The 57,671-nt window shown below is 38.1% G+C and carries 47 protein-coding genes, 3 pseudogenes and 1 riboswitch (1 of these 51 only partly in view); of the genes and pseudogenes, 6 read left to right on the forward strand and 44 right to left on the reverse strand.

The window, feature by feature from the left end; translation table 11 throughout:
* The 31 genes from M3610_RS07005 to mgrA all read right to left on the reverse strand — a co-directional run.
* Positions 1 to 338, reverse strand: the 5' end (the start) of a protein-coding gene (locus M3610_RS07005; RefSeq protein WP_251457707.1) for an MBL fold metallo-hydrolase. 1,486 nt of this gene lie to the left of the window's left edge; only the first 338 of its 1,824 coding nucleotides appear in the window; it begins with the start codon at positions 336 to 338; its stop codon lies beyond the left edge, outside the window.
* A 27-nt stretch (positions 339 to 365) separates the two neighbouring features.
* Positions 366 to 1,739 (reverse strand): beta-N-acetylglucosaminidase domain-containing protein, encoded by a 1,374-nt coding sequence (locus M3610_RS07010; RefSeq protein WP_251457708.1) that lies wholly within the window; start codon positions 1,737 to 1,739, stop codon positions 366 to 368.
* Positions 1,740 to 1,779: 40 nt separating this feature from the next.
* On the reverse strand, positions 1,780 to 2,706 hold the full coding sequence (locus M3610_RS07015; RefSeq protein ID WP_251457710.1) for a class II fructose-bisphosphate aldolase: 927 nt from the start codon (positions 2,704 to 2,706) through the stop codon (positions 1,780 to 1,782).
* A 24-nt stretch (positions 2,707 to 2,730) separates the two neighbouring features.
* Positions 2,731 to 4,245: an FGGY-family carbohydrate kinase gene (locus tag M3610_RS07020; protein ID WP_251457712.1), complete on the reverse strand. Its 1,515-nt coding sequence runs from the start codon at positions 4,243 to 4,245 to the stop codon at positions 2,731 to 2,733.
* 38 nt (positions 4,246 to 4,283) lie between these two features.
* Positions 4,284 to 5,195 (reverse strand): carbohydrate ABC transporter permease, encoded by a 912-nt coding sequence (locus M3610_RS07025; RefSeq protein ID WP_285850987.1) that lies wholly within the window; start codon positions 5,193 to 5,195, stop codon positions 4,284 to 4,286.
* On the reverse strand, positions 5,192 to 6,094 hold the full coding sequence (locus M3610_RS07030; RefSeq protein WP_180230056.1) for a carbohydrate ABC transporter permease: 903 nt from the start codon (positions 6,092 to 6,094) through the stop codon (positions 5,192 to 5,194). The genes M3610_RS07025 and M3610_RS07030 overlap by 4 nt, the downstream gene beginning before the upstream one ends.
* 134 nt (positions 6,095 to 6,228) lie before the next feature.
* Positions 6,229 to 7,566, reverse strand: a complete 1,338-nt coding sequence (locus M3610_RS07035) for an ABC transporter substrate-binding protein (protein WP_098572867.1) — start codon at positions 7,564 to 7,566, stop codon at positions 6,229 to 6,231.
* A 227-nt stretch (positions 7,567 to 7,793) separates the two neighbouring features.
* The gene (locus M3610_RS07040; protein WP_098572866.1) at positions 7,794 to 8,411 is read right to left on the reverse strand and encodes a YesL family protein; all 618 of its coding nucleotides are present in this window, start codon (positions 8,409 to 8,411) and stop codon (positions 7,794 to 7,796) included.
* Between the two features lie 85 nt (positions 8,412 to 8,496).
* A complete protein-coding gene (locus M3610_RS07045) occupies positions 8,497 to 9,477 on the reverse strand; it encodes a Gfo/Idh/MocA family protein (RefSeq protein WP_251457714.1) in 981 nt (326 codons plus the stop codon).
* A 44-nt stretch (positions 9,478 to 9,521) separates the two neighbouring features.
* Positions 9,522 to 10,313: a sugar phosphate isomerase/epimerase family protein gene (locus M3610_RS07050; protein ID WP_251457716.1), complete on the reverse strand. Its 792-nt coding sequence runs from the start codon at positions 10,311 to 10,313 to the stop codon at positions 9,522 to 9,524.
* A gap of 35 nt (positions 10,314 to 10,348) precedes the next feature.
* Positions 10,349 to 12,232 (reverse strand): beta-N-acetylhexosaminidase, encoded by a 1,884-nt coding sequence (locus M3610_RS07055; RefSeq protein WP_251457719.1) that lies wholly within the window; start codon positions 12,230 to 12,232, stop codon positions 10,349 to 10,351.
* Between the two features lie 6 nt (positions 12,233 to 12,238).
* Positions 12,239 to 13,582: a GH1 family beta-glucosidase gene (locus tag M3610_RS07060; RefSeq protein ID WP_251457722.1), complete on the reverse strand. Its 1,344-nt coding sequence runs from the start codon at positions 13,580 to 13,582 to the stop codon at positions 12,239 to 12,241.
* Positions 13,583 to 13,587: 5 nt separating this feature from the next.
* Positions 13,588 to 16,746, reverse strand: a complete 3,159-nt coding sequence (locus tag M3610_RS07065) for an FAD-dependent oxidoreductase (protein WP_251457725.1) — start codon at positions 16,744 to 16,746, stop codon at positions 13,588 to 13,590.
* A gap of 19 nt (positions 16,747 to 16,765) precedes the next feature.
* Positions 16,766 to 18,919 (reverse strand): Sip1-related alpha-galactosidase, encoded by a 2,154-nt coding sequence (locus M3610_RS07070; RefSeq protein ID WP_251457728.1) that lies wholly within the window; start codon positions 18,917 to 18,919, stop codon positions 16,766 to 16,768.
* 36 nt (positions 18,920 to 18,955) lie between these two features.
* Positions 18,956 to 19,933, reverse strand: a complete 978-nt coding sequence (locus tag M3610_RS07075; protein ID WP_251457730.1) for an ROK family protein — start codon at positions 19,931 to 19,933, stop codon at positions 18,956 to 18,958.
* Complete coding sequence (locus M3610_RS07080) at positions 19,930 to 20,574, reverse strand: D-sedoheptulose-7-phosphate isomerase (protein ID WP_251457732.1); 645 nt, start codon at positions 20,572 to 20,574, stop codon at positions 19,930 to 19,932. The genes M3610_RS07075 and M3610_RS07080 overlap by 4 nt, the downstream gene beginning before the upstream one ends.
* A 27-nt stretch (positions 20,575 to 20,601) precedes the next feature.
* A complete protein-coding gene (locus M3610_RS07085) occupies positions 20,602 to 21,873 on the reverse strand; it encodes a four-carbon acid sugar kinase family protein (protein WP_251457734.1) in 1,272 nt (423 codons plus the stop codon).
* Positions 21,870 to 22,541: a class II aldolase/adducin family protein gene (locus tag M3610_RS07090; protein ID WP_251457736.1), complete on the reverse strand. Its 672-nt coding sequence runs from the start codon at positions 22,539 to 22,541 to the stop codon at positions 21,870 to 21,872. Before M3610_RS07090 ends, M3610_RS07085 begins: the two co-directional genes overlap by 4 nt.
* Positions 22,542 to 22,543: 2 nt before the next feature.
* Entirely contained in the window at positions 22,544 to 24,970 is a 2,427-nt protein-coding gene (locus M3610_RS07095; protein WP_251457738.1) for an alpha-mannosidase, read from the reverse strand.
* A gap of 31 nt (positions 24,971 to 25,001) precedes the next feature.
* Positions 25,002 to 25,919, reverse strand: a complete 918-nt coding sequence (locus M3610_RS07100; RefSeq protein WP_251457740.1) for a class II fructose-bisphosphate aldolase — start codon at positions 25,917 to 25,919, stop codon at positions 25,002 to 25,004.
* A 46-nt stretch (positions 25,920 to 25,965) separates the two neighbouring features.
* The gene (locus M3610_RS07105; protein ID WP_251457742.1) at positions 25,966 to 26,625 is read right to left on the reverse strand and encodes an aspartate/glutamate racemase family protein; all 660 of its coding nucleotides are present in this window, start codon (positions 26,623 to 26,625) and stop codon (positions 25,966 to 25,968) included.
* Positions 26,626 to 26,702: 77 nt separating this feature from the next.
* Positions 26,703 to 28,739 carry a YyaL domain-containing protein gene (locus M3610_RS07110; protein ID WP_251457745.1) on the reverse strand — a complete coding sequence of 679 codons (2,037 nt, stop codon included), beginning with the start codon at positions 28,737 to 28,739 and terminating at the stop codon, positions 26,703 to 26,705.
* Positions 28,740 to 28,744: 5 nt separating this feature from the next.
* Entirely contained in the window at positions 28,745 to 30,037 is a 1,293-nt protein-coding gene (locus M3610_RS07115) for an amidohydrolase family protein (protein ID WP_251457747.1), read from the reverse strand.
* A gap of 111 nt (positions 30,038 to 30,148) precedes the next feature.
* Positions 30,149 to 31,429 carry an ABC transporter substrate-binding protein gene (locus tag M3610_RS07120; protein WP_251457751.1) on the reverse strand — a complete coding sequence of 427 codons (1,281 nt, stop codon included), beginning with the start codon at positions 31,427 to 31,429 and terminating at the stop codon, positions 30,149 to 30,151.
* Between the two features lie 210 nt (positions 31,430 to 31,639).
* Complete coding sequence (locus M3610_RS07125; protein WP_098572851.1) at positions 31,640 to 32,530, reverse strand: carbohydrate ABC transporter permease; 891 nt, start codon at positions 32,528 to 32,530, stop codon at positions 31,640 to 31,642.
* A 62-nt stretch (positions 32,531 to 32,592) separates the two neighbouring features.
* Complete coding sequence (locus M3610_RS07130) at positions 32,593 to 33,477, reverse strand: carbohydrate ABC transporter permease (protein WP_098572850.1); 885 nt, start codon at positions 33,475 to 33,477, stop codon at positions 32,593 to 32,595.
* A 105-nt stretch (positions 33,478 to 33,582) separates the two neighbouring features.
* Positions 33,583 to 34,602 carry a LacI family DNA-binding transcriptional regulator gene (locus M3610_RS07135; RefSeq protein WP_251457753.1) on the reverse strand — a complete coding sequence of 340 codons (1,020 nt, stop codon included), beginning with the start codon at positions 34,600 to 34,602 and terminating at the stop codon, positions 33,583 to 33,585.
* A gap of 332 nt (positions 34,603 to 34,934) precedes the next feature.
* Entirely contained in the window at positions 34,935 to 35,558 is a 624-nt protein-coding gene (locus tag M3610_RS07140) for a YesL family protein (RefSeq protein WP_098572848.1), read from the reverse strand.
* A gap of 30 nt (positions 35,559 to 35,588) precedes the next feature.
* The gene (locus tag M3610_RS07145) at positions 35,589 to 36,902 is read right to left on the reverse strand and encodes an amylo-alpha-1,6-glucosidase (protein ID WP_098572847.1); all 1,314 of its coding nucleotides are present in this window, start codon (positions 36,900 to 36,902) and stop codon (positions 35,589 to 35,591) included.
* A gap of 137 nt (positions 36,903 to 37,039) precedes the next feature.
* Positions 37,040 to 39,490: an alpha-mannosidase gene (locus tag M3610_RS07150; protein ID WP_251457755.1), complete on the reverse strand. Its 2,451-nt coding sequence runs from the start codon at positions 39,488 to 39,490 to the stop codon at positions 37,040 to 37,042.
* Between the two features lie 212 nt (positions 39,491 to 39,702).
* A complete protein-coding gene (mgrA, locus tag M3610_RS07155; RefSeq protein WP_251457757.1) occupies positions 39,703 to 40,695 on the reverse strand; it encodes an L-glyceraldehyde 3-phosphate reductase in 993 nt (330 codons plus the stop codon).
* Positions 40,696 to 40,850: 155 nt separating this feature from the next.
* On the opposite strand from mgrA, the gene M3610_RS07160 reads away from it, so the two are divergent.
* On the forward strand, positions 40,851 to 41,912 hold the full coding sequence (locus M3610_RS07160; RefSeq protein WP_098572844.1) for a lactonase family protein: 1,062 nt from the start codon (positions 40,851 to 40,853) through the stop codon (positions 41,910 to 41,912).
* Positions 41,913 to 42,011: 99 nt separating this feature from the next.
* On the opposite strand, the gene M3610_RS07165 is transcribed toward M3610_RS07160, so the two are convergent.
* A complete protein-coding gene (locus M3610_RS07165) occupies positions 42,012 to 42,161 on the reverse strand; it encodes an anti-repressor SinI family protein (RefSeq protein ID WP_251457759.1) in 150 nt (49 codons plus the stop codon).
* Between the two features lie 28 nt (positions 42,162 to 42,189).
* A riboswitch (cyclic di-GMP riboswitch) is annotated at positions 42,190 to 42,273 on the reverse strand.
* Between the two features lie 541 nt (positions 42,274 to 42,814).
* Between M3610_RS07165 and M3610_RS07170 the strand changes: the two genes are divergently transcribed.
* Together M3610_RS07170 and M3610_RS07175 are read left to right on the forward strand one after the other, a co-directional pair.
* Complete coding sequence (locus M3610_RS07170) at positions 42,815 to 43,294, forward strand: VanZ family protein (RefSeq protein ID WP_251457761.1); 480 nt, start codon at positions 42,815 to 42,817, stop codon at positions 43,292 to 43,294.
* Positions 43,295 to 43,330: 36 nt separating this feature from the next.
* Complete coding sequence (locus M3610_RS07175) at positions 43,331 to 44,035, forward strand: DUF421 domain-containing protein (protein WP_251458348.1); 705 nt, start codon at positions 43,331 to 43,333, stop codon at positions 44,033 to 44,035.
* Between the two features lie 47 nt (positions 44,036 to 44,082).
* Here the strand turns inward: M3610_RS07175 and M3610_RS07180 are convergent, their stop codons facing one another.
* From M3610_RS07180 to M3610_RS07215, 8 genes and pseudogenes are all read right to left on the reverse strand, one after another.
* Positions 44,083 to 45,162 (reverse strand): nucleotidyltransferase domain-containing protein, encoded by a 1,080-nt coding sequence (locus tag M3610_RS07180; protein ID WP_251457763.1) that lies wholly within the window; start codon positions 45,160 to 45,162, stop codon positions 44,083 to 44,085.
* 19 nt (positions 45,163 to 45,181) lie between these two features.
* A complete protein-coding gene (locus M3610_RS07185; protein ID WP_251457765.1) occupies positions 45,182 to 46,990 on the reverse strand; it encodes an ABC transporter ATP-binding protein in 1,809 nt (602 codons plus the stop codon).
* Positions 46,991 to 47,009: 19 nt separating this feature from the next.
* On the reverse strand, positions 47,010 to 47,465 hold the full coding sequence (locus tag M3610_RS07190; RefSeq protein ID WP_251457768.1) for a signal peptidase I: 456 nt from the start codon (positions 47,463 to 47,465) through the stop codon (positions 47,010 to 47,012).
* The gene (locus M3610_RS07195; protein WP_251457770.1) at positions 47,455 to 47,730 is read right to left on the reverse strand and encodes a PqqD family protein; all 276 of its coding nucleotides are present in this window, start codon (positions 47,728 to 47,730) and stop codon (positions 47,455 to 47,457) included. The genes M3610_RS07190 and M3610_RS07195 overlap by 11 nt, the downstream gene beginning before the upstream one ends.
* Entirely contained in the window at positions 47,727 to 48,515 is a 789-nt protein-coding gene (locus tag M3610_RS07200; protein WP_251457772.1) for a hypothetical protein, read from the reverse strand. Before M3610_RS07200 ends, M3610_RS07195 begins: the two co-directional genes overlap by 4 nt.
* Positions 48,516 to 48,601: 86 nt before the next feature.
* The gene (locus M3610_RS07205) at positions 48,602 to 48,862 is read right to left on the reverse strand and encodes a hypothetical protein (protein WP_251457774.1); all 261 of its coding nucleotides are present in this window, start codon (positions 48,860 to 48,862) and stop codon (positions 48,602 to 48,604) included.
* 258 nt (positions 48,863 to 49,120) lie between these two features.
* The gene (gene galE, locus M3610_RS07210; protein ID WP_251457776.1) at positions 49,121 to 50,173 is read right to left on the reverse strand and encodes a UDP-glucose 4-epimerase GalE; all 1,053 of its coding nucleotides are present in this window, start codon (positions 50,171 to 50,173) and stop codon (positions 49,121 to 49,123) included.
* A 445-nt stretch (positions 50,174 to 50,618) separates the two neighbouring features.
* A pseudogene (locus tag M3610_RS07215) lies at positions 50,619 to 50,819 on the reverse strand (IS110 family RNA-guided transposase); the annotation flags it as partial.
* A 208-nt stretch (positions 50,820 to 51,027) separates the two neighbouring features.
* On the opposite strand from M3610_RS07215, the pseudogene M3610_RS07220 reads away from it, so the two are divergent.
* A pseudogene (locus tag M3610_RS07220) lies at positions 51,028 to 51,191 on the forward strand (IS110 family transposase); the annotation flags it as partial.
* A 36-nt stretch (positions 51,192 to 51,227) separates the two neighbouring features.
* On the opposite strand, the gene istB reads toward M3610_RS07220, so the two are convergent.
* From istB to istA, 3 genes are all read right to left on the reverse strand, one after another.
* Complete coding sequence (gene istB, locus M3610_RS07225; RefSeq protein ID WP_251457778.1) at positions 51,228 to 51,995, reverse strand: IS21-like element helper ATPase IstB; 768 nt, start codon at positions 51,993 to 51,995, stop codon at positions 51,228 to 51,230.
* On the reverse strand, positions 51,992 to 52,414 hold the full coding sequence (locus tag M3610_RS07230; RefSeq protein ID WP_251457780.1) for a hypothetical protein: 423 nt from the start codon (positions 52,412 to 52,414) through the stop codon (positions 51,992 to 51,994). Before M3610_RS07230 ends, istB begins: the two co-directional genes overlap by 4 nt.
* 235 nt (positions 52,415 to 52,649) lie before the next feature.
* Positions 52,650 to 53,543 carry an IS21 family transposase gene (gene istA, locus M3610_RS07235; RefSeq protein ID WP_251457783.1) on the reverse strand — a complete coding sequence of 298 codons (894 nt, stop codon included), beginning with the start codon at positions 53,541 to 53,543 and terminating at the stop codon, positions 52,650 to 52,652.
* Positions 53,544 to 53,703: 160 nt separating this feature from the next.
* Between istA and M3610_RS28590 the strand changes: the two are divergent.
* A pseudogene (locus M3610_RS28590) lies at positions 53,704 to 53,948 on the forward strand (IS110 family RNA-guided transposase); the annotation flags it as partial.
* 572 nt (positions 53,949 to 54,520) lie between these two features.
* Positions 54,521 to 54,814 (forward strand): ATP-binding protein, encoded by a 294-nt coding sequence (locus M3610_RS28500; RefSeq protein ID WP_483870107.1) that lies wholly within the window; start codon positions 54,521 to 54,523, stop codon positions 54,812 to 54,814.
* A 168-nt stretch (positions 54,815 to 54,982) separates the two neighbouring features.
* On the opposite strand, the gene M3610_RS07240 is transcribed toward M3610_RS28500, so the two are convergent.
* Complete coding sequence (locus M3610_RS07240; protein ID WP_251457785.1) at positions 54,983 to 57,394, reverse strand: right-handed parallel beta-helix repeat-containing protein; 2,412 nt, start codon at positions 57,392 to 57,394, stop codon at positions 54,983 to 54,985.
* Positions 57,395 to 57,671: the final 277 nt, after the last annotated feature.

Here is a 57,671-nt window from a genome sequence, read left to right on the forward strand (position 1 = left end):
ACTGATTGCAGAAGGGAAAAGCGATCCTGCCGCATATTGTAGTTATTTGTGATCGCTCGAGCCTTCCAATGTTCATCGATATGATGAAATAGGTCTTGTTCTGTATGAGGCACCCAAATGCGTATCCCTTCCTGGACTGCAATATGCAATCCCTGAACTTGGTCCCGGTGATGATGGGTTATAAGAATATCTGACACGTTGTCAACTCCGATTGAACCCAGGTGTTGAAGAACATTTCCATCCCCAAAGTCAATTAAGACCGCTTTTTTTCCGGTCTTGATCACGTAGACATTACATGTATCTTCATATAGGAAAAGATTTGTTGAGATTTTTTTCATCTCTCTATACAACTCCCATTATTGTCTTTAATTAAAGATATTGCTTTTTTTCTTATCTACTTTCGTCTCAACAAACTCAATTAATGGGAGTAGTATGCTTCCTGCATATCTTTTCGGATGATTCCGTATTTCACCGGCCGACTCCTTAAGCCAATTGAGAGGAGCAGTAATATCTTCGTTGTTTTCCAAAGCCCTTAAAACCGTAATGGCCCTTCTCCCTGCCCATGCCATGCTTTCCATCAGTTCAATCCATTGAACCAGATTATTACGCAGGGCATAATTAGACATTCTGTATTTAAGAAGGTATCCGGCTTCATCAAGTGAATCCAAGTAGTCAAACAGCTTTTGGACATCTTTGCTAACGGATGCAGTTTCACCTAAGTGAAGGCTAGAAAGTGCTTTTTGAACTAACTGTTCCAATATTGGTGCTTCCGGATAACCAAGACAAGAGAACAATGAATTCTCAGCGAAAAGTTTGATAGCTTCATAGTTTTCATTACCAGCGATTGTTTTCAATGCCTTTTCCCACGATGACCAGGGTTCATAGCAAGCTGGATTTTTAAAATAATCCGCAAAGGTTAGCAAAGCTATTTTTGAAGCCTCAGCCTGACTCATTGTATTGACGATAAACCCTTTACACACATGCGGAAGTCTGGCGTCACGTCCGGTAATTGGACCGATATGCATCTCATTTGTCATCGCTAAGTCATTTACAGGATAGTTATCCCAAATAATCGGTTTTCTTTGGACTGCTGCTGCAAAGTCAGCAGCAGCTTGTTCGGATATAGTTTCAGAACAAATCTCTGGACCTGTATAAAAGATATCAATCTCTTGGTCTAGTCCTTTTCCAAGTTCATAAATATAGTCACTAAATGGTGCCTTCCCGTGATAATCAGTAGGACAAAGTGATAATTTACATGATTGATCCAGCGATTTTAACCAATATAGCAATCTGTTCGCGATATGTATATGCGCCCCAGCATAACTGTTAAACATAAGCCGCTCTTCTTCATGATGAAATTCAGCAGCAATGTCATCGAGCATAATCATAAAATGCCTGACTCCAATATCATAAAATGCTTTATACTTCGTGGTAATCAAGTGGAAATCTTCTTCGGATGCATAATTGATTGAAACACCAGATCCGAGCGAGTAGCAGAATTCTACTCCATGGTTCATCGAATGTTTCACCGTTTCTGCAAATTGTTCCATAATTAAATCGGGATATGGCTCCCGCCAGCGGGCACGATGCTGGCGGTCATTTTTAGGTCCATAAATGTATAGATTAAAGTCATTCTCTGCAATAAAAGAGATTAAATTATTCCGTTCGGGAGCAGTGTAAAACAAACCATAAAAACCTTCAATGACCCCTCTAACTGGAAAAAAGGATGTGTCTGTCATTTAGTACCTCCTTTATTAAGTGGTTTAATTGCTCCTTTTATTAACCCTGAAAGTTTTCTGCCTGATTTGAACTGCCCAGAAAGTGCTGAATTTTTTCGATTACTGTTGCCTCAACGGCTTTTTGCGCCATTTCTAACTGCTCGTTTGATAGTGATTTGCATTCCTCGTTTGTCATCCGTTCTTCTTTTCCTAGCGATTTTAGAAGGGAAATCTCCAAATCTGTTGCAATATTCACTTTACTAACACCGCCATTTGGAAGCTTCGTAGCTGCAATAATCATCTCAGCAGGTACACCTGATCCACCATGAAGAACTAAATGAACCGGTGTTAATTTCCGAATGGCTTTTAGTCTCTCAAGGTCTACCTTTGGCTGTCTAACAAGATAGACACCATGGGCCGTACCGCATGAAACCGCCAATGCATCACAGCCAGTTTCATTTACAAACTGCAAAGCCTCAGCTGGATCGGTGTAGAGCTCCTCATCCTTGTCAGTTTCCACAAAATCAGTTGTTCCGATTTTTCCTAACTCAGCCTCTACGGAAACACCTTTCGCATGGGCATAGTCCACAACCTTTTTACTGATGGAGATATTTTCGGCTAACTCGTGCTCCGAAGCGTCAATCATCACGGAAGTAAACCCAGCCTCAATCGCATCTTCAAGAACAGAGATTTGCTTTGTATGATCAAGGTGAAGAACGACCGGAACTGTAATACTCTCTTCTTCGACTGCTCGGTAAAATTCTTCTGCGAATTCGAACGGAGTAATGCCATACCGTTCTAATTCTTTTTGTGAAATTTGGACAATTAACGGTGATTTTGTTTTTTCACCCGCCCTTAAAACAGGGCGGATCATAGGAGTATACCGTGGAGAGAAAGAGCCAATCGCATAGCCCTTTTTTTCTGCTTCCTCCAGGGCTTCTTTTAACGTCAATACATTGATTAAATCTGTTTTATTAGTCATCATCATAAGCTCCTCTATTTATCTAATTACTCATTCATTTGTTAGGGACGATGGAAAACGGCGATAAAAATTCCGTAGTTGTTCCTGCAGCCCCATATACCCTTCTTCATATAAGTGTTTATATTCCTGATGGAATTCCTGATTTGGCACTATTTCCTTGCTGTGCGTATAGCGGATTGCCGAAACCGCCTCTTCCTCGCTCTTATAAACCCCGCTGCCAATTCCTGCTGTTATAGCAGCGCCAAGCATGGTTGCTTCATTAATTTCTGGGATAGTTAACTGGCAATTGGTGATGTCTGCTTTTATTTGCATCCAGTATTTATTTTTCGTCCCTCCGCCAACTGAAGTCATTCGGTTTATCCGATATCCAGAAATCCTCTCAGCAGATCTGCGAATCGATTCCAATTCATACGCTGTCCCCTCCATCATTGCTTTCAAAAGATCTCTCCGTTGATGAGATGTCTTGAGACCAATGAAAGCCCCTCTTGCGTATGGGTCTGGCTGCGGTGAGCCGCTTCCGGACAAGTATGGATAATATAAGATACGTGACGGTCCTGCTTTTACATTAGAAGAGAGGATCATAATTTCTTCGTAGGTCATTTTTTGATCTGCGAATTGTTCCCTGAACCATTCAATCGAACCTCCGGAGGCTGAAATTCCTCCCATCCAAAAGAGGCGGTTCCGGACGATATGACAGCCGAAGGTCATACCTGAAGCGTATTCTATATCTGTAAGCTGCCTTTTCTCAAACGCACCTACCATTGTCTCGGCGGTTCCAATTGAATTAAATACATTACCTGGATTGACAGCACCAACGGCAATGGCAGCAACAAGGTGGTCATGACCTGCAATAGCAACAGGAATTCCCGGAGAAAGTCCTAGATGGTCACACACTTTTGATTGAGTCAGACCCATTAGTTTTCCACTTGGCATTGCTTCTGGAAATAATTGTTCCGGTAACCCAAAATGCTTTATCCACGGTTGGTCCCATGTTAGTTGGTCAATCCGGAACGCATAGGTCCTTGCAGCCAGGGTATAATCTGTTGCAAGATTCCCGGTTAGCAAGTAGGCAATATAATCTGATGCCGACAGCCAGACTGCCTCTTCCAAAATATCCTTATCCCGTTTTTTCAATTGTAATATTTTTGCCAGCCCGTACTTGTAGCTATTATGAAGACCTGTTTTTTGAAAGCGATCAAAGGGTCGATCCTCTTTTGATATTTCCTCTGCTTCAGTTTCCGCACAGCGGCTGAACCATGGAATGAAATTCGTTCTTGGTCTTCCAGTTCTCCTGTCCAGCAGTAGACCAGTTTCGGCCATACTAGTTATACCGATAGCCGAAACCTTTTCATTACAGCCGGATAAAATCTCCTTTAGACAGCTTGCAATATTTCTCCAAATTTCTGATGGAGAGATAAACGGTTCACCTTGTTGGTTATAATGAGTAATAGTTGGACGAACAGCAATTTTTAGGATTGATCCATTTTCTTGAAAAAAACCCGCCTTACAATGTGTTGTCCCAATATCAATACCAAGCAATCCCATTGTCTAAACAATTCCTTCCACTTTTTCCTTGTACACCTTTATCCTTTAGACCCAGCTGTTAAATTCATTCCCTCGATAAAGTAACGTTGGAAGAAGAAGAACAGCAGGATAACCGGTAATAAAACCATGATTGATCCAGCCATCAAAAAGTTCCATTGGGTGTCATTTTGTCCTTTAAACACTTGCAAGCCAAGCTGCAAAGTATACATTGATTCATCATTTAAGAATAATAATGGTCCAAGAAAATCATTCCATGCGCCGTTAAAGGAAAAAATTGCAACCGTAGCAATGGCTGGTTTGGCAAGCGGAATGATGATTTTCCACCAGATATAAAGATGATTAGCCCCATCTATTTTGGCTGCTTCAATTAATTCATTTGGTATCGTCAAAAAGAATTGACGAAGTAAGAAGATAAAAAAGGCACTTCCAAAGAAAGCCGGGAGAATTAATGGAATATAGGTATTTAGCCAACCCAATTTGGCATAAAGCACATATTGAGGAATTAACGTAACGAAACCAGGAATCATCATCGTTGCCAGCACTACTGCAAACAAAAAGTTTCGTCCTTTAAAATGAATTTTGGCAAATCCATAAGCGATGAACGAATTGGCGAGAACATTCCCTAGTACAACGAAACTTGTAATAAATAAAGTGTTCCAAGTGTATCTAAAAAAGGATCCCTTTTCTAAGGCAATACCATAGTTTTCCCAGTGCCACTCTTTTGGGATAAAGGTTGGCGGGTATGTCATAATTTCTTTCATATCTTTTAAAGATGTGGCGAACATCCACCAGATTGGCGATAATATTAACAAGCTTCCAAGAATGAGGATGGTTAAGATAATGCCTTGACCTACTTTTTTCTTGAATCGTAAACTTTTAAAATAGTTATCTTTTTCTTGGACGACTTCACTCATTTGTGTTCCGCTCCTCTTTTGGACCACTTCGCTCATTTTTGATCCTCCCCTTCATAATGTACCCAGCGTGGGGCAAGCTTTAGGTTGAATACCGTTAACACGAGGATGATGATAAATAAAACCCACGACATCGCCATCGCGTAACCCATATCGAAAACTTCAAACGCTTTGTTCCACATATGTAAATTATAAAAAACTAATGAATTTGCCGGCCCGCCATCTCCACTTTCACTCATTACATAAGCTTCTTGGAAAATTTGGAACGCTCCAATTGTACTAGTTACAAGATCGAAAAAGATAACTGGTGTAATCATAGGCAGGGTAATATGAAAAAACTTCCTAAATGTACTTGCCCCATCAATCTCTGCTGCTTCATACAGAGAAGGTGAAACACCTTGTAGACTTGCCAGGTACAATAGCATACCGCCGCCGACACTCCACATTTTCATAAAGATTAATGCGTTCTTTGTCCAAGATGGATCCGTCAGCCATGCCGGTCCTTCAATTCCAACAAAACCAAGCAATGTATTAACCAATCCTGTGGAAGGACTCAGTAATTGCATCCAAAGTAAATAGACACCCACACCAGATAAAACCGCCGGCAAATAGAAAATCGTTCGAAATACTCTCATTCCCCGAACACCTTGGTTTAAAAGAACAGCGAGCAGAACAGCACCAGCTGTTGTTAACGGTACAGAAACGACGACAAAATAGAGGGTATTTCGCAGTGAAAGCCAAATTATCGGGTCATTTGTAAACATCTTTTTAAAATTATCCAGCCCGATGAAATCCATACTTGAGGTGATATTATAATTGGTAAAACTACCATAGAGGGAAAATAGTAGTGGTCCTGCAAGGAAAAATAGAAAACCAATTATCCATGGAGCAATAAAAAGGTATCCTTGGAGACCTTCCTTTCGCTGTAATGAAACCATTGTCTTTGAGTGTTTACTATTCCTTTTTATATCTGATTTTCCTAAAATCTTTGGTTCCATTTGAATCATCCCTTCTTCCCAGTTTAAGCAATCAGGGAGCGAATTGATGTCACTCCCTGAAATACTGCTTAAAACTATTTGTTATTCTTAACCAGCTCTTCTACCGCTTTTTGTGCATCATCCAATCCTTCTTTCGGTGATTTTTTCCCTAATAGAACGGACTCAATCTCTGGCTGGATTAAATTGATATAATCTGGTGCTTCGATTGGTGTTGGCGTTAGCAAGGTTTGTTTCATATTTTCATTCGCTAATGAATATACCTTCTTGCCATCCTCTGTAAATTCTGTACTGGTAGAAGCTTTTTCTGCTGCTTCTTTGTTTGCAACAATATCAAAGTTTTTAACCGCCCAGTATTCTTGTGCCTGAACATCCGTTAAATACTTCAGGAATTCCCAAGCTTCATCAGGATGTTTCGCTCCCTTAGGAATCTCGGCGACAAATCCACCGCCCCAGCTTTCATTACCTGTTCCTGGTTCCATTTCAGGCAGTGGCGCCACGCCAAATTCCATACCTTCACCATAATCTCTTATTTTTGTGAAGAAATTTGCATTATCAGTAGTCATAGCCAATTTACCAGCAACAAATGGATCTGCTGTTTGCTCACCAAATTCAGCTTTAAAGTTATTAATTGTTTTATCACCGTAATAATCATAGTAATTTTTCATCCAAGTTAACGCTTTTACATTAGTTTCATCATTGATAACTGCTTTATTTGCATCAAAGTCCCAGTAACCTTTTCCGTCTGCATTGATCATCCAGACATCTGCTCCGATTCCCTGATTTGGCAAGTAACCGATTCTTTCATATTTATTGCCTTTTTTCACATCAAGCTTTTTACCCATTTCTTCTAACTCTGCCCATGTTTTTGGTGGTGTATTTGGATCAAGACCTGCTTCTTTAAACATTTTTTTATTCCAGAATAATAGACGTGTATCTGTGTTAAATGGCAATGCATATGGATCCCCTTTATATAGACTTGCATTATAAAGTTCTGGGAAGAAACGATCTTTAACTGCTGGGTCCTTCTTTAAATATTTTGCTAGATTTGTATTTTGATTGTTTTTCGCACGGTGGCCTACTGCATTGATATCATTTATGATTAGGTCTGCAGGATTTCCGGCAGCAATGGATGCTAAGTTCTTAGTCCAAACATCTCCCCATGGCAGATATGTATGTTTGACTTCGATTTTATCCTGAGATTTATTAAAATCATCAATAATTTTTTCAATAATTGGACGGCGGGTTTCAGATCCCCAAAAAGTCCAAAAATCAATTACTACTTTTTCGCCATTCTTAGATTTACTTCCACTTTCATTTGCACCGGATTCTTTGCTTGAACAGCCAGTTAGGATTAAAGAAAAGCTCATGGCTAGAATTAACAGCGTCATTAATGTTTTTCTTACTGTCTTCATTCAAAATCCCCCTAGAAAATTTTTTAATTGGTCGCAACCTCACATTTCTGTTCAACTAGATTTTGGAAAACTTCTCTCCCTCCGTGTTTTTTCATTGAATCTTTTAATGATTATGACTGTTATTGTGGAATATGTTACCGATTTTGTGAGGTTTTGTGGACTTATCCCTATTATTATATGAATGCGTTTACAAGTCAATCATTTTTGAATATTCTATTTATATTTTTTTATAAGTTTTCATCAGCCTCTTTTAAGGTTATTTTTGGCAGTCTATTTATGATATAGTGTGCTGAAACAGTACTAATTAGTGCCGTTAAACTTGCTATTAATAATACTCCAATGCCAGTAACAAACAACAACAGTAATAGAATCAACAAAAAACCACACGACATGAGAAAAGTGATAACAGGCTTTCGTACTCCCAGCATGAAAGAAAAAAATAGAGTCTTATACCATGGATATTCATAGCGAAGAAATACAGGAAAACTATACGAAACAGCAATTAGGAATAACAAGGTAAATGCTAATACGGCAACTCGAATAATTTCTGTCATATCAGAAATTGCGTTTCTTAGGATTAAAAGATCAACAAATAGCAGCCCGCCAATAATCACTATGGAAAGTCCAAGTGGATAGCTTTTAAGGAATAACCTTTTGAACTCTCGAAAAAAGACCTTAAAGTCCGGCTCATCTTGATCCTCTCTAACCAATCTGTCCATTACTCCAAACATTGCTGCTGTGGCAGGAATAATAGTAACAATAGGGAGTGAAAATAATAGCCAAATAGCGTTCAGAAATAATAGTCTCCACAGCCACTCCATTATAAATAACAGTGTTCTACGCATAAAAACGCTCTCCTTAAAAAGACTTAATGATCATGGAAACCCAGGGTGCCTTTATCTTGCGAGTGACACCCCTGGTTATACTAAACTATTTAACTAAGTTTTTTGTACTTAACTCGAGGGCATCACTTGCTTTTAAGGCAACATCAAGAGATTGAATACTATCTTTATAAGTAGAGAGAACAAAGGAAGGATTCTTTTCTTCTATCGCCTTTGCAAATGCCGCTAACTCCCGCTGGTATAGTGCATTTTCATCCGATTGAAAGGAAATAGGCTCTCCTTCTACCTTTCCGGTTACACTTCCATTGACAAGGTCCAGTACTAAATGGAGTTGGTCCGAGATGAATTCAATTTGTGTAAAGACATCTGGATAGGACCAAGTATGTGTATGATTCTGCAAGATTCCATTCTGGTATTTCATTGATAGATTAAAACTATCTTCAACAGTAAAGTCTTCGCCTTTTGGCACAACGAGATTGTTTTGATAACCTGTTACTCGCTCCACTTCTCCAAGCAGGTAGCGCGACAGATCAAAAATATGAATGGCCTGGTCAAATACAGGGCCTCCCGATATTTCTTTATTAAAGAACCAGCGCGGCCAATTTGGACGAAGCGCTAACCCATCAAGCATGGCACTGCGAACCAGGGCAATCCTTCTGCCTTTAATCAGCTCTTTTAAATAGGCGACAGCAGGGCTGTACCTGTACATAAACCCCACACTATTAATGACACCGGTTCGCGCTAAAATATCTTCCACCTTTTGTGCCATTTCAAGACTTTTTGCAGGCGGCTTTTCAATAAAACAGTGGATTCCCCGCTCCGCGGCTTCACGAACAAGAAATTCCCGGACCTCTGGCGGAGTACAGATTACTACTCCTTCAGGCTTGCTTTCTTCCAGCATGTCCACATAACTGGTATAGCCCTTCACAGCAAATTTATTAACTGCTTTTAGAAGTGTTTCTTTATTTAATTCACAAACACCAACCACTTCAATTTCCGGCATATTCTTCATCGTGCTTAAATGCCCTTGGCCTTGCCAGCCTGTGCCGACCACTGCAATTCGTACCATGATTGCATTCCTCCTTACTGATATTAATAATATTGGAACTAGGATTAGTCTTCATTAAGTAAACTCTTCACCCATACAAGAGCTTTCGCGCAGTCATCGGTTGGATCATGCTTAACTGCTTCTTGTTCAATTGATACTGTCCGATCATATCCGATTTCTCTCAAAGCTTTTACACACTCTGCAATTCCAGCAATTCCTGTTCCGAGCGCAACGGGGTTATGCTCCCCGATCTCCCTGACATCTTTAAGATGAACATTCAGTAAATAATCCTTTAATTGCCAGATTGCTTCAGCTGCGGAAAAGCCCTGTGTCCCATACCAGCCTGTATCAACTGTTGCACCAAGTAAGTCACCATAATCCCCAATCGCTGCCTTTATCTGATCAGGGTGCTTTTCGGGATGGTTTTCAACGCCAACCTTGATTCCATATTCATTACAAAGGCTATAAATGACGGGAGCTGATTCTTTGGTAATCCCGCTGGTAATTAACTCTATTCCAAGCATCTTGGCGGTTTCGAAACAAAGACGGGTCCATCGAGGATATCGAACTGGATCACCTAGCGAACATGAATAAGAATAGACACTTAATCCATAACTCTTCCAAATTTTCTGTAATTCCTCTGCAAAATATGGAGTCATAAATTTAGGAAAGGCATGCCCCATCCATAGTTCGATATCCCGGAATCCTGCACTTTGAATATCCCTGCATATACGGTCAAATTCTTCTAAACTAAAAGTCTCAATTACTTTCCGTTCGGCTTCTCCCCAATTTTCCATAGTAGTCTGGTAATTCATTGCCCGGGCAAAATAATTTGCCGTTTGAAACCCAATAATCACATGAATCCCTCCATTCAATTTCTAATTGCGACTGTTTATACAGAGAATCCTCCTGCTGTTACAATTCGATGGTACGTATTTCTACCCAATGCACCTTCAGGCATTTTCCATGGTGCGTCAAAGAACAAACGCTCTTCTGCTAATTCCTCAATGCTGCTGATGCTTCCATTGAGCCACGAATGCAGCCGATATTCGACTGTATCTAATCGGGACAAAATCCCGCCGTATCGAATATCGATTACTTCCCAGCCGAAAGGCTTTAAAGATGAAAACCATAAAGAGCGGTGCAGTTTACGGAGCTCATCCACCATGCTTCTTAATAATCGAAGCTGGTCCTTTAATTGCGTTAACTCCTGTTTATCCCGCCGGTCGTAAGCAGCTTTTAAATGGATGCCAAATTCTGCTTTTACACTTAGTACTCGGGCCAATTGGGAATAAAAAGAAAACATCTCTGACCAATTTTTATTCCGTTCTTTCGCTTCTTCCATACGAGACACTAAGTTTAAATAATGCTGTCCTAACGGCAGACTGCGGATATTTTCATCATATAAACCGAGTAGAACATCCTGCCATAACAAAAATTTAGATGGATGTGATTCATGAAGGTTATCTTTCGAAACACCAGGGGTTTCATCAAATTCATTTAGGGCAATGAAGTCGTCCCAATCTCCACCGGTACAAAATGAAAACCGTTTGGCTAATTTCTTGTGATCTACTTCTCTTCCATATCCGTGTTCAGCAAATAGCTGTAGTCCGGCCAATCCTGTGAATGGATGTGTTTCCGCACCATTATCTCCCCACATGGTCGCGAATACCTCAGTGATACCCTCTTTTTTACATGCCTCCAATGCAGCATTTGTAGTTGCCATTGTTTTTCCATAGTTCGGAGCCATTCCATTCCACGTCCAAACTCCGCCGGCAAAGATGGGCTCAGAGCCAAATTCTTTATGTTTTTGTAAAAATGTTCGATAAAATTCCTCGTCCGTATGGTAATAATCCCAATACACCATTTGAACATCCTTAGGCATGGAATCAATGACATCCTCTGGTATGTGGGCATTTAGATCGTAGTAATTACCATTTTTCGAGCCAAGTCTAAAATACATATCGCTCCATATCATTGGTGTTAAAGATAACTTTTCAGCAAGTGCGACAACCTTATGCAAGTGTTCATTCATGATGGAGAAACGTTTTTGGTAGCCATTCTGTTCCAGATATTTTCCTAGGCCCAGCTGGTGGGCTTCATCCATACCAATATGAATTCGATTGCTTCGAAATGGCTTGGATGCAGCTTTTAATAAGTTTTCAATAAATTCATAGGTTTCTTCCTTACCAACCAATAAAATATCGGCCGTATCTTTTATGTTTGCTGCATAATTCCATTTCAGTGCCTCGGTTAAATGGGCAAGTGTTTGGATACAAGGGACCATTTCTATTCCAAACTGGTGGGCATAATCATCACATGCCCGCAATTCCTGCTCATTATACCGGCCACGCATATACCCGAAATAAGGATATTCTTCAACTGTAAATGTATCCTCTGTATACACCATCACGACATTTAGACCCATTAATGCCATTTTTCGCAGAAGATTTTGAATTCCTTCTACAGTCATTACCCCATTACGGGAAACATCGACCATCACACCATTGGTTTTAAATTGAGGTTCTTCCATTACCTGAAACGTCTTATTTTCCTTAAACTCCTGTATCCATAATCCTACTGCACGAAAAAAGTGAATCTTCTCCTCAAAGAAAATCTCCCCGCGTTCCGGATTGCAGTTGACCTTTAACGGACCAGCTATTTGTTTCACATGAATAGGAAATCCTTGTTCACTTTGTTCAATCTTAAGCTCATGACAAATAATTGATAATCCTTCTTCAAGTCCTTGGATATCGCCGTAAAAGTGTAGTTTCATAGGGGCCTACACCTCAAACCAATAATTTTGATTCAATTTACTGTACCAATAATAGCTATCTTTCTTTGTTCTTTTTAATGTTTGGTAGTCCACATGAACAAGACCGAAACGCATGCTATAGCCGTATGACCATTCATAATTATCCATCAATGACCAAATACAATAGCCCTTTAAATTAACCCCTGAGTTAAGGGCACGACTAATTTGTGTTAGGTGCTGTTTCAGGTATTTAATCCGTTTATCATCTCGTACGCGTCCATCTATTGGGTCCTGATTATACGTTGCACCATTTTCAGTAATGTAGATAGGGACATCACCATATTTATTTTTAATATCCATTAACACTTTATAAAAGCCTTCAGGATAGATGGTGAAATCAATATCCGTGTGATCAAATCCAATATCAATGTGTTCACAATCAAATGTTCCCTGACCTTCTTTATATCTAGAGACGGTTCCCGTATAATAATTGATTCCTAGGATATCGATAGGCTGATTAATGAATTCCATATCGCCTTCTTCGATGTTTACTTTTGCCCCTTTTGCTGCAAACCAATCAACTAATATTTGTGGATAACTGCCTTTAAACACCGGATCGAAAAACCATTCCGTAAACCAGGCAGAGATTCGCTTGCAAGCCTCGATATCTTCTGGGCGATCACTAAATGGTTCGTACCAAGTAACGTTTGGCGCAAAACCGATCTCTCCAGGAATTCCAAGCTCTTTAAAACGCTTAACCGTTTTTCCATGGGCTAATAATAAATGATGTGCTACATCAAGAGCTGATTGGAGATTCTTTTCTCCTGGTGCTTGTTCTCCAACGAAATATCCTAAGAATGAAACACACCATGGCTCATTAATCGTTAACCATGATTTAATTTTTCCAGAGAACTCATGGAACAATAAATCTGAGTACTCCACAAATGCCTCAATGGTTTGGCGATTCTTCCATCCGCCTTCATCTTGAAGTGCTTGCGGCAGGTCCCAATGATAAATGGTACATAGAGGTTCAATTCCATTTTCTAACAATTTATCAACAAATGTATGATAGTGATCCAGCCCCTTTTGATTTACTTCTCCTCTTCCATTCGGAAAAATTCTAGGCCAGGCAATTGAGAAACGGTATGTATTGACACCTAATTCTTTTAATAAGGCGATATCTTCATCGATGCGATGGTAACTGTCACAAGCGATATCGCCATTATCTCCGTTTCTGACTTTTCCCGGAATCCGACTAAATGTATCCCAGATCGACATTCCTCTGCCGTCTTCGTTATATGCCCCTTCTATTTGATAGGCAGCCGTAGAAACCCCAAAGCGGAAATCTTTAGGGAATGTAATAATTGACACGATTGTTAACCCCTTTCAAAAGTTATTTTTCTTAGAATCTTTTCGTTGTCGACACCAATATCTGTATGTACTATATATGGCTGCGGTTTCAACCTAGCTTTTTCACGCTCAAGCCACTCGCTCCAAATCCTTTTATCCTTAGAAAGGTTACTCGCACTTAAGCGCTTTAATTCTGTATGTGCCTGCTTACTAAGCAAGGAACGGACATCGTCGAGATAATTGACTAATATTTCATACCCTTTGGCACTTCCGCAACGTGCCAAAGCTCTTCCAATGGCTAGTTCCAGAAGGGCCCGTCTCTCAAGGAAGAAGTCGGCTTGATGGCCAGCATAGCACTGTTGATTGTTGACAGATGGGATGCGCAGTAATTGCTCTAACATTGGAATGGCATCCACATCACCTAATCTTTCAGCCCCAACACATATTGCATGGATATAATAAAAAATTCCCCACAACTTATCTTTAAAATCTTCTTCTGTTGGTTGCAGTAAATCAGCAACCCGCTGCCAAACTTTAATACTGCGTTTATCTCTGGTAAGTCCTAAGGAGTAAAGTAAATAACAGGCATCTGACATCGCTCCGTGGTCAGGCGGCATCGTTACATATAAAATATCCGCCGTCCGTTTCGGCAGTTCTTCTCCTTGAAGCATGGCATTTATTTCATGAATTAATGTTGGAACACCTGATTTCGATCCATACATGGCCAATGCTTGCGCGATCCGGACCTTCTTAATACCATCCGTTCCTGCATAAGCTTGTTCGAGATACGGAATGATTCTCTCTCCCGCCGTACAAATTTCAACGAATGGAATCCGCTGTTGATAGATTTCATTCATCCGCATATGAGAGTATTCGTACAGAGGCTCTATCTCAATTGAATCAACCAAGCTCTTTAGTTCTTCATCTGTATATTGAATAGACCCCAATTTTCTCGTTAAAATACTTTCAGGCATTAAGCCCTCTTTTATAATTCTTTCTTGTAAAAGCCGGTAATCTATCTGTCTAGGATACTGCTTTTCTTTCACAGCCATCGCTGCGGCAAGTGCAGCAATACCTCCTAAGTTTTCCAAATCTGATTGCATGCGAATGGCTGGGAGTGCATCGTGCGTTGCCGAGAAAGCCTTGCCAACCACTAATATTCCGTCCAGTCCTTTTGGGAGAAGCATTCGATACGGTATTTCAATTTCAAGGTTTGGCGGGATTAAGCCGGCATTTAACCAGTCAGCCTCACTAATTCCCTTCATATCATGGTTGCTAAAATGGATGTTAATACAATCCGTCCAGCTTCGATGCAACAATTGATCACTCATGTTCATGACAACATCGCCAATGATATGACGACTTTCACGCGGAGCTACATAAATGCCGTGGTCATGGCAGCCATCAACGTCAGCACTCCATCTTCTTCTCCCAGCCAGAATTGCCCTTGTATAGTCTTGAACATCCGACACATTCACCATGCTCGTGAAGTTATTTTGTAATTTACCTGGCTCTTTGTATTGAGCAAGTGAATACCACATCACTACATGGTCGCGGACAGAGCCATATTCAAATTCAGCTCCCGAAAATGCAGCAAGATCGCCATCACCAGTAGCATCAATTACACAATCGCTCCATACAGTGCCAGCTCCCCATTTAGTGGCCACAAGGCTGCCGCAAACCCTAGTTCCTTTTGTAATCGCCCCGAATGTGATCGTGTTAAACAACCATTCAATTCCTAAACGATCAGCCGTTTCGATCAGAGCAAACTTCTTTGCCTCAATATTCCACTTATGGCCTTTGTACTTAATTCGTTTCTGGACATCATGGACAAGTTTCGTAATTCTCTCAGCATATCCATGGCGCTTACCAAACCAATAGCTGTCCACACCCCCAAAAGTACCTGTTCCGCCAAGTCCCGGATTGAGGTCAACAAGGATGGTATTGATACCTTCCTCTGCAGACACAATCGCGGCTGATGCCCCACTAGAGCCGCCTCCTGCCACTAGCACACCTGCTGTTTTACATAAGTATATTTCCTGTTCCGGAACAAACTGCTGGTTCACATGACAGTCTAATAAATCAACAGGGATTTTCATTTCAAAACAGTCATCTCGAATAGAAACCTGGGCTTTTATCTGTCCTGAATTCTCCTTTTTGAAAGTAAGATCATTCAGTAATTCTGCAACTTGTTCACCTAATGCAGCTGCTTTGACAGGGTCTAGCCAATCCGTATTCCCATGCTTATAAAGATCTTGATAAAAACACCATGTATTTGGGTAATTTACCGATAATTGATCAAGATTCAGCGGTCGTTGCGTTTTGGGATACTCTTCCATTTCTTGAAACGGGCCTTTTAATTCATATGAACTTGCACATAACAAGGCTTTATTGAAAGCCGGTATGTGATGAACCAGATATTCAGCTAGAGACATTCCTGCTTTTTGAGCGGCTAATTCCCGCTGTTGATTGGCTTCTAAACTGTTGTCCGCAGGTAACAACATTTCATATTCTACATAGAAATGTCCATTTCCGTGATAGCCGCTGTAGAGGTGAATCTTGTTGTGTTTTATCCCTAATCCGGACGGAACCGTAAATTCTATTTCATCTATTTCTTGGACATTGGTAAACTCTAATACTCGCTTAAAGTAACCCGTTTTGCTCTTCTCTGATGATGTCCATACTTCACCGTTAAAAAAAGTAGTAATAGCCGTTTCACTCGCATCAACAATTCCTTGGCATCGAATTAATTGTCGTCCTGATTTATTGGCTATTATCAACCCATTGTAATTGTCAGCAAGGTTCGTGATCCCAATTGGGAGCGAGGCATACAATAAATGGATTCCCGCACCCAACAATTCCTCTTCCAACTGTAATTTCAATCGATCGACGTGGAAGACGATCGATTGAGAATCTCTATTGCTAATTGTTCTTCCACAAGCTTTTACACAAGCCTCCAATATTCTAGGTATTGGCATGGTTGTATGTGGCATCGTTATCCAAGGACGGAGGGCAGCGGTTAATTCACTTCCTAAATAAGTCCTTGATTCAACCACCATAACCCGTTTACCCTGTTTGGCCAATTGCAGGGCACTTGATAAACCTGCAAAGCTTCCACCGATAATGACGACATCGACTTCCGCCAAAATCGGGATTTCTTGTGCAGGCAATCGATGATTAGTCAAAATGACAGCCCCCTTTACATTAGTATCCTTTTTTTATTTCAAGGAACACTTCACCCTCAACGTCCTGGCAATCAATGGTAAACAGCTGCTCGTTTGCAGAATCTTGGTGTATTAAGACCAATTCACCATTAACCGTTGCTTTAACTGGTGTTTCTTTCGACAAGAAAGCAAAAACTCCACCTTCTCTTAAGGTTACTTTCAGTTCTTTATCCAGGTTCCAAACCTTTACAATCCCATCATTGCAAATGAGCTTATTTAAAAGACCGATAGGCGTAAATGGCTTTTCAACTGGAATAATTAAATAAAGGGAGGTCCCGTTTTCCTCGATTTCAATATTCATTCGTTCATCTTTGCTTACAACCACATGTTTCTTAGTGAATACGTCAAAAATGATGAACGATTCCCCCACTAAATTTGGTACGTCATTTGGACCAATCGATCCTTGAATTGATCCAGTTCCTTCATTAATATTAAATGCGGCTATAACTCCTGCACCCTTGCATTGGTTCCAAATCTTTAATGGCTTTTTGGCTTGAGTTGGATCAATAAAGAGGCAATCTTCGGTTGGTACTCCAGGTTGTTCACAACGAATGATTTTTCCATCCTTATAAATTAACGGCCAAACCATGTCTGGATTGGTTTGATCAACCGCATCGCTAAAATAAATAGGCCCGCCGCTGACTACTCGTAAGATCATATTTTGCAGATCATCATGGTTTTTCGTCCAATACATATCCCAATCGCCCCAATAAAACGCACCATGGTATAGGGAATTATAGGCATTTTGCAAGGCATGTTCTTTGAATCCGCGCTCTTCTTGCGGCACAAAGTCATCACTATTGCGAGAAACGGCTGAGTATGGACGATGCCATATATTTTCCTCAGCCATTCCCATACAGTTAATGACTGTATTATCAAAATGTAAGGAACATGAGGCTTCGAGTGCTGTATGGGCCCCGCTTGCTGCTTCGCCAACAGATTGGTTATTCACTGTAAAGTTTGAAATAGCACTTTGACTGTCGACTTTTACAAAGTCGATGCCATCTTTCTTTAATTTCGAGTGCCAAGCATGCCAAAAACCAAATCCATCTTCCGCTTTGGGTGATGGTATTAAACTGCCGTTTTTGGCTGTAAATAAATGTTTATCTAATGACTTAGCCAACGGTCCATTCGGTGAAATTCCTTCCCAATAACCTGCAAGGGTATGCCAAACTCCTACCCAATTGACACCAAAGTCATTTTTAAGGGAGGAAACGGTATTGGCCAACCCCTGAGGAAATTTCTCCTGGTCTGCATCAAAGGAGTAAAGTTTTCTATTTTCCACTTCGGACCATCCATCATCAATCATCATCCATTTAACAGGAAGGTTTTTTTGTTTTAGTTCCTCAGCCTTGGTTAGGATTCCTTCTTCATTAACCGCATGATAAAAGGCATCCCAACTGCACCAGCCTAAGTAATCCAGAATCTCAGGATACTTTTTTTCTTCTCTTGACATGATGCTTTGTCCACAAAGCGTGATGGCTTTCTTAACATTTTCATTCACTAAAGAGTAAGGATTATTTCCCGTTCCTAAAATAAAAGCAAATGTGGATATATGATTATAGCCGCCATGAAATGGTGAGATCGAGATTTGCAATCCATCTTTTGTACCGCTTAAATCTGTCCGTACTACTTCATCACAAACTGGCAGCAAATGATAATATTCTTTTTCAGATCTAAGTAATAACGATTGGGTCCGTTCTGGGATTTCTTGAATATTATCCGTAAAGAATGGCCGCGTCCACCACTCTTTATGTTGATAGTTTGCCATAATCTCATAATCTTCCATTAGGTTGTTAATCGTAATGTTGATGGCACGCTGCGGTGAAAAAAATACTTGTTTTTTAAACAATTCTTCATTTTTAACATCTGCATCCACAAATGCAGTAATAGATGAAGCGTAGCATCGGAATCGTAATTTCGTGAATACTGTATCATCATTATCGCTATAGGAAGAACGATATTCAGTATAAAAACCCAGATGGTCTTCTCCTGCGCTCTCTTCACTTGTTTTCAATTCTAAATTTTGAAGGGATTGATTTTCCAGATTAATAGACACTTGAATCTCGGAAAGAAAGGTTTTATTATTCAAACGGCATTGCAGCTCGTTATGATTTTGCTGGAATTGAAACATCGTATAACTCCTTTTGTTCATTTTTTGTTAAAGAACTTAACCGTTGATTTCTAGTCCATATTTGGCAACAGAAAGCGCTGCCAGGTCACCTACACTTTCTCCTAAGCCAGAAGGAACCACAGTACAAACATCGAGAGAATAAGAAAGTGCTTCCTTTCGAAGTTCTTCCATGACAATTGGCTTCAGCAATGCTTCCTGGCGCAAATAAATGCTTCCAATGATAATTCTTTCTGGATTTAGCATATCCACTAATAAAGCCAGTCCTCGACCTAATTTTTGCCCAACAATGCGGTAGATCTCAGTGGCAAACAGATCGCCTGCTTGAGCCGCTTCACCAACTGTTTTTGCTGTAATTGCTGCAATTTCATCTTGATTAGAACAAACAGAGGTCACTCTTCCCTGATTTAACCACTCTTTTGCCTTCATCTGTGCCAAGCGGGCGATTCCGCCGCCACTGCAGAAGCCTTCAAATGAGCCTGCCTTTCCGAATCCAATCGGACCATCATCCTCTAAACGAATATGCCCGACCTCGCCAGCGAAATCATTTGTTCCTGTATATAAACGACCATCCAAAATAAAACCTGCACCCATTCCTGTACCGAACGTTAGAAAAATCATGTTGTTCGTGCCTTTTCCTGCTCCCCATTTCCATTCAGCCAATGCACAGGCATTGGCATCATTTTGGAGAGAAACGGGAACTTGAAAACGTTCTTTTAATAGTGAAACCACATCAACCCGATCCCAGTTTGGTAGATTTGGGGGCGACAATATCAAACCCTTTTTACTATCAAGCGGGCCTCCACAGCTGATTCCTATGGCTTTCAATTCCATTTCATTTTGTTCCTGCAATAACTTTTCTAACTCATCCATCATTGTTAAAAGGGCTGAGTCAGGTTTCCCCGGAGTAGGAAAGCTTTGCTTTGCCACTACCTTAATTCCTTTTTCATCTTCCACTCCTAATACAACGGCACATTTTGTACCGCCAATATCTAAACCGGCTAAAACGGGAATCATCCAAAAAACGCCTCCTCTAATAAAATACAAAGGGTATGGTAAATCGGGAGATGTCTTTCTTGTATATCAGGTGTGGAATCAAAGGGGACTGAAATGGTTACATCGCATAACGTTTTCAATTCTCCACCGCCTTTTCCAGTGAATCCAATGGTTACTAACCCAAGGGCTTTGGCAACCTTTACCGCATGATTTATATTTTTGGAGTTACCCGAGGTACTAAAGCCGATAAATACATCACCTGCTTTACCATATCCGTACACTTGTTGGGCAAAAACCATATCTGGGGCAACATCATTGGCGAATGCCGTCATGAGTGCTGAGTGACTTACCAATGAGATTGCAGGGAGAGCCCCTTGTAAATTTTCTCCCAGGTAGTAATCGCCACCTGAAAAAGAAGCTAGTTTATCTTTCATCTCTTGTGATAATGGACGTTTTGACATAAAGCCCTTCATTAATTCACCAACAACATGCTCACAATCAGCCGCACTGCCGCCGTTACCTGCTAATAACAGCTTTCTTCCTGACTGATAAGCCTGTTTAATCACTTCGAATGCTTCCTCTATACTTGTTTGGCATTCTACTAATTCCGGATACTTTCTAAATAGCTTTTCTAAGTTAGCATTCATTAAATTGGCATTCATTGCTACATCCCCTATTAAATGGTTAGTTTAATTTTCTTTCAGGTGCTTTATTGCCTTAGCAAAGAAATCCTTACTTCCAAAGCTTCCTGACTTCAGTACGAGCATCCGCGTTGGAGGATCTAACGTAATACATGAAGGAAGACCTGGTTCAATTTCTCTCCATACAGTCAATCCCTCGACGCCGAGCCGGCTGCAAACAGAAGCAGATGTTTCTCCTCCTGCTAATAACAATCGGTTAACTTTTGTTCTTTTTAATGTCTCATCTACTACAAACGCTAAGCTTTCAGATACCATTCTTGAAACGGAAGTATTGGTATAACCCAAACTTGTACCTAGTTGTTTTGTTTCTTGGACTATCTCTTGAATATTAGAGGAGTGAACAAGAACATCCTTGCCATCATTTAACCGCGTGACAAGATTCGTAATAAGTTCCTCTAAATGGGCATCCTTTTGATCCGAAAAAAGAATCGGTGATTTCATTTCAAAAACAGGAAGTCCGCGCTGTTTCATTTCTTCTACTTGATGAAAGGTTTGCGGCATCAAGCTGCCGGCCGCACACAATACCCCTGATTCCAATTTGGGGATGGAGATCGAACCCATGCCTTTTTGAGCTTTGTTCATGACGAGGGCTAATTCTTCTGCAATCCCTGATGCACCACAAATAATTTTTTCATTCTTTATTGCTTTAGCAATGACTTGTAACGAAGACTGATCCTTGACATCAATAATTAAGTACTGGCAATGGGAGCGCATTGAATTAATTTTTTGTTTCAGTTTTTCACTGCCTTGTTCAACAATCTTATGATCAACTAGTTCCACTTTTCTTTCTGTCTGCGCTTGTAAAATTCCAACCAAATCCGAGCGATGCATCGGATGGACAGGATCATGACGAAACTCAGAATCTGCTAATTTCTTTCCATGAACAAAGTGCTGCCCATGTATCGTCGTTCGGCCGTTTTTAGGAAACCCAAGAACAATCACCGCAAATTCGCTTTCAAGCGCATCGAGCATTGCATCAAATTCCGCACCAATATTTCCTCTAAAAACAGAACAGGTCTTATTGAAAAATTGTTCACAACCAAGAGTCTGGAGACTTTTGGTACTTGCAAATACTTTCTCATAGGCCTCTTCAGTTTGATCCAGACGTGAGTTCGTATCGATGATTAATACATCTGGTGGGAACGTTCCCATTTTATTGCGAAATGGATAAGGAAATACTACTGTCTCCCAATCTGACTTTGCAAACATGATTCCAATATCATTTGCTCCGGTAATATCATCCGCAACGATTCCAATCAATGTTCCCACTTCCTTCTTGGCTTATATCCTGAATCCACAAGAAAACTTTGGACCTTTTCCTCAGAAAGTTCTTGAATGTGTACACCAGCTTTTTGCGAGATTACTAGCATTCGACATGCCATTTCTAATGTTTGCAATGCCATTTTCGCTTCTTTTAAGGAAGTATCATAAACAAGAACGCCATGATTTTCTAATAGAAGAATGTTTGCCTTTTTCGCTTGTTCCCGAACAAGCTCACCAAGTTCCTTTGAACCAGGGTGTGCATAAGGCACCCGCTCAATCTTTTCCAAATAATACATGTCTTCAACAAACCATGACGAAGGAATTTCAATGTTTGAAGAAGCAACCAATGTACTATATAAAGGCGAGGCATGCAAAACAGCGCCAATCTCTGGACGAGTTTCATAGATAGCGAGATGCATCGGAATTTCCTTAGAAGGTTTTCTGCCACTGCCTATACCCTGGCCTGTTTCAATCGAACATTCGGCAAAATCCTCTAAATCCAAATCCCCTAAATACGTTCCGCTCGCCGTAATTAAAAACGAACTTTCCTCGGTTTTGGCACTGATATTCCCTGAATTCCCCCAGGCGAGGTCATATTGCATCATATATTTCCCTGTTTCTCTTAATTGCCTTTTTAAATCTTGTTTTTTATCGAAAATAACCATTGTTATTCATCCCATTCAATCAAATTTGTCTCTCTGACAGGTTCATTAATATTCTTGGGAATACGGAAGGTTTTAATTTCAGAAGGCTTAAAGACAGCCTTGAACTTCCGATCAAATTTTGGCAAGGTGATTTCTGCTTCCGTTGGCAGTTTATTTGTTTCATATAATCGAATGATTAAATCTTCATTGTCTTCTGCCTTTTTAATTGCACTTACGAGCACATTATCAGCAGTTACAGTCACATAAGAATCATTTTGTGGTAACGAACCTTTATGGAAAGTCTCAATAATTGAGATTGGTTTACAAATTAGCTCCGCTGCCCTTTTCGGTGTTTCTGCCTCTTCCCAGCTTCCCTCATGAGGTAGTAATGAGTATTCAAAACGTTGTATACCTTGATCAATAAATGAGTATTCCCCGTCCTCTTCTGGTACGAGTGGATCATGATGAGCGTAGATCGGGCTTCGTAATACGGTTAATGCAAGCTCTTTATTATGAATGCTATAGCTGGATTTTGCGTCATTCATGAGACTTAATCCATAAACTCCCTCATGGTTTGGTGTAACACCAGTAACATCAACCCAGCTTTGCCCTGGCTCTTCTTCACCATTATGTTCTCGTTCAATTGTTCCATATGGAATTTCATAAGTCTGTTTTCTAAAGATCGAATTAATTGGAAAAACAAGCTTAAGCATCTTAAATTTCTCGCGCCAATCAACGGTTACTTTTACATCGATTTGTTCCTTTTCATGATACATTGTAAAGTCTTGGATTAAGATAGAACGGTTGTATTCACTTTTCACGCGGATCACTGATTTAACCGGCCCATGCTCAGCAAGATATACTTTTACAGCCTTGAAGTCACCAATCTTTTCATTAAAATGAAGTGTGTCATGACTCCATGTATCAGTTTTATCGTTGATCACTACCGGCCTTGATGCTGGACCTGAAAATACTTCATGCCCCGTCTTTTTGTCAAATAGACTAGAAATCCAACCAGTTTCAGGATCAAACTCCATTTTAAAGCGATCATTTTCCATTGCATGTGAACTTGCTGTTATTGGTTCCACATCTGTTTCGATCCCAGGTAATTCAGAATAAATCCGATAAACACGGTATCCCATAGCTGGTAAATCAGCTAAAAAGTTTAAGCGGTATCGTCCGCCCGCTGTCGCTTGAGATTGTACCGTTTGAAACGGAACTGCCTGGCCTTGGTCATCGATTAACACTGATGTTGGTTTAATGCTGCCAATTTCGATTTCGACATTCACTTTGCTATTCCAGGCGTGTGGATTAAAGACAACAATGGGCCTCATTCGCTCATCCTGCTCAATGTCTATCTTCCATGAAATAGACTGGATAGCATTATTCAGTGCCCGGTCAGCAATAGCCAAGGCTTCTCCGTATAAATTCCGCGCGTCCTCATACGCTGGCTCAATGCTTGTTCCCGCCAAAATATCGTGGAATTGATTAAATAATACATTCTTCCAAGCCCGGTTAAACTCAGCAGGATAAGCTTGTCCTGTTAACCAAAATGCAAGAGCTGAATATTTCTCAGCCGTTACCAGCATATTTTCTGCCTTTCGATTGTATTGCTTTACTCCTGAATGGGCTGCATAGCAGCCGCTCGCATGATGCTGCAGGTCATCATGAACAACTGGCAAACCCTTTGTATCCTTCACTTTTTCAAAATATTCTTCAGGAGTGGAGAATACTAGATTAGGAAGTGCTGGATCCTCATTTAAACGATAAATGCTTTCAATATTTTCCTTTGTTGGTCCGCCGCCATGGTTTCCAACGCCGTAAAAAATCATCTGGTCTTGCACGTTCCCTTTAAACTCACCTTTACAACGCTTGACAATCCGATCTAGTTCTTTACCCCATGAATTATATTCATGCATAATTCGAAAGGCCAACACGCGTGAGCCATCATCTGATTCCCACCAAAATAGATTACTTGGCAGCCCTTTTTCATTGGGGGCCGGCCGCATGAAGACATAAGAGTCCATTCCGCTTTTTTTCAAAATTTGGGGCAGCATTCCATGATGACCAAAACTATCAACGTTGTAGCCAACCTTGGCTGTTACACCAAATTTTTCTTGAAAATAGCGCTGACCATAAAGTCCTTGTCGTACAAAGGATTCTCCGTTTGGTATGTTACAATCCGGCTGAATCCACCAGCCGCCAACAATTTGCCAGCGTCCTTCTTTGATTCGCTCCTTAATTTCAGCAAACATTTCAGGTTCATTTTCTTCTACCCATTCGTACATCGAAGCTGAACTAGAAGTGAAAATGAAATCCTCGTATTCTTTCATTCGATCCAAGGCAGACCGAAACGTAGCTTTTGTTTCTTGAAACCCTTCTTGCCATTGCCAAAGCCAAACCGGATCTAAATGAGCGTTCCCAATCATATGAAATGTCTTATTTTTCATTTCCTCAACCCCTGCCCTTATTCTCGTTGTTCTATTGGTTGAATTGACTTGCTTTGTTATCACTTAATAGAAATTGTGTGATTTTCTCCGTAACGGTTTCTCCAACCGCTGCCTGGCCTACTTGTAAAATCTCAACTTGTAAATGATTACACTCTTCATTTGTCAATCTTTCTTCACGTCCAATCGCTTTTAAGAAAGAAAGTTCGAGATCGGTGGCAATATTTACTTTACTTACCCCGCCATTTGGCAATTGAAATGCCTTTTGCATCATTTCACTAGGTACACCTGATCCTCCGTGAAGCACGAGATGTACAGGAGTTAATTCTCGAATAGCGCTTAACCGTTCGAAATCAACCTTTGGTTCACGAACCATATACACACCATGTGCAGTTCCGCATGATACAGCTAATGCATCAACACCTGTCTGCTTAACAAATTCAGCCGCTTCAACCGGGTCCGTATATAATTCTTCATCATGATCGGTTTCGATAAAATCAGTGGTTCCAATCATTCCAAGTTCTGCCTCTACAGAAACTCCTTTGGCGTGTGCATATTCGACGACTTCCTTTGTGATTTTTACATTTTCCGCAAATGGTTTTTCTGAAGCATCAATCATTACTGATGTGAAGCCAGCAGCAATGGCATCTTTAATTACTTGCATGTCTTTTGTATGGTCAAGATGTAAAACTACTGGGACAGTAATTGCTAACTTTTCAAGCTGCAAATAAAACTCATCTGCAAATTCAAACGGAGTAATTCCGTAACGTTCTAATTCTTTTTGTGAAATTTGAACAATCAGCGGGGATGCTGACTTTTGACCCGCTAGTAGAACTGGTGCAATCATGGCTGTATAGCGCGGTGAAAAGGATCCTGTTGCATAGTGAAATTTTTCTGCCATTTCAAGTGCTTTCGTTAACGGGAGGACATTTGCTGGTTTTAATTGATTCATTTGTCGTCATTCCTTCTATTATGTATTTGTAGTGGTTTATTCGTTTTTATTTTTGAAGTGTTCGCTTAACTGCATCCATTCCCAATTCAGGACTTGTTACAAAGAGACTTTGCTCTTCCTCTGTAAAATTGGACACGACCCTTGCCATCGATGCTTGTGCTAATACCACGATATCGACTTTTTTAGCCAGCTCCCTTAAGGCAATTGCTAGATCTAAATCATGTCCTTCCTTATCATGGGCCATTAATTTCTGATAGGCAGATGCCACGAGGATTGGCTCAATTTCAACTGCTTTCCCTTTTTCACTTGCTTTTTGTTTTAACAACTCTAAGGTTGGCTTTAGTGTCGTTTCCAATGTAGCTGCTACCCCGATTTTTTCAGCTGAATGAATTGCAAATTCTGCCATCGCATCATCAATCCGAACAATAGGAGTAGATACTTTTGGTTGTGTAATAGAAACAAGTTCTCCAATCGAAGAGCATGCATTTAAAATACAATCCGCCCCCTGCTGCTCCGCAATCTTTGCATAACTTTCCCAGCGTTGGGCGATTTCCTGTATATTTCCGCCATTTTTGCTTAACTGCGGCAGGATAGAGTCATCCACCAAATTAATAATCTCGCAATCTCCAATCGTCTTGACGGCTAACTCTTTCAAAGGCTCAATCGTAACAGGAGTCGTGTGAATAATCGCAAGTTTTTTTTTCATACCAAGTTTCCTCCATTTAAATAGTAATAACAAATTAACCATCATGGGAAGCCAAGATGGTTAATGGAATTTTCAGATTAAGACAGTTGTAATGAGTGGTTAAAAGGTAAGGCTTCCTGGGTGGCATATAACACAAGGCCTACACACCAAGAATGTGATAATGTCAGCATCATTCCCTTTGGCTGAAAACAATTTGTATTATAAAAACGCTCGGTTACCATTCCTTTGTAAGCATTAAAATCGCCATCTTTCCTTGCAATAAACTGCAGGAAACATGCAATATGATCCCTTGTCCGGTCTAAGTAATAGGAATCATCTGTGTACTTCCATAAACGAAGCATCTCAGGAACACAGAATAGCCCATAATTATGTAAATGCTGGTTAGAAGGTGATGCCTGGTCCGCACCACGTGAACGAAAATCATATTGATGCAAAAATGTTTGCTCTGGAAAGGCAAGGTTGTAAGTCCATCGGAAGGTCATTAACCAATCAGCCGCATGTTTGGCAAGCTTTAACCATTTATCGTTTTTGTCATTTTCATAGAGTAGTACATAGGCAACCACTGCATTATAAGCATCTTCAGATGTTGGAGTTAAATGAACATCCTCTGGTGCCCCGTAAATGTATTCGTCCAGTACGAAATGTTCATAATAATGCCCCGCCTTTACTGCCGCAAGGCGATACTCTTCTTTTTCAAAGAAGTTGCTTCCTTCAAGGAGTGAAGCGATCCATAAAATTCCTCCTGCCCCGTCCCATTCTTCGACCTCACCTGTTTCAAAATGGTAATAAGACCCGAAATTTCCATCAGACCGTTGATTCTTTACAGCGAAGTCTAAGTTGGATTGGACTGCTTTTTCCCAATCTGGATGACTTACCCCTGCTTCCTTTTCAAAGGCTAAGGCACGCACCAAAAACAATGTGGCTTCAGAGATTGTTCTTGCCTGCAGCCAGGTATTCTTGGGATTCCAGCCAGTTCCCCAGCCCTTGCCAAGTACCCATGATGCCCAGAATGTTCCACTCGGAGCAAGCGCCGAAGCAATATTGTTCATTACATCAATGGCAGCATCAACATATGGTTGATGACCATTCTTTCTGCCATAGGTAAGCAGGGCGTATGAATATGGCGCACCGCTGACCCATCCCACATGCATATGGGGACGATCTCCCATTCCTTTTACATTATTATTAAACTCACGGTCAAACGCAGCCGTTTCGGCTAAAATACTATGTTCTGGCATATAGTGCCAACGATATAAACCATGGGCAGTTAATTCTGATGCCTCCTCAAGACCCATCCAAGGATTTAAAGCGTACTCTTGTTGGTGCTGCCTGTACATTTCACGGACGAATGGATCATATGAATGTAAATCAGATGAGGCGGTATAGATTTTAAACTGTAAATGAACGGTTTCCCCTGGCTTAAATGTGTACAAGGAAATGTCCTTTGGCTGTGGAATCGGTTCACCAACAAATGTGACTGGTTCTTCTTTATATGGAAAATTAACCCAAACGGATGTAGTAGAGTCATTTCCTCTGAATCCTAGGCTAGTTAACCCTACTTCACTCATTTCATCGACACAAAGTGCACCGCACATTTCATCATTCCAGGCAAAAACAGCCGGCAGTGCGGCACGGTCTGAACGAAATGACCAATGATCCGATACCATCTCCTCATGATTGCCATCCCGGTAATCATATCTTGGATATTTCCTGGTATTATGCTCGAAGCGATTTTCTTTATAAAAAGCGCCAGGAATCATCCAAGTCGGCTTCCCGCTGCCTGCTAAATTGCCATTAACCTGTAACCCGTAATTACCGGATGTTTCTTTTTTATAGGTTACCTTTAGATTCACTTGAATAAAGCCACATCCAGATTGAGCATTCTTCCATTCCGATTCAACAGAGATGTACTCTCCATGACCCGAAATGTGGTAGCCCCCAACAATTTCTTCAACATGGTCGATTTGAATGTTTTCAATCGTCTTTTCTTCATCATATATATCAAGAAGGGAGTCAAATTGAAGGTATGCATTTCCGCTTTTCCGTTCCGAAGTATAGACCTGTATTTCGGTTTGTTTCTTCCCGTTTTCAAGTATGTTAATAAATGTCCCCACTGAAATCACACCTTTAGTTTGTAAAGTTCAATCAAATTCTCTCTAAAAATTCTTCTGGCAAATTCAACTGCTTCTTTTTCTGTTAAAAGTTGATCCTGCACTTTTTCTACTAAGACATCGCCCACAATTTTGCGTGCTAGCTTTTGATGTGCATATGTTCCTTCAACGAAGTTGTAATCTCCGCCAAAACCAAAGATCTTATTTTGCGGAACCATCTCAATCATTTGGTGCAGGATTTGCTTGGCTATCGTTGGAGAGATGGCATACACCCAGGTAAAATCCGCATACACATTCGGATAATTTTTTACAATACTCAGATATTCCTGATGGTATGGAAGCCCGCAATGTAATAGCACAAAATTTGCTTCCGGATAGGCTGCCAATAGCGGAATGAGATCCGTTACCTTCGAGTTGGTAATAATATTGCCATTGCCCGAAACACTGGTTTCATGGTGCCCTGTATGAATTTGAATTGGTAATTCATAGTTGATGGAGCATTGGATAACGTGATGAATTAAGTAATCTTGTAAAATGACCGATTCTTTTTGCGACATAGGTTCATCTATAATAGAAGAAAGCAGGGTGTTAAAGCATCGTTCTGCCTCATGGAAGGTTGGCTTTAGCGTCTTCAGCGTCCTCCAATAGGCATGACCTAACTTAACAGCAACCATTCCTTCATTCACAAATTTATTTAATAAGGCATCCACAGCATGAAGATATTCTTGGAATGTCTGAACGTGCTTTCCAGTCTGTCTTTCAATAACCTGTACATCCTTAATGGTTCGGAGTTTAAAGGCAAAATCTAAAAACATGACAGGTCGAAAAAGGGAAAAATCAACATTGGTCGTAAAAGGCAAAGTAATAGCTAAATCAATTCCCGATTTTTCATTCAAAACTTTCCTATACCAGGTTTCATCATTTGTAGCTGCTAATACTTTTTCATTTAAAGCTAATATTCCATTTACAGACCAGTCATCCATACCAAATAAATCGTGGACTGCTGTTTTTAATAACCGTGCATAGGTTGTATTTTGCGTTTTGTGATAATACAACAAGAATTGTTCCGCTTTCTCTTCTGCAGTTAATGGTGAATTTACGTTTAACAAGCCTCGTTTCATTCCTGCAGTGATCAAGTCTGATTCTAAATAATGAAGCAGACCAAAGAAATCTACTTTATTTTTCTTTCGAATTTCCATCGGATCAATATGTTCATGTCCATCGATGATGCGAATTTTATTTATTTCCTCATGTATACTGCTCACAGGTGCTGCTCCTTCCAAAAGTAAAGGATGACTCAAAAGAATACGCCCCCCTCCTTAAAACCGCTCCATATCGTTTTTTCAAACAACTTAGTGCGGCAGGGGGCTGCCATTTCATTTTTAAGTCATCCTCTGCTTAACAACAAACTATTAATCTACCTTAAGTTCTGGGAATGTGTTCTTAACTTCTTTCTTGAATTTCTTAATGACACTATCAATATTTTCATTATTTTTTATTCCTTGGCCAGCTACTTTTCTCCATTTACTTAACACTTCTTCACCATATTTATCGGACTTATAGTCAGGAATATCTTTAACCGTATCGTAATATGGTTTTAATACATTTTGATCGCCAAACATTGGAGATTTATAAGTATCCAAGTTGTCTTCATATACTGATAATAATCCAGGCATATTTCCTGTAACTTCTAGATTATGCTGCTGCCATTCTTTGCTGGCAATAAACTCAATAAACTTATAAGCTAACTCTTTGTTCGGTGATTTTTCATAAATAGATCGGTATGTTCCACCCATGTAAAACCCTTTTGGAGTTCTTGCAACACCATATTTATTTACTGCCTTATCATTTTTGTTATCGACCATGAAGCTTGCCCATGCTGGCATTGCAGTTAACACAACACTTCCGTCATTAATGGCATTACCCCAGCCTGCAGAGAAGAATTCTAATTTTGCATCTACATCATTATTAAAAATCTCTTTTTGTAATTCATAATTTTTCTTCCAAGCAGAATCAATCGTTAATTTTCCATCTTTCACCCATGGCTTAGTATTATAAGCTTCGATGTTATAGATATCACCAAAGTGAGATATTAAGTGAACTTTTCCGTTACTGTCTTGATTTACTTTCTTCCCTAACTCAATAATTTTGTCATAGGAATCGACCATTTGACTGATTTTTTCTGGATCATCTGTTCCGAGGTATTTCTTTGCATTTTCTTTGATATACCAGAAAGCACCTGGTGAAGAGTGATCAGATATCGCTTTTACATCGCCCTTAGAATCTCTTCCTAATGCTTGTACGTATGGTACATAATCTTTTACAAGGTCTTCTGCACCCATGTCTGAAAGATTTACAGCAAACTTAGAATTGATAAACTTGTCAATATAGCCTCTTTCTAAGTCAAAAATATCTGGGACATCTCTGCCTGATTGTAGGACGTTTAATAGTTTCGTTTGGTATTGATCCCCAGGGAAGATTTTTACTTCAACATCCGCATCCGGGTATTTCTTCTCAAATTCTTTGGCCATATCTTCGACTTGACCAAAGAATGTCCAAATGGTTAATTTACCTTCCACTTTATTATTATCTTTATTCATACTGCCTGACGCAGTCTCCTCACTTTTCGAACAGCCAGCAAATAATGCTAGAACAAGAACAGAAGCAAATAAGATAGAAAGCCACTTTTTCATATAGATTTACAGCTCCTTTTTTTGATATAATGAAGGTCTAATATTTTTCTTATCGTCTTCATTAGGTGGCTAAGACCGTCAATTCTTTTACACCTATGAAAGATGGATAAGGTAAGCATTTCTTCAGTGGAGGAGTTCCACTCTTTCACTGAAGGATGTACTTGCACTGAGGTCTTTTTTCTACAACACCTCCAACAAGATTAAAGATCATTATCCTTTTAGTGCCCCCGCAGTAACACCACTAATAATCTTCTTAGAAACGATAGAGAAAAAGATTAAGATTGGTATAACTGAAATGACAATTCCTACATACATCGCTCCAAAGTCTGTTGAAAATTGAGACTTTACACTGGCTATCATTACAGGTAAGGTCTGCAGCTCATTATCAAAAAGAATAATCATTGGTGTTAAGAAATCATTCCACTTTCCAATAAAAGAAAAGATTCCTAGTGTTGCTACAGCCGGCATTAGCAATGGAAGGACTAACCGGTGGAATATTTTTATTTCACCACACCCATCAATTCTGCCTGATTCGAGAATTTCTGTCGGAATACTTGAATCACACATTTGTTTCATGAAGAAGATCCCAAATGCGTTTGAAATGGATGGAAGGATAAGCGGCCAATACGTATTTAACATATGGAATGAATCCATAAGTTTAAAAAAGCCGATAATTCCTAATTGACCCGGAATCATCATCGTCCCTAGTACAGCAAGAAACAGAATGTTTTTTCCTTTATAATCAAATTTTGAAAATCCATAACCAGCTAGAGCCGAGAAGTATAAATTTAGTGCTGTTGAAGTAATCGTTATAAACAGCGTATTAGCAAAACCTCTCCAAATCGGCACCGTATCAATCAAACGATGATAGTTTTCTAGAAACTCAGAACCAGGAAGAAGAAGCAGTTTCCTAGCAATATCTGAATTCGCGTGGGTTGAAGTGACCATCATACTATAAAAGGGTACCAGACATGTGAATGCGACTAGCAGCAATAAGAAATACACAGCGAATTTGCCTAAATATTTACTAATGTTTCTCTCTTTTTTCGTTTTAACTTCATTAATTGTAACGTTATCAGCAATGCCATTGTTAGCTATCATAAAGGGATCTCCTTTCCAATTCCTCGCCGAAGTGCTCCTGTTTTTCTTCTACTTGTCTTATTTTACTGTTCAACTTTGTTCATTTTTGAAAACTTAATCGAAATCAATGAGAAGATTAAGATGATAACAAAAATAGCATATGCGATGGCTGCTCCATAACTATAATCGAAGTTTTTGAACGCTGTTTGATATAAGTACATAACCATTGTCAGCGTAGAGTTATCAGGACCATTTCCTAACATTAATGGGGCGTCAAACAATTGCAAACCACCGATAATGGAGGTGATAAAGGTAAATAACAGGACCGGTTTTAATAATGGCAGGGTAATCTTTGTAGCGATTGTAAATTTCGATGCTCCATCTACCTCAGCAGCTTCATATAATTCCTCTGGTATCGATTGAAGACCTGCGATAAAAACTAACATGTTGAAGCCAAAGTACTGCCACATAATAACTCCCGCGACAATAATTCTGGATAGCCAGGGACTATTAAACCAGTTTACTGGGTCATCGATGAGTCCAATACTCATTAAAAGTTTATTTACACTCCCTGTTTGCCAATCGAACATTAAACTAAACAACACTCCGAGTGTTACCGGTGTAATGATATTTGGAAAATAGTAAACCGCTCGAAAGAAATGCTTTCCTTTAATGAATTTCTCATTAAGAATCATTGCTAAGGCTAAGGCTAGAATCAATTGCGGAATAATGGATAGTATCCAAATGATTAACGTATTCCCAATCGCCTTATAAAAGAAAGTATCATGGATTAAGCGTGAATAATTCGCCAATCCAACGAATACAGGATCGGAGAAACCATCCCACTTCGTAAAACTTAGATAAAGAGAGTAAATGATTGGTGCTAAGCCAAAAATAAAAAATGAAACGAAAAACGGAACTACAAAATAAAAACCATATTTGGATTTGTTTATAGATGATTTCCTCATTTTTTCACAGCCTTTAAACTTTTTTGTGCTCCAATGTTTGTCCGTATGTACCAATCCATTAATCTAGTTTCACACTATATTGATGGATTGCCTTTTCAGTAACTTTTATCTCATAACCGGATTTGATATTTTCCTGCATGAATCACGGATAATCAGTTCTGGTTTTAACAAATGGCGTTCTGAGATGTATTCCTCAGAATTTCCCATGCGCTTAAATAATTCAGACGCTGCTTTTTTCCCCATTTCCAAGAACGGCTGTTTTACAGTTGTTAATGGCGGGTAAGTCCAGCTTGCCAGTGTGATATCGTCAAATCCTGTAATCGATAGATCAGCCGGAACATTATAGCCTCGTTCCTGTACTGCCCTTAAGGCCCCAATGGCCGTTTCATCATTTGAAGCTAAAACAGCTGTGAAATCACCTATCGTTAATAAATGATTCATAGCATTATATCCGTCCTCATTAGACCAATCTGTTGGAACCACCCACTTTGGATTAACAGTTAATCCTAAGTGTTCCATCGTTTCAAGGTATCCGGCTAAGCGGCACTCCGTTGCAGCTGCGTCTTTTGGCCCTGAAATATAAGCTATTTTTTGATGGCCAATTCGATGGAGATAACGCACAAGCTCTGAAATACCATAGTAATTATCAACATCCACCGAAACCAAATCCTTCACTCCGGCCGTATCACCAAAAACAACAACAGGAATCCCTGCGTTTGCTATTTCCAAAAGATCTTTAACATCTCTTTTCATAAAACTAATTAAGATGATCCCATCTACGTGCCCCTCAAAAACTAAGTTTTGAAAATATGACTCTGTGTATTTATTGGAGGTCATACTGTAGAACACACAATTAAAACCATTTTCCTTTGCAACTTCTTCAATCCCCTTAAAAATGGATGAATAAAACATATTGGCAATACTATCAACCACAATTCCTATGGTTTGTGTCTTATTGACAACCAATCTTCTGGCATTTTCATTGCGGTGGTAGTTTAATTCCTTAATCGCTTTTTTTAACGCTTCTTCTGTTTCTTTTTTTATTGGCAGACCATTTAGATAACGGGATACCGTACTCTTCGATGTATTAGCTAGTTTAGCAACATCTATAATTGTTGGATTCACTATATTGGCCTCCTTTCTATACGTTTTGTCTCTTTATTATGTAGGAACGTTCCCATAAAAGACCAAACCAAATGTTGTTCTTTGAGAAACTAAATTAACTGACTATTACTAATAATATAAAAACAGAAACCGTTTACATTACGCATAAAAAAAATATGATAGTTAGATCATGGCTAGTAAAAGGCTTGTTACTAGTAACTTGATACCCTAAAATGGGAACGTTCCCATTTTAGGGTAAGGAATTTATTAATTAAGTTAATTTTAATGCCTATCACTATTATTGTCAAACAATTCTTTTTTATTATGATAGAAAGCAAGTTAACTCGAAAAACTCATCCTTTTTTGGCCGCCTGTGTTCTAGTAATCGTCAAGTAAACATACCACATCCAAATATAACTAATAACACTTCCGCTAAAGATGAGAAAAAGTGAAGGTACTTTCAATAGCAAGTAATAGATTACACAAGAAATAATAAAAATACCCGCTGTCCTTAGTGGAGAAGCAACACTATATAAAAAGCTATATTTTACGTAGTCAAAAAAACGATAGTGAAAATGAACAAAAATAGGGAAAAAATAAATGGCAGTAGTGATAAAAAAATATGAGATAAAGATCGTTACTATTTTCAATAGTGAGCTGCCAACTGAGTCTCCCATGGTAAAGAAGTGGAAGTCAACATATAATAACCATCCCATCGCAACGAAAATTAATCCAAGTCCATTTACCTTTACAAATTCGGTTTTATACGTCTGCCAGAATGTTTTAAAAACAGGTGCATCCTCAGCTCCCATTACCCATTTTCTAACCACAGAAAACATGGCTGCTGTTGAAGGAAAGATACCAAAAATCCCTAACCCGACTATTGTGAACAAAATCCACAACAATTGCAGATAGGCAAATTGCATCACGAGTTCCGTAATCCGATAGATAAAACCTTTTATGCCCTTAGTATTCATTCATAATCATCCTTTAATATATAAGAAAATTTAATAGGATACCCATTGGTGTTCACTATTAAAAATATTTACCTTCTGATTTCTAACAGCATTCTCTGCAAACAGATACATGGCTGCCGACCATGATTGACCTGCATATCCCATCGGTCTTCCTGATTGGCCATGGAACCATTCGTTAAATTCCCACTCATTTTTCTTACCTGCTTTATTCATGCTTGCTAATTTCTCTAATTGATAGTTCGCTTCATCAAACCTTTTGGCCTGAATTAACGCGGTAACATAGAATCCCCCAATAAACGGCCATGCACCTCCATTATGGTAATGATGAGGCAAATTAAGATTCCGAACGCGATAATAATCCCGCCAATCCTTTTCCCCCTCGCGAATGGCTGGATACAAGGCCTGAACTGGATAAGGCTCATTGATGCCGCAGCCATGAATATAATCCAATATTTTATTTGCTTGTGTTTCATCCGCAATTCCAAAGACGATTGCCAGCAGGTTGGCAAGTGTATCAAATCGGTCTGCATAATCGCGGAACCCCATATACGGTAAATAAAATGGTCTTTCTACCAATTCCGTTTCGACCCGCTTAATTGGATAAATCCATTCTTTTCGCTCAGCTTTTACCCAGTCCATCTTTTCCTGATTATCCGGAGTAATCCACAGAAGAATATTAATTTTTTTCTTAACATCAGCTGCATTTTCATAATAATAGCTCGAAGGGATGTTTAACGCATCAGCCATATGTCCCATACACTTCCAGGCCGCTGCATATAAAACATTATCGAAAAGAACATTATAGCGGTTGGCAAATAAATCAGCCCAGTCCATTGCCTCATGAACCTCTAATAACCCACACTCATTCGAATCTTGATATCGAAGCCAAAGCAGTGCCTTTTCTAAATTCCCCCACCATTTTCGTAAAAATTCTTGATCGTTCATTTCCTGGTAATACGCATAATGACCAATAATATACCAAATATTCCCGTCTACACAACCCGCGTGGATAGAATCTTCCACTGCTTGTCCACTTTCACCTTCAACACCAAGTTTTCCACCATGTGCAATTAATGCGGGGTCTAATACATTGGGAAAACCAACATTATGAGGAATCTTTCCCAGTTCACTTTGAAACTGTCCTAATGTCTCCAATGACCTGCGATGAATCGTTGGCCCCTCCTCACTGCTGCAGGCTAAAAGACCCAGTCCGCAAATCATACTGTCTCTTGCCCAAACTTGCTGGTAAGCAGTACTTGATCCCAGTAAACCAAGTTCTCCCCCGTTTTGCAACAAAATTTTTTCTGCCTTTTCTCTGCCCTTTTCAACTATTCTAGCATCCATCAAACTGCTTCCCCCAGTCAATTTATTATAGATGGATAAATCCATGTTCTTATTACTAAATGATTTTTTTCAAAAATTAATTATTCCACTTCCTGTGACGCAGCAATCATGTAAACGGTGAATTATTTCGCTGCGCTTCATACGGTAACCAGTGCCTGATTGAGATTTTCAATTAGATTGGTTTCATAAATAGGCTCTTTCTGATTTTTCGGAATGCATAATGTTTTGATTTCCATTGGTCCAAAATGCAGTTCCATAGCTCTTCCCCAATTTTTCAATTCGACTTTTGCGACCGTTTCTGCGTTATTCGTTTCAACTAAACGAATAATCAAGTCATCATGATTCTCCGCTTTCTTTAAAGCAGAAAGAATAATATTTGGTTGATCTATCGAAATAAATGAATCTTCTTGCGCTAGTGAACCCTTATGATACGTTTCAACAATCAGTTGTGGTTTTTGATTTAATTCTAGTGCATGCTTTACCGTTTCAGCCTCTTCCCAGCTGTTTTCATGTGGTAACAATTGATAAGTAAACGTTTGAATCCCTTGATCAATAATCGGGTAATCCTCGTCCAAATCAGGGATGAACGGAGCATGGTGCGCATAGATTGTGCTTCTTAGAACCGTTAAGTTAATTGTATTCCCTTTGACATCGACGCCATATTTTCCATCATTAAGAATACTTAGACCGTAAATCTCTTCCCTTTGTTTACTAATTGTACCTGTTACATCAACCCAGTTTTGCATCGGTTTTTCGTTCCCATCCGACTCACGACTAGTATGCCCAAAAGGAATTTCATAGGTAGTATTCCGCTGATTAAAGCTTACAGGAAACTTGATTTTTAAAGTTTGATAGCTTTCTTGCCAGTTTACTTTCACTTTGACTTCTATCTTATTGGATTGCTTATACATAATAAAATCTTGAACAATTGTTGAAGATTGAAACTTTGATGTTACCCGGATAACCCCTCTTACTGGTCCTTCTTCAAGCTTCTTAATTCTTACCGGCTTGAATACCCCTGATATTTCATCAAAGCGTAACGTCCCATGTCCCCATGTATCAAAAGTGTCATTTAAGACAACGGGAATAGCTGCGTCATTCTTAAATACCTCAATTTGCTTAACTTTGTCAAATAAGCTGCGAATCCCGCCAGATTCTTGATCAATAACCAGCCTGAAACGATCGTTTTCCATTTCATTTTCGCTAACTTTTACAGTTTCAAACTCTTTAGCTGGCGTAAGTGCACGAAGTTTATATGTGCTATATCCTAATGGAGGCAGTTCTGCCAAGAATACAACTCTTTTTCGATTTGGAATCTTTGCGATTGGATCAACGATTTGGTATGGTATTTCATTCCCGTTTACATCTTCGATAATGAACTCTTCTGGGAGCAGATAGTTAACAAATAACCCATCTTCAATTTCAACATTCACCCTTACTGGCCAAGAATGCGGATTGAAGATAACCATTGGCTTCATTCCTTTTTCTTCTTCAATATTAATATTCCAACTTAAGGATTGTAGAGCGTAATTCATATTTCTTGAGGAGATACTAATAGACTCCCCATACAAATCTCTTGCATCATGATAAGCAGATTCAATGCTTGTTCCCGCTAAAATATCATGAAACTGATTAAATAAAATCCCTTTCCAAGCCTGGTTTATGTCTGGAGGGTAGACTTGTCCCGTTGTCCAATTCGCAATCGAAGAGAATTTTTCTGCCATTAATGTGAGATTTTCAGAATAACGGTTTAGCTTCTTCACTTCCGAATGAACTGAATAACAACCAACGGCATGGTGGAGCAGATCATCATGAACAACAGGCAGTGTGTCCTTAAGGCTTTCCACATGTTCGAAAAAGTCATTGGGTGAACTAAAGATAAGATTGGTATCATCCATCGTTCCATTTAATTTTTCAATAATTTCTATGTTTTCTTTGGTTGGTCCCCCCCCATGATTGCCTACACCATAAAAACACATTAATTGATTAAACGAATGTTTAAGCTCGTTCTTACAATGCATAATATGGTTTTCGAGATGGTCAAAGGTACAATATTCAAAAGGAATCCGAAAGGCTTTTACTCGGGAACCGTCCTTAGATTCCCACAAAAACAAACGGCTTGGAAGTCCTTTTTCCTCAGGGCCGGGTCTCATAAATACATAGGAATCCATCCCGGATTTCTTTAATATTTGCGGCAGCATACCATTATGACCAAAGCTGTCAACATTGTAGCCAACCTTTGCTGTCACGCCGAACTTTTCTTTAAAATAATTTTGACCAATCAATCCTTGGCGGACAAATGATTCGCCACTTGGAATATTGCAATCGGGCTGTATCCACCACCCCCCACAAATAACCCATCTGCCTTCTTGTATTCTTTCCTTGATTTCTTCAAACATCTTCGAATCGTTTTTTTCAATCCATTCATAATAAGCCGCAGAACTGGACGTGAATATAAAATTCTCATATTCTTTTAAACGATCTAATGCAGACCGAAAAGTTGCTTTCACTTCTTGAAAGCCTTCCTGCCAGCGCCAAAGCCAAACCGGATCAAGGTGTGCATTTCCAATCATAAACATATTCTTCATGTAGATTTTCCTCCTGATTGATTGATAATCCTAGTTAGATTACTATTCTTTTCAGTTTTAACTGCCTCTAGTAATCGTAAAAATACCGCTTTCATAAATATTGTTTACGATTGGAATTATTATAGCATCTTAACATTAGTTTGTGTATTCGATAAACTAAGCAAGTGAGTTTAGCACCTAAAAAAAGGATGAGCAATAGCCCATCCATCTTCTTAGTCATTAAGAATATCCTCTATCCTTGCTAATTCTTCCTCTGAAAAATCAAGGTTATTTAATGCAGCAACGTTTTCCTCAATTTGACTCACTCTGCTTGCTCCTATTAAGACAGAAGTAACTTTTTCTCCGCGTAAAACCCAAGCAAGAGCCATTTGTGAAAGACTCTGACCACGCTCTGTTGCAATTTCGTTTAATTTTTGAACACGATTCAATACTTCTGAAGTTACATGCTCCCCACGTAAGAACCCTGTAGAGCTTGCTGCACGAGAATCGGCTGGAATCCCTTTTAGGTATTTATTTGTTAATAAACCTTGCGCTAACGGACTAAAAGCGATTGAACCTACCCCGTTTTCCTGAAGCACATCCTGTAAGCCATCCTCTATCCAGCGGTTAAACATCGAATACTTTGGCTGATGGATTAACAAAGGTGTTCCTAACTGATTTAAGATTTTGATAGCTTCTGACGCTTGTTCAGCACTATAGTTAGAGATTCCAACATATAACGCCTTGCCTTGACGAACAATAGAATCTAATGCCCCCATGGTTTCCTCAAGTGGTGTATTGGGATCTGGACGGTGTGAATAAAAAATATCAACATAATCAAGTCCCATTTGTTTTAGACTTTGATCTAGACTAGATATCAAGTATTTTCTTGAGCCCCAATCCCCGTATGGACCCGGCCACATCGTATAGCCCGCTTTTGAAGATATGATCATTTCATCACGGTATGGAGCAAAGTCTGTTTTTAAGATTCTACCAAACATTTCTTCAGCCGAACCTGGCGGCGGACCATAATTGTTGGCCAAATCAAAATGGGTAATCCCTAAATCAAACGCTCTTTTCAGCATTGCCTGTCCATTTTCATATGTATCCACACCGCCAAAGTTGTGCCAAAGTCCAAGTGAAACGGCCGGTAGTAATAACCCTGAACGGCCACTCCGATTATACTTCATTGATTCATAACGATTTTCTGCAGCTTGGTAAACCATGTGGGGTACCCTCATTTCTATTCGCTTTTTGATAAAACTAACACCCAAACTATACCATATCAAATTAATTTTCAGTTAATTCAGGTTCTATATTTGAGTAATAAATAAAATTTCTGCTAAAATAAACAGACTACATTTTTCGAGGAGCCAAAAAAATGACAAACAACCAAACATTTATCGGTTATATTGGAACATACACCAAGGGCGGCAGCGAAGGAATCTATACGTTTAAACTAAATACGGATAAGAAAAGAATCGAAGATATTCAAGTTGCAGCTGCACAGTTAGAGAATCCAACTTATGTCACGATCAGTAAGGACAATCGATACCTCTATTCTGTGGCTAAAGAAGGAGAAAATGGAGGCGTAGTTGCTTATTCCATAAACAGGGAAGGCGGTTTAACCGAGCTCAATCGTCAGTTACTTCAGGGCTCATCGCCTTGTCATGTGAGTGTTGACAGTAACAACCGTTATGCATTCAGTGCTAATTATCATAAAGGATCGGTAGAATCTTATTTAATTAACCAGGAAGATGGAACGATTCAACCAGCTGCATCGGTTATAAAACACGAAGGTTCTGGTCCAGACCCAAGACAAGAGAAACCGCATACCCATTATGCCGGCATCACCCCTGATGAGAATTATCTAGCAGTGGTTGAATTGGGTATTGATGCTTTAATTACTTATGCAGTCAACAGTGATGGGACACTTTCAAAAGCGCACTTTCTTCCATTAAAGGCTGGAAGCGGACCAAGACATTTAGTTTTCCATCCAAACCAAAAATTTGCATATATCATGACAGAGTTTAGTTCGGAAGTGATTGTTTTATCCTATCATTCGGAAAATGGTCGTTTTACAGAGAAACAATATATTTCTACGCTTCCTGAAGATTTCACCGAGAATAATCAAGGAAGCGCCATTCATATTTCATCTGATGGACAGTTTGTTTACGCGGGTAATCGTGGCCATAACAGTATTGCTGTTTTCCGTGTAGACCAAGAAACGGGAGAGCTTAGCTTTGTTGATCGCACCTCCACTGAAGGGGATTGGCCGAGAGATTTTATGTTCGACCCAACAGAGAAATTCATTGTGGCGTCGAACCAAGAGTCCAGTAACCTCGTCTTGTTTTCGCGTGATGAAAACACAGGAAAACTTGCATTGATTCAGGCTGATATCGAGGTTCCGTATCCGGTTTGTGTGAAGTTTTTAAATTATTAAAATTAAAAAAACAGCTTAACAAATTGCTCATTAATTTGTTAAGCTGTTTTTTTAATCAATTGAATATTGCGAAAATTAAACACCAAATTACCCCTCTTATTAATTATATTCCGGTTCAATAGTCTTTAATCCAAGGGAGCGATTTAGGAAATCCCTAATTTCATCAATAGAGAGTCCTATCTTTTTAGCTTCATTAATAAGATCTAACCATTCTGTATCAATATCTTGTTCAACGGTTAATGCAGACAAAATTAACCCTCCTAAAATGATTACTATTTTAGGTAACTCAGCCATCCTAGTTAAAAACCTTAGACCTGTAGCTTTGCGTCCCAATCTTTCGAAAGGTTTGCCTTTGTCATTCATAGTATTAAAGTATTATAGAATAAACTAATAGTACTATAGTCTTGATGGAAACTAAATGAAAATATTTCCAAAAAAATCGACAGGATTTCGACAAAAATTATATAAACCAATTAATCGTAGTTTAGAAGTTTTAAAACACATTTCTCACATGTTACCTGACCTATTTCAATAAATTTAATTTTTTTAAGGGTCTTCCTATTAATAATCCGTTCCTTGTTAAAGACTATACCGCATGCACAATGATAGGAATCCTTCACAATGTGAATCTTGTTTCTTTCTTTTATTAGTGGATATATCATGATTCCCCTTCTTTTCTAATTATTAGTTCCTAAAAAAGAACTTCTATTGTTCATTATAAAGAAATTGTAGAATTTTGTAAACGGAGAGGAGTTAATTTTACCCAGTGAAATTTCATTTACCTATAATACGAAAGTGGTAGATTATTGGATTATTTTAATGTGAATATCCCGGTTTGTTCTTTAAAAGGAACAATGGTAAAATGTAGATTAAGAAATAATAGTTAGTTAGGAGCAAGTATTTTGGATCATCAACCAATACAAGGTAGCTGTAGAATCGATAAGAAAAGAAAGACACAGAAACGATTTCTTTTCATAAAAGTTCTATTGATTATTTTATGGGGCCTATTTTTGTTGATTAATACCTGGACTGAGAGTATAGAGCGACTAATATATTTACATTCTTTTGGATTAAAGTGGGTTTCAAATCCTGATTTTTTGTCTTTTTTTTATTTTAATGATTTAACTTTGATTCATCCTGAATTTATTAAAATTAAATTAGGACATTTTGTTGGTTTTGCGATCATGGATTTTCTTCTCTTCAATCTAATAAGAAGTCACAAATATTCTATTGGCATATCCATTATTTTTGCGTTTTTTACAGAATTCCTGCAATTGTTTTTTGGTAGAGATGGACGGTTTTACGATTTAGTTATTGACTCATTCGGTATTGTATCGGTATTTTTTATATTAAAATTGCTTAATCGTGACAATAATAAGTAGGACGATTATTGTTAAGGGAGTGACTATTTGCCTTCAATGGATTTTTTGCAAGCTCAGGAAACTCTTAATTTCATGGAGTGGATTTTAAGAGCTGTAATTGGATTCTTCTTTATGCTCATTGTTGCTAAACTAATAGGACAGCGCGCGATTTCTCAATTAAGATTACTTGATTTCGTTATCGCCTTAGTTGTTGGTAATATTATTGCCCATCCATTATCAGATGAGCACCTTGGAATGAAGGGTGCAATGACTACAACCATCGTATTGGTGGTTCTGTATACCTTTGGTTTATTTATCAGTTTAAAATTAACCCGCATAGGAAAGTTTCTAGACCCCGATCCATTTCCTCTTATTAAAGAAGGAGAAATTCTTTATAAAGGGTTAAAGAAAGCAAGAATTTCAATTGATTATTTATTAGCAGAGTTGAGAAAAGAAAAAATTGAGGATGTAAAAAAAGTAGCGTTAGCATTATGGGAATCAGATGGGAAACTTTCCATTTTCTTAGATCCGCAGTATGAGGCGATTACGCCATCCACCTACCAGATGACAACGAAGCCTTTTGATTTCCCACAGACCGTTATAAGAGAAGGCAAGATTGTTCATCATACACTAGAAGAAAAAAACAAGGATGAAGGGTGGCTTGTTGATACCCTTATTCAAACACATCAAACAGGGATTAAGAATGTTTTGTTAGCCACAATTGATGGGGAAAACAATTTGAGGGTATTCTTTTATAAATAATTGCATATGAAAGAAACATAAGCCATCTGGTTAGGTTAGATGGCTTATTAATGTGGCAATACGGCATTTAATAGACTAGTAAGTCTCTTCTTATACAACAAGAGGTACATTTTCTTCCCTTGTGACTGCTCATCTATTTGTGAAGATACTTCATATTTTGATGGCCAAAGCCAGTTTCCGATTTCAATCAATGTATGTTTGACTGTATCATAGCTAAAAAATTGATAATTGAGGAAATCCCAGTACTGCCTAAAACCCTTTACAGATTGGTATTCCCAAAGAGTATTCACTTGATATGGGAACTTCTTGATTTCGTCTAAGTGTGGAAATTGCTGATAAACGATGGATAAGGTCCTGATGTTCCGCTTTAAGGTTTGGTGAGATTCCGCGAGCTGTATGAAATGGTCAAAATCAATCTCCTTCCTCTCCTTGTCAATGACTTGAATAATATCCATAAAATATTTCATTGAGTCTAAATTATGGCGCCAGCCGTGAAGGCAAATCATATAAAAGGTATGAAGTGGGGAAAGTTCTTTAATATACCCGGATTGGCTCACGGGTACCGACTGCTCCCAAAGATCATTTATATTAAACCTCGAGGTACTTCTTTTCACCAAATCCCAATGTAATTCCACCACTAGCGGCGTGGGCGAACCAGGTAATTTCTTGCTAAAACTACAATGAAAATGACCAGGTATGAACTCTTCTTCAACCGTAAAACCTAATGATTTAACAGATTCAATGGCGATAGTAAGATCCTGAATTCTGACTAATAAATCAATATCAGAGGTAGCCCTTGCCCCAATATGCCCAAAATACTTCTCAGCAAAATAAACTCCTTTAAGAGTAATTACATCTATCTTCTTCTCCTGAAAAGCTCTTAATAATTGATCGGTTTGATTTTTAATAAAAAGGTTTTGATACAATCCTTTATTATATTCTTCTTTAAGATGAAATTGAAAAAACGCAGGCGTTTGCTCGAGCCTCCCCTGCTGTTTTAATAAAAAATAAACTTGGGAGGCAATACCATCATTTTTAATATCCTGAAGAACTTGATGATACAGCTCCTCATCCTGAGGCAGTGATTTCTTATTATCATATAAAAATCTCACGAACTCTAGACTCACCGGCCTCATCTCCCATTTATTAGTTTGAAACTAAAGACAAAGGTGTTTCTTTTTTAGAACTATACGATGTTTCATTGAGTTTTCGATATAAACCTTTTTGTCCCATTAACTCCTCATGTGTTCCCTGTTGAACGATTTTTCCCTTATTCATCACCATGATTACATCAGCGTTTTGGATTGTCGACAAGCGATGGGCGATAATAATTGTCGTTCTGCCTTTCATCAATTCATCTAGTGCTTCTTTGACGTAATATTCTGTTTCACCATCTAAAGCTGAAGTTGCTTCATCTAGTAATAAAATCGGCGAATCTTTTAAAATAGCTCGGGCAATAGCGATTCTTTGTTTTTGGCCACCAGATAATTTAACCCCGTTTTCACCAATATGGGTTTCGTATCCGTTAGGAAGGGAGAGAATGAAGTCATGAATCTCAGCATTGATTGTAGCTTCTACCATTTCTTTCTCCGTTACATTGGGACGGGCAATCAAAAGGTTATCTCGAACGGTTCCAGCAAATAAGAAAGTTTCTTGTGGGACGTGGGCAATCGAACTTCTTAACTCTGAAGCGGAAAACTCTTTTATGGATTTACCAGCAATCTGAATTTTGCCTGCTTGCGGCTTATAAAACCCCTGTAATAGATTAAACAGGGTACTCTTTCCCGCTCCACTCGGACCAACTAACGCCACCACTTTCCCAGCAGGGATCTCTAAATGAAATTGTTCCAACACATTTTTATTTTCCATATAACCAAAGCTCACGTTATGAAACCGAATCGAATCGACTTGGTTCATGGTGGGCTCAAACGAAGGTAAATCTTGTAGATCAGCTGATGTTTCAAGAACATTTAACACCCTTTCAAGTGCGGCAACAGACCGTTGAAAGCCTGCCCATAAACTAGCCATTCCCGTGATTGGATAAAATAAGTGCCCAACTAAGTTTAGAAATGTTAACAATGCTCCAACGGAAAGCATTCCTTCGGAGACAAAAAGGGCTCCGACAGACAGGTTAATCATAAAAGTAATCGAACTTAAAATTTGACCGCCCGAATTATACCAGCTTTGAAGTTTGCCATTTTCAAGCTCTAATTGAAATAATTCCTTATTTTGTCTGACGTACTTTTTATACTGCAGTTTCTCAAGTGTAAAGGAACGAATAACGGTAAAGCCATGAAAAGTCTCATTTAGGAGGCTATTAATATTTCCTACCAACCGGTGGATCAATCTACCATTTTTCCGAAGTAACAAGCCGAATACAACACCAGATAATGCCGTGATTGGGGCGATGATAAGACTTACTAAACACAGTGTCAAATTAATATTTACCAAATAAACAAATACGACAATATAAATTATTGGCAGCCTAACTAGACTGATAAGATTACTGCCAATCACTCCATCAACACCATGGATATCATTAGAAAAATGGGACATTAATTCACCGGAGCGAATATTGGATGTTTCTGAAGCAGGCAGTCTTAGGACATGGTGAAAAAAATGGTTCTTAATATCCATTTTCACCCCATTCGTCGCAAACAAATTAGCGTAAGTATAACAAACACTTGAGACAATACTCAATATAATAAGTAATCCGCCATAGGGTATGAAGGATAAAATCTGTTGATACCCACCATGAATAGCTGCATCAGTAATCTGACCATAGTACCTTGCAAAAGCGATCGTTAAGTAAATATCCAACCCTAATAATAGAAGAATAACAAGATAGGCCTTCCAACGTTTCATGATAAAGGGCAAAACAAAGGAAAAAGCCCTGCGCATATCTTTCATGGTAAAATATTGTTTAATTAAAGAATCTATCCGTTCCTTCATCATATGGACACTCCAGATTTTATTAGAATTGTAATTTGAGTTTTTTATTTAAATATTTTCTAAGCATGCCTGATAGAAAAGGAAATGTAAGAATCATTTTTCCCCAACTGCGAGCAAGAAAATGTTGCGGGATTATTGTCAGTCTTTTTTTTTGCACACTTGCTAGTTTACCAATAATAAACTCTTCTCTTATAAATTGATCGTAACCAAGGTTTGTATCACCTTTAAATAAGAAAAACAGTTGGTTATCTAATTTTGTTACGTTCACAAATCGGTGGGCGATTAATTGACCAGTTTGCGAATAATACAGAATCACATCGCCCTTCTTTAATTGAGAAGATGGACATGGGATAAACCTACAGAGATTACCTTGTTGTATAAATGGATACATGCTATTCCCAAATGCCGGCAGCTCCAACAAGCCGTCCTTTTTGATTGTACGTTTAAGAAGTGCAAAGGTATGATTGTCAATCAACATGTTCAATCAGCCCGCACTGAACGAGATTGGCCAGGAATTCTTCCATGTCCTTTTTTACTTGCAGCTCATTCTCTATTGTTGCGAACTTAGCTAACAAAGATTGCGTTAGGGAATCAACTGTTTGAACCTCAGTAAGCAATGACCAGCAATGTCCACCCTCATCATTTAATTTGGTAATGGTATATTGGTCAGTATTCAAGATAATCCATTCGCCATCAAGTTCGGTAGCTTCATAATTTCCTTTTTGAATATATTGAGTCATCATGATATTAACTCCCAAAATGTATTATTTTTTTGAAAATGAAGTTCATAAACTGGTACGTTCTTTACTAAATCGGTCATTAACCTCATTATAGTTTTCGTCTCTTCATCACTATGGGGCCAAAAGAAAACTTTATCCATTAAATGCAGCAATGCCTCCGATTTAGTAGACCTGATTCTCTGATTTTGTAGTGCTTGGTAAAGTAATTGAACACTAGCTAATTCTACATTCCCCTCAAAATGATCTGCTTGCAGTTCACTTCGGAATGGTGAATTAAACACCGTAACTTTATTTGAGGTAATTTTGACAAGGGTAGCCTCATCCGAAAGAAGAGGTCTTGGATACGACAGTTTGGCTGCTGTTGATTTACCTGCCCCCGATTGACCAGCAAAGATATGGGCTTTACCATTTTCTATTGCACAGGAGGAGTGGATCAACAGTCCCCAATTATGATAAACGATGAAGGCGCTATATAAATTTGTTAATGCGTGTTTTAAGGCGAAATCATTATAAACAGAAATAGTCGCAGACTTAAACTCAGTATTAACCTCAATTAAGTAATCGGCTCGACGGTACTGGATTTGGCTTTCATTCTTGATAATCTCTACTTCGTAATCTTGAAAGGGAACACCATAGCCTTCTTCAATTTTGATGATCAGATCAGGTAGCTCATTTTCAGCATATATGTCAGAGTGAAAATTTTTTTCAAACATATTATTTAAATCTTTAGATTCACAGATTATATGTATAAAATGGTCGCCAATTTTTGTTATTAATTTGTTCATCATTGGCCTCCTATAAGGAAAAATCGATAGTTTTTGGAAAGGGAAGTCAAGGAATAAATATTCCCATGGTCTTCCCTTCTCCACTGATATTAAGGGTTAACATTTGGATTACATTGACCTACCCCGATATTACCATTACCATTGCCATTGCCATTACCATTGCCATTGCCAGGTGTTCCTGCTCCACAAGGAATATCATTAGGGTTACCTGGTGGGAAATTAATTCCACCATTCCCTTTACCAGGATGGACGTGTTTTCCTTTACCAGGATTCCAGCTCTGTGCTGTTTCAAAACGTATAGGTTGATGGCTTAAGACAGTTGGTCTAGAATAGACTTTTTCTATAATCATTATTTCACCTCCTTAACCATACAATCTTGTTCACTATAAGGAACGAATAATTCAAAAAAATTTTCGATTTAAATTTATTAAATTCAAAAGGTTATACATAAAATTATAATCTAATAAACGTTCTATTAAAAGAACAAATTCAACAAAAAAGTCATATTCCATTAACTTTTTCTTACATAAAATGTATCAAGAACTACACCATAAATACCAAAGTTACATTCCATTATTTAACTACTGATCAAAATTATAATTATAATTTTATAATTGATTAAAAACATTTATTTGCTTATCTTCGTAATCTTTCTCAAATCCATTTGGATAATTGACTTGCCATCGCCATGAATCTCTACACATCTCATTAAGACCTTTATTGGCAATCCAATTTAGTTCTTCATTTGCCTTGGAAACATCAGCAAAACTAATAGAAACATCTCCAGGTCTTCGGTTTACTATTCTATATGGTATTGGACGCCCAATTACTTGTTCAAAGGCATGAATCATATCCAATACACTGTATCCTGTACCTGTTCCTAGATTATATGCCGTAATTCCTGAATTTCCCATAACCTTTACCAGAGCTTTTAAATGACCATCTGCAAGATCTACCACATGAATATAATCTCTAACTCCGGTACCATCATGTGTTTGATAGTCACCACCAAATACTTTTAGTTCAGGTAATTTCCCAACAGCTACTTGAGTAATATAAGGAACGAGATTGTTAGGAATACCATTAGGATCTTCTCCCATTTGCCCACTACTGTGTGCACCAACTGGATTAAAGTAACGCAACAGGGCTATACTCCAGTTTTGGTTGGAAGCATAGAGATCTTGTAAAATTTCCTCAATCATTAGTTTTGTGCGCCCATAAGGGTTTGTTGCTTGAAGTGGTAAATCTTCACTTAGAGGTACCTGCTCTTGAAATCCGTATACAGTTGCCGAAGAACTAAATACTAAGTTATAAACCCCATATTTCTCCATAACTCGACATAAATTTAATGTTCCTACTATATTGTTGTTATAATACTGTAATGGCATAGATACTGATTCTCCAACTGCTTTTAATCCAGCAAAATGAATCACGGCCAAAATATCATTTTCAAGAAACACAGACTCTATTGCAGAGTAATCAAGTAGATCCACATTGTAGAATTTAAAATTCTTTCCCGTTATTTCAGATATCCGTTTTAATGATTCAGGTTTACTATTTAAGAAATTGTCTAATACAACAATTTCATGTCCCGCATTCAACAATTCTATACAAGTATGAGATCCAATATATCCTGCGCCGCCTGTAACTAATATAGACATAAACAAAACCACTCCTTAAATTGTTCATTATAAAGAACATAATAATTAAAAAAATTTTAGAGATCACCCAAATTTTATCTCTCTTAACTGAATATTATAATTTAAAAATCGTTCCATTTAAAGAACTTCAATTCGACAAAATCTGTTGAACTTCGACTTAGGAAAGAATACATTTCAAATTTCACACAATAATCAATATAGTGACAGCATATTGTGTAAAAATAAGGAAGAACAATATAATGGATAAAAAATTTACTAATCGTCGCGAAGGTTATCGGACAACGAAGGAATTTCCCAATTAGGATTACTTAATTTTGTTATCGTATTGGTCTTGGGGAATATTATTGTCCATCACTTTTCAGATGAGCAGCTTGGAAAGAAAGGAATCGATCATTACAACGGTTGAAATATTGTATAGGAGTCTTATTAATCAGCTTAGAATTTCAACTATAGCTTCTTCTAGGTTGTTTAATCTTTGAAGATTTTTAATCCATTTTAGTAAACTAGCAAATCCTTCGTCATTATTATTGAATGTGAGTGGATCTCCGACTACAATTCCACGGAAATTCACGGCTCTGGCCACGTGAAATTGTTGAGCTATATCCACGCCAACAACAAGATGGTTAACGGAAATTCTTTCTATCAGATGATTTTATTTGTTTTGCATTTTAAACTTCATAGTAGAGTTCCTCCTAAAGTTGTGAGTTAGAGTAATGTCTATACTCATATCTTACTGAGGAGCCCTATTTTTTTCAAAGTCGAAAAATAATGTTCTTCAGGAATGCTAACCTGGCTCTCTAAAAGGCTAATGTGTCACTCGATTCTGTCCCGAATGTCACTTTTTTATGGCAATATACATATATCTTTCAAAATGGCTTTCTAAACAAGATATTGAGGTTGTAACAGTAAATCCTCATTTAATAAAAAGGAATAAAGAAACAGGGATAATACCCAGTCAAAAAGCGATAAAAAGGATGCTTTAGTTATAGCTGATATGGTGAAGAACGGTTACTACTCAGAGGTGTGACCGTCAAGCAGAATGACACAATTTCTGCTAATTAATTTGAAACACTTGATCGCCAAATATTGTTTTTCGATGTTTCATTCGCCAACTATCTTCATTTAAATGAATAATTTCTACTCGATGCAAGATTCGATCCAGTATGGCTGTAGTAATTGCTTGATCCCCTAATAGCTCACCCCATTCTTTTGGACCTTTATTTGAAGTTAAAATTATGGATGTTTGATTATAAAGGTTATTTATTAGATGAAAGAACATATTAGCTTCTTGCTTATCCATAGCCATAAACATAAGATCATCTATAATTACTAAGTCTGCTTCTCGAATTCGTTTCATTCTGGTTTTCGATTTTCTCGTGATTTCTTCTGTCTTTAATGTATGAATTAAATCTCCCATAGTCGTAAAAATCACTTTATAGCCCTGATTTAAAGCTTCTATTCCTAACCCGATCGAAAGATGGGTTTTACCCACACCTGGCGGTCCAAGAAAGATAATGTTATATAGTTGTTCAAGCCACGTTAAGTCCCTTAACTGATTTAGCTTCTTACTACTTAATGATTTTTGTTCTTTCAAATCGTAGCCATCAACTGTGCTATGGAAGGGGAATGTAGCCCATTTAAATCGCTTCTCTAGTTGTTTTTCATCTCTTCGACTCTGCTCATATGTTGCCATTTCAAAGAGAAACTGAGTAAAGGATAAATCCTTTTTCTCAGCCTCTCTGATTAGTTCAGGTAAATCATTTGCGGTTTCAGATAAACGAAGGGTTCTCATCAGTTCTTGTAACTGCTGGAGTTGACTCATTGTGAATCACCCTCCATTAGGACTGTGTAGGCATCCACTTCTCTTTTTGGAGCCTCTGTCTCCATAATCCAACTGGACAAACTATTTATTGGTGAGACATTCTCAGCGTTGTTGGTCACTGTATCATGTGCTTGGCGTTGCCGTTTAATGTATTGAACGATGTCGCCGAAGTCTGTTGCACTAAATAACTTTCTTCTGACACTTTCATACAGTGCTGCTGATAGTAAATCTTCATTATTTTGTTTGGTCTCTCTTAATATAATTTGTAGCTGATCTCGAATATATCGAGGATACTTTTCCCGAATAGTCGTTAGGTATTTATATGCAGCTTCCTTGTCTTTAAATTGTTTCGCAACCGTATTAAGAAATGCATCGATTCCTTTTGTTCGATCACGAGTGTGATTTCTATCTTTTATCAACTGGCCTTTCCCATCAGGTATTTTATGCTTTGCAATTAATTCTCCGTTTCAGGTATATAGATTAATAGGTATTGATCCTCAGATTCCTTTACACCTAATGTTTCATATTTACTAAACGTACCGAGTGGAAGAGAATACCGATTAGACAAATACCGTATGGTATTGTCCTTATGGACACTTCTTGATATACTATTCTCATATTTGTTTATGATATTTATTTTTTGAATGACTGGTCTTAAGTGTTGCTTTTCCAGGAGAACACTTCGACTGGTCTTTTTTTTGTTGTATTGTGTACTTTATAGTTACCTGTCGGATTTAACCATTGCCATCCTTGTTCATTCCAAGAATCAATATTGTGGAATATTCTATGTTTAGCGAAATTGTGCTTGATAAAACCTACCACATTCTCAATCCTACCCTTACTTTCCGGGTCAGCTTTACGACAAACCCGAAGGTTTAGCCTCCTGGTATCTTTATACTGCTGAAACTCCTTTGTTAGAATTAAATCTCCACCATTTTCACTTACTACTATTAAACTATCTTGGTCATAAACTAATTCTCTAGGAATTCCCTCAAACCATTTAAACGCATTCTCATGTGCTCTTATGACATCTTCCGTAGTAAAAGGTCTCTCTAACCATTCCTTATATTTATATCTAGAATTAGATAGCACAAATGCAATAAAGCTAAGCTTGACTTCCTTATTTTTTATGTTCCTTTGTTTAGTGAATCCAAAATCCACTTGAATTTGTTCTCCCATAGGTGAGTCGGGGATGGCTTCATATTCTCTCGGAGATGTCTCTTTCTCAATCTTATAGTCATTACGTAGATCTCTGACATACGCCCTCACAGTGCTTTCACCTATCTCTAGTGTTGGATTCCTTTCCTGCTGCCAATCTTGCACTTGTGCAGCTGACATATCAGGATGTTCCCGCAACCAGGATAAGACTAGTTCCTTATGTGTGTCTAACTTCTTCCTTCTTGTTTGTAAGGAGTCTACCCACTCAGCCATATCTGAGGGAGATCTTTTAAGGTTTCTGTATACTGTTGATCTTGAAATCCCTAGCTTTTCTGCGACTTTTGATTTACTAAATCCTTTCTTTATTAACTGTTGTATTTCCATATACATTTCCCACTTATCCACCTTTTCTGTACCCTCCATTGATGTATGAATAACTCATAGAAATCTTACAATGGAAAGGGCTTATATTTTACTGGTACATTTGGGTAAATAAGTGTTTCATCTTATCTAGCAAAAACTGTCTACTCTAGTTTAGCAGTCACAAGAGGTTAGGTACACATCAGAACTATTCGAAAAATTAAGGGTTATTAGTCTAACCGTGATGTAGAAGTTAAACGCCTTGTTAGTTCTATCAATCAATTAAATCGTTGGGTAGATATTGTTTTTCCTGAACTCCGACAGGTGTTTAAAGATATTAAGGCTAAGGGGGCAATCGCAACCATCCGTTTATTTCCGTCCCCCATGGATTTAGAGATTATGCAGCCTCATAAGATTTATGAAGCTAATTGGAAAGTTAGCTAGAATTTTGTTAACATTTGTTCTACTAAAAGAACAACAATTCGACAAAATTTATTCTCTTACCAAAAATTTTTAGTGCTATCAGGTTTCACTGAATAAGATTCATTACTTACTTAAATGGTAGTTGGTATTCTGAAGAGAGTAACTAATAATTAAAAAGCAATTGAAAAATGCTTATCTTTATTTTTAAAAGCTTAGCTGAAATAATTGCTGTTGCAGTAACAGTTCCCTCCTTTTTTCAATAAATCCATGATGTACTAAATCGTTAATAATTACTTTCTTTCTTGTTTTTAAAGAATAGAGGGAACATTCTACGTATATAGTGTAGTATCCGGGTGGTGCTAATAATGGTTGATTATTATATAAAAAACCAATTCATAAAAATGAATATTCCAGTTGGGAAAATATATCCAACTCGATACATTTAACACCATGGACATAACAAGGAAGCCCCAAACAGGGGTTAAAAGAATAGAAGAACCACAGTTAGAAATTAATGATGAATTAATGTACGCAGCGATGGATCCAAGGGACGCCAATTTATTTTTCCAAATGATAACTCATCGATTATATTAACTTCCAACCGTCACCCAAAAGAATGGACCGAGCTTTTGGGTGACGTAGGTGTGGCAACAACAATCTTGGAATGTCTCATATATGGAACAGAAATTGTTCACTATAATAATTCAAGTTATAGAATGAAACATCGCGAAATATTTTTAGCGAAAGTGTTCAAAATTAATAAGCTAAATTGTTCAAAGGTACCTGACGCTTACATATATATATTTAAAAAACTATATTATTCATTATCAGTTCTATCAATCCCATATATTTATCTCTCAATATATTATAAGAATTAAGAGTTATTTTATTTGGTTACAATCAAAATTGAGACTAAATCATATAAAACCAACTAACTAAAGAGAAGAGGCAGATTTTGAATGTTCAATTGCATTAATCATTTGAAATCCGCCACTGTCTATAGTTAAACTTCCTTACAATTTTGAAACCTAAAATCGTTAAACCTACTATACTGAATTAAGATCAACATTATCTATCATTTTCGTATTTACATTGGTATCGAATGCTACATTATTAAAAACACATTTTACTATTGTCATTGCTTTCGGCTTAGTCAACCAATGTAAACCAATTGTGGAATTATCAAAATATGAATTTGAAATAACAGAAACATTATCATTATCTACTTTTCTTATAAAGGAGGTTATAAATGTGCTACGTGTATTTAAAACGTTTCCATCAAAATTTATACCAACGTTTTGGAATAAGCAATTATCTAAAACAATTTTTCTATTATATTTAACATCATTTACTCCAAGGTTTATATCTCCGCCAATTTTAGAAGTTTTTGCTCTAATAAAATTTCCATTACTCAATTGACAGCAATCCAAACCTACCGTCCCTTCTATTACAGTTAAACCTTGGATAGTGTTTGGCCTACCTGCGTAATTATCTGGTACTCTAATTGAAACTCCATAATTTTTAACTATAACGTTATTTACAACACCGCCTGTCAGAATAATATCTATACCACTTGTTGTATTATCTCCCCACTCTCTCTCCAATAAAATTTCAGATATATAGCATCTTCCATAGTCATACCTACTGATATTAAAACCAGGTTGTCCAGAATCAGATATTATGACTGGTTGTCCATTTAAAGTTTCTGAAACTTGAAATGACGTCGATGTTACATTAACAGTATAATAATACTTATCTACACTAATTCCCCCTGGAACCTTACCAATCCATTGTTCAAAACATACTCTTGCACCGTTTCCCATACCGTGAGGAAAACTAAAGGTAAAAGTGTTATTAGATACATTTACAATTGGTTTTCCAAGATATCCGTATACACTAGCGCCATAAAATTTCCCATTTTTTATTTGACAATTTTTTATTACTGCACCTTTCACATCAAATAACCTTATATTTGAATTATTACATACAGCACCATTAACATAATTATTTCCTTCAACCCAAAGTTCACACCCTATAAAAGTGTTATTCAAATATTTGACATACCAGTTATTTGAATAAGAACTAACTCCTCCTACATTTGAACCTTCGAATGTATTACTCTCCAAAACTACATTAATACCATCTGAATTTACAAAATGTCCTCTTGCATTATTATAAATATAGTTATTATAAATATATATTCTAGTATTTAGTTCTAATCCAGTTTGGTTTAGCTCTGGTCGCCAAGTTGGTATATTAGTTTCAGACCACATAGATTCAATATCGATACCGAACATTGGTGGAGTTCCGTCAACTGTAACACCATCATCTGACTTTCCAATATGATGTATACTATTATTAAAAATAAAGACATCATTTGAGCTTGTTAAAGAAATTCCTTGTCTCCTACAATGGTGTAAATTACATCTATGGATGTATATATGTGATCCCATTTCTTCTTGTTTATAATCCGTGGAATTAATTCTATACTCTAACCAACTTGTAGAAATAGCATCACCAGTGAAATCACATATTTCTACCCCTTCAATCTCAATACTGTTTGACCCAGATATTTCAATTCCTTGCCCCCATTCATGCGTGTAACTTTGAGCATCTACTTTTGCTCTGATTTGCGAGATTTGTGTATCAGTTAATGGAGAATTGGTAATATCTATAACAAAGATCATTTTGTTACAATCATTTATTGGAGCAAACCAACCTCTACCGGTTGGAGAAGAAGGTGCAAATTCTCCATTTGCCCTAAAACCCACGAGCGTACTACTTGATACATTATCCTTATATTGATAAAAACTATACTTAGTTGAAGCCACCCCTGGTATATTCCATAAACGGAAGGCTTTTAAAAGACCTGGATTCAATAATCTATCCACAACCTCACTTCTTATGAAGTTGGGGTTATTATTTAAAGAACCATCACTATTTATCCCTCCTCTTACAAACTTTACTCCTAATTCGTATAAGTGTGTCTTTTTATCACCATTTATCTTTCCCCCACTTATCTTTACATCCTTTACTCCCTTTAGATCAAATACACGATACCATGGTGATGAATTTGTTTCTAATTCCAATATACAACCATCCAACATCTCAAAATGCATCCCACTATGAATTGAAATACATGAGAATGACTCAGGATCAATCTTTAGCTTATAATTTCCGCTAGGTAAAATAATATGATTGAACCCTTGGGAAGCAGCCCAAGTCAAGGCATTATTTATTCCACTCGTAGTTTCTAGAGCATTAGTACCATCATTTTTTATATTCCATCTGTTTATTTCAATAACATATGAATTGGAAGAATTTATTACTGGAGTCATAGCTTTTTTAGGAACCCATTTTGATAAGTTGCTATCAAATGTTAAGACATCACTATTAGAGGGTTGTTTAGAATTAAAATTCACATCATCAAGATCTCCAAGATTAGCCTTTATAGCCATAAACTAATATCACCTCTTACTTTTAATACATTAGTTTATGTTATAAAAAAAAATTCGATAGGGCATTTAAATTAATAATGTGGAAATTTAATTATGTAAAATCAATTCAAAAAAGAAAAATGAATTAATTTAATAAATAAAATAAGATTGTTTGGGGAAATTTCTAAAAGGCTGAAGAAAGAGATATTTTCAAAAATAAAAATTAAACCTATTAAGGTAATATAGGATTTTACCCCAATAGGCTTTTCTTAAAATACTTTTGAAACTAAATTATATA

This window comes from Neobacillus sp. MER 74, from assembly GCF_023714155.1.

Coding starts and splice junctions, on each gene's coding strand:
- M3610_RS07010 (WP_251457708.1), bottom strand. CDS start 1,739: ATGACAGACACATCCTTTTTTCCAGTTAGAGGGGTCATTGAAGGTTTT.
- M3610_RS07015 (WP_251457710.1), bottom strand. CDS start 2,706: ATGATGATGACTAATAAAACAGATTTAATCAATGTATTGACGTTAAAA.
- M3610_RS07020 (WP_251457712.1), bottom strand. CDS start 4,245: ATGGGATTGCTTGGTATTGATATTGGGACAACACATTGTAAGGCGGGT.
- M3610_RS07025 (WP_285850987.1), bottom strand. CDS start 5,195: ATGAGCGAAGTGGTCCAAAAGAGGAGCGGAACACAAATGAGTGAAGTC.
- M3610_RS07030 (WP_180230056.1), bottom strand. CDS start 6,094: ATGGTTTCATTACAGCGAAAGGAAGGTCTCCAAGGATACCTTTTTATT.
- M3610_RS07035 (WP_098572867.1), bottom strand. CDS start 7,566: ATGAAGACAGTAAGAAAAACATTAATGACGCTGTTAATTCTAGCCATG.
- M3610_RS07040 (WP_098572866.1), bottom strand. CDS start 8,411: ATGCGTAGAACACTGTTATTTATAATGGAGTGGCTGTGGAGACTATTA.
- M3610_RS07045 (WP_251457714.1), bottom strand. CDS start 9,477: ATGGTACGAATTGCAGTGGTCGGCACAGGCTGGCAAGGCCAAGGGCAT.
- M3610_RS07055 (WP_251457719.1), bottom strand. CDS start 12,232: ATGAAACTACACTTTTACGGCGATATCCAAGGACTTGAAGAAGGATTA.
- M3610_RS07070 (WP_251457728.1), bottom strand. CDS start 18,919: ATGTTTCAATTCCAGCAAAATCATAACGAGCTGCAATGCCGTTTGAAT.
- M3610_RS07075 (WP_251457730.1), bottom strand. CDS start 19,933: ATGATTCCCGTTTTAGCCGGTTTAGATATTGGCGGTACAAAATGTGCC.
- M3610_RS07080 (WP_251457732.1), bottom strand. CDS start 20,574: ATGAATGCCAATTTAATGAATGCTAACTTAGAAAAGCTATTTAGAAAG.
- M3610_RS07090 (WP_251457736.1), bottom strand. CDS start 22,541: ATGGTTATTTTCGATAAAAAACAAGATTTAAAAAGGCAATTAAGAGAA.
- M3610_RS07095 (WP_251457738.1), bottom strand. CDS start 24,970: ATGAAAAATAAGACATTTCATATGATTGGGAACGCTCATTTAGATCCG.
- M3610_RS07100 (WP_251457740.1), bottom strand. CDS start 25,919: ATGAATCAATTAAAACCAGCAAATGTCCTCCCGTTAACGAAAGCACTT.
- M3610_RS07105 (WP_251457742.1), bottom strand. CDS start 26,625: ATGAAAAAAAAACTTGCGATTATTCACACGACTCCTGTTACGATTGAG.
- M3610_RS07120 (WP_251457751.1), bottom strand. CDS start 31,429: ATGAAAAAGTGGCTTTCTATCTTATTTGCTTCTGTTCTTGTTCTAGCA.
- M3610_RS07125 (WP_098572851.1), bottom strand. CDS start 32,530: ATGATAGCTAACAATGGCATTGCTGATAACGTTACAATTAATGAAGTT.
- M3610_RS07130 (WP_098572850.1), bottom strand. CDS start 33,477: ATGAGGAAATCATCTATAAACAAATCCAAATATGGTTTTTATTTTGTA.
- M3610_RS07140 (WP_098572848.1), bottom strand. CDS start 35,558: ATGAATACTAAGGGCATAAAAGGTTTTATCTATCGGATTACGGAACTC.
- M3610_RS07145 (WP_098572847.1), bottom strand. CDS start 36,902: ATGGATGCTAGAATAGTTGAAAAGGGCAGAGAAAAGGCAGAAAAAATT.
- M3610_RS07150 (WP_251457755.1), bottom strand. CDS start 39,490: ATGAAGAATATGTTTATGATTGGAAATGCACACCTTGATCCGGTTTGG.
- mgrA (WP_251457757.1), bottom strand. CDS start 40,695: ATGGTTTACCAAGCTGCAGAAAATCGTTATGAATCAATGAAGTATAAT.
- M3610_RS07160 (WP_098572844.1), top strand. CDS start 40,851: ATGACAAACAACCAAACATTTATCGGTTATATTGGAACATACACCAAG.
- M3610_RS07175 (WP_251458348.1), top strand. CDS start 43,331: ATGGATTTTTTGCAAGCTCAGGAAACTCTTAATTTCATGGAGTGGATT.
- M3610_RS07185 (WP_251457765.1), bottom strand. CDS start 46,990: ATGATGAAGGAACGGATAGATTCTTTAATTAAACAATATTTTACCATG.
- M3610_RS07190 (WP_251457768.1), bottom strand. CDS start 47,465: ATGTTGATTGACAATCATACCTTTGCACTTCTTAAACGTACAATCAAA.
- M3610_RS07195 (WP_251457770.1), bottom strand. CDS start 47,730: ATGATGACTCAATATATTCAAAAAGGAAATTATGAAGCTACCGAACTT.
- M3610_RS07200 (WP_251457772.1), bottom strand. CDS start 48,515: ATGATGAACAAATTAATAACAAAAATTGGCGACCATTTTATACATATA.
- M3610_RS07205 (WP_251457774.1), bottom strand. CDS start 48,862: ATGATTATAGAAAAAGTCTATTCTAGACCAACTGTCTTAAGCCATCAA.
- galE (WP_251457776.1), bottom strand. CDS start 50,173: ATGTCTATATTAGTTACAGGCGGCGCAGGATATATTGGATCTCATACT.
- istB (WP_251457778.1), bottom strand. CDS start 51,995: ATGAGTCAACTCCAGCAGTTACAAGAACTGATGAGAACCCTTCGTTTA.
- istA (WP_251457783.1), bottom strand. CDS start 53,543: ATGTATATGGAAATACAACAGTTAATAAAGAAAGGATTTAGTAAATCA.
- M3610_RS07240 (WP_251457785.1), bottom strand. CDS start 57,394: ATGGCTATAAAGGCTAATCTTGGAGATCTTGATGATGTGAATTTTAAT.